48 protein-coding genes and 1 tRNA gene (1 of these 49 running past the window's edge) are annotated in these 56,482 nt (G+C 73.2%); 28 read left to right on the top strand and 21 right to left on the bottom strand.

Translation table 11 applies throughout. The features are described 5' to 3' along the window. From TR48_RS09170 to TR48_RS09155, 4 genes are all read right to left on the bottom strand, one after another. Positions 1–641: the 5' portion of a 2-hydroxyacid dehydrogenase gene (locus tag TR48_RS09170; RefSeq protein ID WP_042365438.1), read on the bottom strand. Its footprint begins 367 nt before the window's first position; only the first 641 of its 1,008 coding nucleotides appear in the window; its start codon is at positions 639–641; its stop codon lies off the left edge, out of view. Positions 642–704: 63 nt separating this feature from the next. Next, positions 705–1,730, bottom strand: coding sequence for a 6-phosphofructokinase (locus tag TR48_RS09165; RefSeq protein WP_042365437.1), 1,026 nt, complete (start codon positions 1,728–1,730; stop codon positions 705–707). A 234-nt stretch (positions 1,731–1,964) separates the two neighbouring features. After that, complete coding sequence (locus TR48_RS09160) at positions 1,965–2,693, bottom strand: type 1 glutamine amidotransferase (protein ID WP_042365436.1); 729 nt, start codon at positions 2,691–2,693, stop codon at positions 1,965–1,967. Between the two features lie 33 nt (positions 2,694–2,726). Further along, positions 2,727–3,989 carry a MurT ligase domain-containing protein gene (locus tag TR48_RS09155; protein WP_042365435.1) on the bottom strand — a complete coding sequence of 421 codons (1,263 nt, stop codon included), beginning with the start codon at positions 3,987–3,989 and terminating at the stop codon, positions 2,727–2,729. Positions 3,990–4,204: 215 nt separating this feature from the next. Between TR48_RS09155 and def the strand changes: the two genes are divergently transcribed. Together def and TR48_RS09145 are read left to right on the top strand one after the other, a co-directional pair. Next, positions 4,205–4,777, top strand: a complete 573-nt coding sequence (gene def, locus TR48_RS09150) for a peptide deformylase (RefSeq protein ID WP_042365434.1) — start codon at positions 4,205–4,207, stop codon at positions 4,775–4,777. After that, a complete protein-coding gene (locus TR48_RS09145; RefSeq protein ID WP_042365433.1) occupies positions 4,774–5,622 on the top strand; it encodes a hypothetical protein in 849 nt (282 codons plus the stop codon). Before def ends, TR48_RS09145 begins: the two co-directional genes overlap by 4 nt. 43 nt (positions 5,623–5,665) lie before the next feature. Here TR48_RS09145 and TR48_RS09140 read toward each other — a convergent pair whose 3' ends face one another. Next, positions 5,666–6,313 (bottom strand): TetR family transcriptional regulator, encoded by a 648-nt coding sequence (locus tag TR48_RS09140; protein ID WP_042365432.1) that lies wholly within the window; start codon positions 6,311–6,313, stop codon positions 5,666–5,668. Positions 6,314–6,426: 113 nt separating this feature from the next. Between TR48_RS09140 and TR48_RS09135 the strand changes: the two genes are divergently transcribed. Next, positions 6,427–7,668: an acyl-CoA dehydrogenase family protein gene (locus TR48_RS09135; protein WP_042365431.1), complete on the top strand. Its 1,242-nt coding sequence runs from the start codon at positions 6,427–6,429 to the stop codon at positions 7,666–7,668. A gap of 67 nt (positions 7,669–7,735) precedes the next feature. On the opposite strand, the gene TR48_RS09130 is transcribed toward TR48_RS09135, so the two are convergent. Further along, positions 7,736–8,395: a TetR/AcrR family transcriptional regulator gene (locus TR48_RS09130; protein ID WP_201777102.1), complete on the bottom strand. Its 660-nt coding sequence runs from the start codon at positions 8,393–8,395 to the stop codon at positions 7,736–7,738. Positions 8,396–8,621: 226 nt separating this feature from the next. Continuing rightward, positions 8,622–12,683, bottom strand: coding sequence for a type I polyketide synthase (locus tag TR48_RS09125; protein ID WP_052442516.1), 4,062 nt, complete (start codon positions 12,681–12,683; stop codon positions 8,622–8,624). Positions 12,684–13,028: 345 nt separating this feature from the next. Between TR48_RS09125 and TR48_RS09120 the strand changes: the two genes are divergently transcribed. Genes TR48_RS09120 through TR48_RS09090 form a run of 7 tightly spaced genes read left to right on the top strand, consistent with a single transcriptional unit; the run spans position 13,029 to position 22,016 of the window. Next, positions 13,029–14,021, top strand: a complete 993-nt coding sequence (locus TR48_RS09120) for an aldo/keto reductase (protein WP_042365430.1) — start codon at positions 13,029–13,031, stop codon at positions 14,019–14,021. Positions 14,022–14,031: 10 nt separating this feature from the next. Next, entirely contained in the window at positions 14,032–15,780 is a 1,749-nt protein-coding gene (locus TR48_RS09115) for a GH3 family acyl-acid amido synthetase (RefSeq protein ID WP_042365429.1), read from the top strand. Next, on the top strand, positions 15,777–16,658 hold the full coding sequence (locus tag TR48_RS09110; protein WP_042365428.1) for an alpha/beta fold hydrolase: 882 nt from the start codon (positions 15,777–15,779) through the stop codon (positions 16,656–16,658). Before TR48_RS09115 ends, TR48_RS09110 begins: the two co-directional genes overlap by 4 nt. Next, a complete protein-coding gene (locus TR48_RS09105) occupies positions 16,651–17,919 on the top strand; it encodes an enolase C-terminal domain-like protein (protein ID WP_063770946.1) in 1,269 nt (422 codons plus the stop codon). The genes TR48_RS09110 and TR48_RS09105 overlap by 8 nt, the downstream gene beginning before the upstream one ends. Next, positions 17,916–19,673: a thiamine pyrophosphate-binding protein gene (locus TR48_RS09100; protein WP_042365427.1), complete on the top strand. Its 1,758-nt coding sequence runs from the start codon at positions 17,916–17,918 to the stop codon at positions 19,671–19,673. Before TR48_RS09105 ends, TR48_RS09100 begins: the two co-directional genes overlap by 4 nt. A 46-nt stretch (positions 19,674–19,719) precedes the next feature. After that, positions 19,720–20,646, top strand: coding sequence for a fumarylacetoacetate hydrolase (locus TR48_RS09095; RefSeq protein ID WP_042365426.1), 927 nt, complete (start codon positions 19,720–19,722; stop codon positions 20,644–20,646). Beyond that, a complete protein-coding gene (locus TR48_RS09090; RefSeq protein WP_042365425.1) occupies positions 20,646–22,016 on the top strand; it encodes an amino acid adenylation domain-containing protein in 1,371 nt (456 codons plus the stop codon). The genes TR48_RS09095 and TR48_RS09090 overlap by 1 nt, the downstream gene beginning before the upstream one ends. On the opposite strand, the gene TR48_RS09085 is transcribed toward TR48_RS09090, so the two are convergent. Then, positions 21,943–22,287, bottom strand: a complete 345-nt coding sequence (locus tag TR48_RS09085) for an ArsR/SmtB family transcription factor (protein WP_042365424.1) — start codon at positions 22,285–22,287, stop codon at positions 21,943–21,945. The genes TR48_RS09090 and TR48_RS09085 overlap by 74 nt on opposite strands. 215 nt (positions 22,288–22,502) lie before the next feature. On the opposite strand from TR48_RS09085, the gene TR48_RS09080 reads away from it, so the two are divergent. From TR48_RS09080 to TR48_RS09070, 3 genes are read left to right on the top strand one after another with little or no spacing between them, the layout of a single operon-like run. Then, positions 22,503–23,942 carry an MFS transporter gene (locus tag TR48_RS09080; RefSeq protein WP_042365423.1) on the top strand — a complete coding sequence of 480 codons (1,440 nt, stop codon included), beginning with the start codon at positions 22,503–22,505 and terminating at the stop codon, positions 23,940–23,942. A 46-nt stretch (positions 23,943–23,988) separates the two neighbouring features. Then, positions 23,989–24,453, top strand: a complete 465-nt coding sequence (locus TR48_RS38695; RefSeq protein ID WP_052442515.1) for a 5-carboxymethyl-2-hydroxymuconate Delta-isomerase — start codon at positions 23,989–23,991, stop codon at positions 24,451–24,453. A gap of 37 nt (positions 24,454–24,490) precedes the next feature. After that, on the top strand, positions 24,491–25,213 hold the full coding sequence (locus TR48_RS09070; RefSeq protein ID WP_042365421.1) for an SDR family oxidoreductase: 723 nt from the start codon (positions 24,491–24,493) through the stop codon (positions 25,211–25,213). A gap of 441 nt (positions 25,214–25,654) precedes the next feature. Here TR48_RS09070 and TR48_RS09065 read toward each other — a convergent pair whose 3' ends face one another. After that, complete coding sequence (locus TR48_RS09065; protein ID WP_236652078.1) at positions 25,655–26,998, bottom strand: MFS transporter; 1,344 nt, start codon at positions 26,996–26,998, stop codon at positions 25,655–25,657. Positions 26,999–27,229: 231 nt separating this feature from the next. Between TR48_RS09065 and TR48_RS09060 the strand changes: the two genes are divergently transcribed. From TR48_RS09060 to metG, 3 genes are all read left to right on the top strand, one after another. Beyond that, positions 27,230–28,903, top strand: a complete 1,674-nt coding sequence (locus TR48_RS09060) for a multicopper oxidase family protein (protein WP_236652077.1) — start codon at positions 27,230–27,232, stop codon at positions 28,901–28,903. A gap of 173 nt (positions 28,904–29,076) precedes the next feature. Continuing rightward, a complete protein-coding gene (locus tag TR48_RS09055) occupies positions 29,077–29,310 on the top strand; it encodes a hypothetical protein (RefSeq protein ID WP_042365420.1) in 234 nt (77 codons plus the stop codon). 241 nt (positions 29,311–29,551) lie between these two features. Further along, a complete protein-coding gene (gene metG / locus TR48_RS09050) occupies positions 29,552–31,057 on the top strand; it encodes a methionine--tRNA ligase (RefSeq protein WP_042365419.1) in 1,506 nt (501 codons plus the stop codon). A 163-nt stretch (positions 31,058–31,220) separates the two neighbouring features. Here metG and TR48_RS09045 read toward each other — a convergent pair whose 3' ends face one another. The 3 genes from TR48_RS09045 to TR48_RS09035 form a co-directional block, all read right to left on the bottom strand. Continuing rightward, positions 31,221–33,284 (bottom strand): FUSC family protein, encoded by a 2,064-nt coding sequence (locus TR48_RS09045; protein WP_042365418.1) that lies wholly within the window; start codon positions 33,282–33,284, stop codon positions 31,221–31,223. Between the two features lie 134 nt (positions 33,285–33,418). Then, complete coding sequence (locus TR48_RS09040) at positions 33,419–34,717, bottom strand: glycoside hydrolase family 3 N-terminal domain-containing protein (RefSeq protein WP_042365417.1); 1,299 nt, start codon at positions 34,715–34,717, stop codon at positions 33,419–33,421. Positions 34,718–34,842: 125 nt separating this feature from the next. Then, positions 34,843–35,442 carry a histidine phosphatase family protein gene (locus TR48_RS09035; protein WP_042365416.1) on the bottom strand — a complete coding sequence of 200 codons (600 nt, stop codon included), beginning with the start codon at positions 35,440–35,442 and terminating at the stop codon, positions 34,843–34,845. 93 nt (positions 35,443–35,535) lie between these two features. On the opposite strand from TR48_RS09035, the gene TR48_RS09030 reads away from it, so the two are divergent. Further along, on the top strand, positions 35,536–36,375 hold the full coding sequence (locus tag TR48_RS09030; RefSeq protein WP_042365415.1) for a TIGR02452 family protein: 840 nt from the start codon (positions 35,536–35,538) through the stop codon (positions 36,373–36,375). Positions 36,376–36,710: 335 nt separating this feature from the next. On the opposite strand, the gene TR48_RS09025 is transcribed toward TR48_RS09030, so the two are convergent. After that, the gene (locus TR48_RS09025; RefSeq protein ID WP_042365414.1) at positions 36,711–37,394 is read right to left on the bottom strand and encodes a PhzF family phenazine biosynthesis protein; all 684 of its coding nucleotides are present in this window, start codon (positions 37,392–37,394) and stop codon (positions 36,711–36,713) included. Between the two features lie 182 nt (positions 37,395–37,576). Beyond that, positions 37,577–37,659: transfer RNA gene (locus tag TR48_RS09020), tRNA-Leu, on the bottom strand. Positions 37,660–37,873: 214 nt separating this feature from the next. Here TR48_RS09020 and TR48_RS09015 point away from each other — a divergent pair. The 3 genes from TR48_RS09015 (at position 37,874) to TR48_RS46485 (ending at position 40,772) form a co-directional block, all read left to right on the top strand. Continuing rightward, the gene (locus TR48_RS09015) at positions 37,874–39,208 is read left to right on the top strand and encodes a M20/M25/M40 family metallo-hydrolase (protein ID WP_042365413.1); all 1,335 of its coding nucleotides are present in this window, start codon (positions 37,874–37,876) and stop codon (positions 39,206–39,208) included. 233 nt (positions 39,209–39,441) lie between these two features. After that, on the top strand, positions 39,442–39,684 hold the full coding sequence (locus TR48_RS09010) for a chaplin (RefSeq protein ID WP_042365412.1): 243 nt from the start codon (positions 39,442–39,444) through the stop codon (positions 39,682–39,684). Between the two features lie 257 nt (positions 39,685–39,941). Then, positions 39,942–40,772: a chaplin gene (locus TR48_RS46485; RefSeq protein ID WP_236652076.1), complete on the top strand. Its 831-nt coding sequence runs from the start codon at positions 39,942–39,944 to the stop codon at positions 40,770–40,772. 141 nt (positions 40,773–40,913) lie between these two features. On the opposite strand, the gene TR48_RS09000 is transcribed toward TR48_RS46485, so the two are convergent. Next, positions 40,914–41,126 (bottom strand): DUF5703 family protein, encoded by a 213-nt coding sequence (locus TR48_RS09000; protein WP_042365471.1) that lies wholly within the window; start codon positions 41,124–41,126, stop codon positions 40,914–40,916. 212 nt (positions 41,127–41,338) lie between these two features. Between TR48_RS09000 and TR48_RS08995 the strand changes: the two genes are divergently transcribed. After that, positions 41,339–41,926, top strand: a complete 588-nt coding sequence (locus TR48_RS08995) for a hypothetical protein (RefSeq protein ID WP_042365410.1) — start codon at positions 41,339–41,341, stop codon at positions 41,924–41,926. A 347-nt stretch (positions 41,927–42,273) separates the two neighbouring features. On the opposite strand, the gene TR48_RS08990 is transcribed toward TR48_RS08995, so the two are convergent. Beyond that, positions 42,274–44,454 carry an ATP-binding domain-containing protein gene (locus TR48_RS08990; protein ID WP_052442513.1) on the bottom strand — a complete coding sequence of 727 codons (2,181 nt, stop codon included), beginning with the start codon at positions 44,452–44,454 and terminating at the stop codon, positions 42,274–42,276. Between the two features lie 97 nt (positions 44,455–44,551). Then, positions 44,552–45,535 carry an aldo/keto reductase gene (locus TR48_RS08985; protein WP_042365409.1) on the bottom strand — a complete coding sequence of 328 codons (984 nt, stop codon included), beginning with the start codon at positions 45,533–45,535 and terminating at the stop codon, positions 44,552–44,554. A gap of 244 nt (positions 45,536–45,779) precedes the next feature. Between TR48_RS08985 and TR48_RS08980 the strand changes: the two genes are divergently transcribed. Further along, entirely contained in the window at positions 45,780–46,841 is a 1,062-nt protein-coding gene (locus TR48_RS08980) for an LLM class F420-dependent oxidoreductase (protein ID WP_042365408.1), read from the top strand. Between the two features lie 674 nt (positions 46,842–47,515). Here the strand turns inward: TR48_RS08980 and TR48_RS46270 are convergent. Beyond that, positions 47,516–47,647: a hypothetical protein gene (locus tag TR48_RS46270; protein ID WP_268873567.1), complete on the bottom strand. Its 132-nt coding sequence runs from the start codon at positions 47,645–47,647 to the stop codon at positions 47,516–47,518. A gap of 285 nt (positions 47,648–47,932) precedes the next feature. Further along, positions 47,933–49,450 (bottom strand): FAD-dependent monooxygenase, encoded by a 1,518-nt coding sequence (locus TR48_RS08970; protein ID WP_042365407.1) that lies wholly within the window; start codon positions 49,448–49,450, stop codon positions 47,933–47,935. Positions 49,451–49,503: 53 nt separating this feature from the next. Between TR48_RS08970 and TR48_RS08965 the strand changes: the two genes are divergently transcribed. Continuing rightward, positions 49,504–50,184, top strand: a complete 681-nt coding sequence (locus TR48_RS08965; RefSeq protein WP_174501683.1) for a TetR/AcrR family transcriptional regulator — start codon at positions 49,504–49,506, stop codon at positions 50,182–50,184. A 16-nt stretch (positions 50,185–50,200) separates the two neighbouring features. Here the strand turns inward: TR48_RS08965 and TR48_RS08960 are convergent, their stop codons facing one another. Then, positions 50,201–50,797: a DinB family protein gene (locus tag TR48_RS08960; RefSeq protein WP_084729067.1), complete on the bottom strand. Its 597-nt coding sequence runs from the start codon at positions 50,795–50,797 to the stop codon at positions 50,201–50,203. 56 nt (positions 50,798–50,853) lie between these two features. Here TR48_RS08960 and TR48_RS08955 point away from each other — a divergent pair, with 56 nt between their 5' ends. The 4 genes from TR48_RS08955 to TR48_RS38685 all read left to right on the top strand — a co-directional run bounded on the left by TR48_RS08955 (position 50,854) and on the right by TR48_RS38685 (position 54,096). Continuing rightward, on the top strand, positions 50,854–51,570 hold the full coding sequence (locus TR48_RS08955) for a histidine phosphatase family protein (RefSeq protein ID WP_042365405.1): 717 nt from the start codon (positions 50,854–50,856) through the stop codon (positions 51,568–51,570). A gap of 98 nt (positions 51,571–51,668) precedes the next feature. After that, on the top strand, positions 51,669–52,235 hold the full coding sequence (locus TR48_RS08950; protein WP_042365404.1) for a DUF3090 domain-containing protein: 567 nt from the start codon (positions 51,669–51,671) through the stop codon (positions 52,233–52,235). An 89-nt stretch (positions 52,236–52,324) separates the two neighbouring features. Next, positions 52,325–53,140 carry an SCO1664 family protein gene (locus TR48_RS08945; RefSeq protein WP_042365467.1) on the top strand — a complete coding sequence of 272 codons (816 nt, stop codon included), beginning with the start codon at positions 52,325–52,327 and terminating at the stop codon, positions 53,138–53,140. A 218-nt stretch (positions 53,141–53,358) separates the two neighbouring features. Then, positions 53,359–54,096, top strand: coding sequence for a DUF6585 family protein (locus TR48_RS38685; protein WP_052442511.1), 738 nt, complete (start codon positions 53,359–53,361; stop codon positions 54,094–54,096). A gap of 34 nt (positions 54,097–54,130) precedes the next feature. Here the strand turns inward: TR48_RS38685 and TR48_RS08935 are convergent, their stop codons facing one another. Further along, on the bottom strand, positions 54,131–54,856 hold the full coding sequence (locus TR48_RS08935; protein WP_042365403.1) for a type 1 glutamine amidotransferase: 726 nt from the start codon (positions 54,854–54,856) through the stop codon (positions 54,131–54,133). Positions 54,857–55,111: 255 nt separating this feature from the next. On the opposite strand from TR48_RS08935, the gene mshC reads away from it, so the two are divergent. Beyond that, the gene (mshC, locus tag TR48_RS08930) at positions 55,112–56,338 is read left to right on the top strand and encodes a cysteine--1-D-myo-inosityl 2-amino-2-deoxy-alpha-D-glucopyranoside ligase (protein ID WP_042365402.1); all 1,227 of its coding nucleotides are present in this window, start codon (positions 55,112–55,114) and stop codon (positions 56,336–56,338) included. Positions 56,339–56,482 lie beyond the last annotated feature (144 nt).

Genomic DNA, 56,482 nt, shown 5'->3' with positions numbered 1-56,482 from the left:
AGGTGGTGGGTGTCCGGCAGCAGCGGGACGTGCAGGGAGATCAGGTCGGACTCGGCGAGCAGCCGCTCCAGCGAGGTGTACTCCATCCCCAGCTCGTCGCGGCAGGCGGCGCTCTCGGCGATGTCCCAGCCCAGCAGCCGCGTGCCGAAGCCGTGCGCGATCCGGGCGAAGCACTCGCCGATCTTGCCGGTGCCGACGACGCCGACGGTCATGCCGTGGACGTCCGCGCCCATCAGTCCGTCCAGGCGGAAGTCGAACTCGCGGGTGCGGTTCGCGGCCCGGATCACCCGGCGGTTGACCGCCAGGGCCAGGGTCCACGCGAACTCGGCCACGGCGTAGGGGGAGTAGTAGGAGACCCGGGCGACGGTGAGACCGAGCCCGGCGGCCACGTCCAGGTCGATGTTGTTGAAGCCGGTGGACCGCTGCGCGATCATCCGGGTCCCGCCCTCGGCCAGGGTGCGCAGCGTGGTCGCGTCGAGCTCGGCGTTGACGCTGCTGCTGATCACCTCGTGCCCGGCGGCCAGAGGCGCGGTGTCGGAGTCGAGGAACACCTCCAGACACCGCACCTCGTGACGGCCGGCGAACGCGGCCTCCAACAGCGGCTTCTCGTCGGCCTGGACGCCGTACGCGAGGATCTCCATGAGGCCAAGCTAATCGGACATTTCGCCCGGTGCTCGGCGGGTTCGAACCTGCCGGGCGGGGGCTCAGATGACCGTTTCCGCTTCGGCGTAGCGCTCCGCGGGGACAGTCTTCAGGTCGGCGACGGCGTCGGCCAGCGGCACCAGGTTGATCGCGGTGCCCTGGAGCGCCGTCAGGTGGCCGAAGGCGCCCTTGTGCACGGCCTCGACCGCGTGCCAGCCGAAGCGGGTGGCCAGGATCCGGTCGTACGCGGTCGGGGTGCCGCCGCGCTGGACGTGGCCGAGGATGACCGGGCGGGCCTCCTTGCCGAGGCGCCGCTCCAGCTCGCCGGAGAGCCGGGTGGCCACGCCCGCGAAGCGCTCGTGGCCGTAGATGTCGATGCTTCCGCGCTCCCACTCCATGGTGCCGGGCTCGGGCTTGGCGCCCTCGGCGACCACGACGATGGCGAACTTCTTGCCGCGCTCGAAGCGCTCCCCGACGACGGCGGTCAGCTTGCCGATGTCGAAGGGGCGCTCCGGGACGACGATCGCGTGGGCGCCGGCGGCCATGCCGGCGTTCAGAGCGATCCAGCCGGTGTGGCGGCCCATCAGCTCGACGACCATGACGCGCTGGTGCGACTCGGCGGTGGTCTTCAGGCGGTCCAGGGCCTCCGTGGCCACCGAGACGGCCGTGTCGAACCCGAAGGTGACGTCCGTGCAGGCGATGTCGTTGTCGATGGTCTTCGGCACGCCGACGATGGGCAGGCCCGCGTCGGAGAGCATCCGGGCCGCCTTGAGCGTGCCCTCGCCGCCGATCGGGATGATGCCGTCGAGGCCCAGCCGTTCGCACATGGCCTTCGCCGCCGGGACGCCGTCCCGCAGCTTGCTCGGCTGCACGCGGGTCGAGCCGAGGATGGTCCCACCCTGGGCGAGGATGCCGGACACCGAGTCCAGTGTCAGCTCGCGGTAGTCCTCCTCGAGCAGGCCGCGCCAGCCGTCCACGAAGCCGATGATCTCGTCGCCGTGATCCACCACGCCGCGGTGCACCACGGACCGGATCACGGCGTTCAAACCTGGGCAGTCCCCACCACTGGTCAGCACACCAATACGCATCGTTCAACTACTCCCGAGCAGAGCGCGGTGACCGGAATCGGACAAATCAACCCTATCGCGATGATACCGAGCGTCGGCTCCCGGTCAGGCCGGCCCGGTCGCCAGGGCGGCGCCGTCGGCGCCCTGCGGGGGGAGTGTGAGGGTGGGCGCTGGAGGCTCGGCCGGAGTCGGCGTGAGCCGCCAGCTGTGTTCGGTTGTCTGCCGTTGCCCCTGAGCCGGTCCGCTGCCCGCGGCTCAGGTGGTGGTCTGGGCCGCCGCGATGCGCTCCGCGCGCAGCGCGTCGTACCAGGTGTTGTCCGCCGGCGGCAGCGCGCTGACGTCGAGGGCCAGCTTGATCAGCAGGTCCGCGACCAGCGGGTTGCGCGCCATGATCGGCCCGTGCAGGTAGGTGCCGAAGACGGTGTCCCGCCAGGCGCCCTCGGTGCCCTCGCCGGTGCCGTTGCCACCGCCGACGCTGACCTGCGCCAGCGGCGAGACGCCCTGCCCGAGGTGGGTGACGCCCTGGTGGTTCTCGAAGCCCGTCAGCGTCGGCAGGCCCAGGCGCGGGTCGGGCTCGGCGACGATGTCGCCGACGTTGCGCTTGCCCTCGCCGCGCGTCGACCAGACGTCGAGCAGGCCGAGGCCCGCGGTCCGCTCGCCGCGGTCGTCGATGAACTCGTGGCCGAGGATCTGGTATCCGGCGCAGACCGCGAAGACGATCGCGCCGTTCTCCACGGCCCGGCCCAGACCCGGGTCCTGCCGCAGCCGCTCGCCGGCGAGCCGCTGCGGACGGTCCTCGCCGCCGCCGATCAGGTAGATGTCGCCGCTGGTCGGCACCGGCTGGTCGGAGCGCACGTCGACGCGCTCGACCTGCAGCCCGCGCTGCCGGGCCCGGCGCTCGACGACGAGCACGTTGCCGCGGTCGCCGTACGTGGACAGCAGGTCCGGGTAGATCCAGATCAGCCGCAGGGCGCTGTCAGTCATGGCGGGAGTCCTCTTCCTCAAGTCCGGGCCGCGTCAGTTCGGGGTCGCCACGTCGCGGCGCAGCTGCTGGAAGGCGGTGTAGTTGGCAATCGCCTCGATCCGGCCCTGCGGCGCCATCGCCACGGCCTGCTGGATTGAGTCGACGACCTGGAACTGCACGCCCGCGACCTCCAGGCGCACCGCGAGGTCCAGCTTGCGCTGGCCCATCACGAAGACCGGGTGGCCGACCAGGCGCTCGTAGTCGACGTCCCACAGCCAGGAGGTGTCGGTGCCGTCGGCGGAGAGCGCGTTGACCGAGAGGACCACCGGCGCCGGCGCCGGGTCGATCAGGCTGAAGGTCTCCAGCCAGCCGGCCGGGTTCTTCGCCAGCAGCAGCCGCACCTCACGGCCGTTCACCAGCACCGACTCGTAGCGGCCGGCGACGGCCTGCACCGACTCCATGCGCTGCAGCGCGATCTGCGGGTGCACGCCGAAGACGGAGACGACGGCGGCGGTGCTCGTCGCGTTGGACAGGTTGGCCCGGCCCGGCAGCTGCAGCCGGATCGGCCACGGGTTGCCCTGCGGGTCCACCACGAACTCGCCCTGGAGCGCCCAGTGCGGCTGCGGACGGCGGAAGCCGCAGCTCGGGCAGAACCACTCCTCGTCCGGACGCTGCATGACGCCGCCGCAGCTCGGGCAGGACCAGGCGTCCTCCTTGTAGGCCTGGCCGGCTGCGACCCAGATGACCTTCTTGCAGGACGAGGCCGCCCAGGTGACCAGCGGGTCGTCCGCGTTGGCGATGACGACGGCCTCGGTCCCGGCCAGACCCTCGCGCCACTTCTCCGCGAGCATGCGCGTCTCGGAGGAGCGGTCCAGCTGGTCGCGGGAGAGGTTCAGCAGCGCGATCGCCTTCGGGTTGGTGTCCCGGGCGACCATGTTCAGGTACTTCTCGTCGACCTCGATCACACCGAACCGCGCCTCGCCGCTGTCGGCGAGCGCGGAGGTGATGCCGGCCGGCATGTTCGCGCCGAGCGCGTTGGACACCACCGGGCCAGCGGCCTTGAGGGCCTCGGCGATCAGACGGGTCGTCGTGGTCTTGCCGTTGGTGGCCGAGACCAGCACCACGTCCAGGCCCTCGGAGACGCGCCGCAGCAGGTCCGGGTCGAGCTTGAGGGCAACCCGGCCGCCGATCACCGATCCGCTGCCGCGGCCCGCCGCGCGCGACACGGCGGCGGCGGCCTTGCCGGCGGTGACGGCCAGCTTCGCACGGGCGTTCAGCGAGGCCGAGGGCGCGGCCGAATCGGGATGCGCTGACATCGGTTGCTTTCCTCCTGCGGGACGGCCTGCGGGGCGTGTGTGCCCCCGGCTGCCCGTAGCCTACCGGCACGATCGCTTCCGCGGTCGGCGGCGTCCACCACCCGGTCGCCCACGGACGTTCGCGACGGCCGCGGCGCTGCTCGGAACGGGGCCTGCGCGGGGGTCGTGGCACGGGTCGTGGCGGTGGCCGTCGCCGTGGCACATAGAGTCCTCTCATGCTCTCCCGCATTCCCGGCAGCGCCGGTACCGTCCACCCCGTCACCCCTTGGGCCTCACCGGTGCTGCGCACCCCCTGCGTCCCGGTCCGGAGCTTCGACGAGGAGCTGGTCTCCCTGGTGGAGTCCATGTTCGCGACGATGTACGCGGCGGACGGGGTGGGGCTGGCGGCCAATCAGATCGGGGTCGGCCTGCGCGTCTTCGTCTACGACTGCCCCGACGACGAGGACGTGCGCCATCTGGGCCACGTGGTCAACCCCGTGCTGGTCGAGGCGGACGGCGTGGTGATCGCCGGCGAGGAGGGCTGCCTGTCGCTGCCGGGCCTGCGCGCGCAGACCCCCCGCTACGACCGCGCGGTGGTGCGCGGTCAGGACCTCACCGGCGCGCCGGTCGAGATCGAGGGCACCGGCTTCTTCGCCCGCTGCCTCCAGCACGAGGTCGCGCACCTCGACGGCGGCGTCTTCCTCGACGAGCTGACCGGCTGGCGCAGAGCGCGGGCGCTGCGCGCGATGCGACGCGCCGGCTGGTACGTCCCCGACCGTGACGTGCGGGGCGGCGGGGGCCGCGCATGACGGACCAGTGGTACGCGCAGCCCGAGCGCTGGTCGGTGCGGGACGACGACGGCACGGCCGTCGCCGACTTCGTCCAGGTCCGCGGGCTGCTGCGCGGCCACGACTTCTGGTGGGCCGCGGATCTGCGCCCCGCGCCCGACGCGGACCCCGCCCACGCGGCGGCGGTCGTCCGCCGCCGCCTGCCCGGCTGGATGGCCGAGCTGCGGGTCACCGGTCCGCAGGACGCCTTCGCCCGCCTGCTGCTGGACGCCTCGCTCAGCCGGGGCCGCTACGCGCACCACTACGTCTGGGACTTCGGCGTCCGCGCCGTCGATCCGGCGTGGTCCGAGCCGCCGCTGCCGGTCGACGTGGAGCTGGTCGCGCCGCATGAGGTGAGCCCGCGGCGTCTCTTCCGGATCCACCGCCGCGCGTACCCGGCCGCCCACCCCGACCACCCCGCCGGGGACTTCGAGCGCCTCGCCCAGCTGATCGGCGGCGGCCTCTTCGGCGGCCTGCTGGGCGGCAGCGCGGTCGCCGTCCGCGGACGGCGCCCCGTCGCAGGCATCATGATCGGCCACGAGAACGGCGACTCGTCACTCGCCGCGGCGGTCCTGCCCCGCGCCGGCCACTCGGTCGCGGACCTCGCCCTCACCGGGCCCGCCGTCGTCGACCTCTTCCGCGACCCGGACGACTCCCTCCACGGCCTCGGCGGCCTCCTGCTCCGCCGCGCGCTCGCCGTCACCGCGAAAGAGGGCGCCCCCTCCCTGTCCCTCACCGTCACGGAGGGCAACCCCGCCCGCCGCCTCTACATCCGCACGGGCTTCACCCACTCCCACAGCACCGTCCCCCTCCGCCTCCCGCTCTAGCCGTCCCCGGACTGCGTATGTCCCCGCGGGGCTTCCGGGACGTCTAGTCGTGGGCTTCCTCGTGCGGGTGGGCGCCGTTGTGGTTGGTGGTGGCGGCGGGGTTGTCCGCGGCGGCGGCGAGGCGGCCCCAGAGGAGGTCGGCGAGGGTCTGGACCATGCGGTGGCGCGGGAAGCCGGGCTGTTCCAGCCACCAGTCGCCGGAGGCGAGCACCATGCCGGTGATGGCCTGGCCCCAGGCCGCGGCCAGCAGGTCGCGGTCCGGGCCGAGGTCGATCTGGCCGGCGATGGCCGCGCTCAGCTCGGAGGCGATGGCCCGCAGCGTGGGGGCGAGCGGGCCCGCGGGGGAGAGGCCGTCCGCGGCGGGGTCCGGGTGGGCGAGGAAGCGGTAGACCTGAGGCGCGGACTCGATCGCGGCGAGGTAGGTGTCGAGGACGTTCTCCACCAGGTCCCGCCGCTCCAAAGGAGCGGCCAGCGCCTCGCGGATCCGGTCCAGCAGCGCGGTGCTGTGGCGTTCCGCCAGCGCCTGGTAGAGGCCGGTCTTGTCCTTGAAGTGCCGGTAGAGGATCGGCTTGGTGATGCCCGCCTCCGCTGCGATGGCGTTCATGCTCGCGCGCGGGCCCTCCCGTCGGACCACCCGGTCCGCGGCGTCCAACAGCACCTCACGCCGGTCGGCGCGGTCGGGGCTCGGCATTGCCTTGACATCCTTACTGCCTGGTAACAAACTGTGGAGCGCGTTACCGACGGTAACACCTGGCGGAAGCAATTCCAGCCCGCGCCTCGCCTCGTGCCCGGGGAGACACACCTATGACCGGCTTCAACCTCGCTCTCAACGACGACCAGATCGCGGTCCGCGACTGGCTGCACGGCTTCGCGCGTGACGTGATCCGCCCGGCCGCCGCCGAGTGGGACGAGCGCGAGGAGACCCCCTGGCCGATCATCCAGGAGGCCGCCAAGGTCGGCATCTACTCGCTCGACTTCTTCGCCCAGCAGCAGTTCGACCCGACCGGTCTGGGCATCCCGATCGCGATGGAGGAGCTGTTCTGGGGTGACGCCGGGATCGCGCTCGCCATCGTCGGCAGTGCGCTCGCCGCGGCGGGCGTCGTCACCAACGGTACGCCCGAGCAGGTGGGAACCTGGGCGCCGGAGATGTTCGGCACCCCGGACGACCCGAAGCTCGCCGCCTTCTGCTCCTCCGAGCCGGACGCCGGCTCGGACGTCGCGGCGATGCGCACCCGCGCCGTCTACGACGAGGCGAAGGACGAGTGGGTCATCAACGGCACCAAGACCTGGGCCACCAACGGCGGCATCGCCCACGTCCACGTGGTCGTCGCCTCCGTCGCCCCGGAGCTGGGCGCGCGCGGCCAGGCCTCCTTCATCATCCCCCCGGGCACGCCCGGCCTGAGCCAGGGCCAGAAGTTCAAGAAGCACGGCATCCGCGCCTCGCACACCGCCGAGGTCGTCCTCGACAACGTGCGCGTCCCGAGCTCCTGCCTGCTCGGCGGCAAGGACAAGCTCGACGAGCGCATGGCCAGGACCCGTGAGCGCGCTGCGGCCGTCGCCCGAGGCGAGCGGGTCGAGCAGGTCAAGAACGCCGCGATGGCGACCTTCGAGGCCTCCCGCCCGGCCGTCGGCGCCCAGGCGGTGGGCCTGGCCCGCGCCGCGTACGAGGAGTCGCTGGAGTACGCGAAGACCCGCGAGCAGTTCGGCCGCCCGATCATCGACAACCAGGGCATCGCCTTCACCATCGCCGACATGCGCACCCGCATCGACGCGGCCCGCATGCTGGTCTGGCGCGCCTCCTGGATGGCCGCCACCGGCCAGTCGTTCACGGCGGCCGAGGGCTCCATGTCCAAGCTCTACGCCGGTGAGACCGCCAAGTGGGTGACCGGCCAGGCCATCCAGATCTTCGGCGGCAACGGCTTCACCCGGGAGTACCCCGTGGAGCGGATGCACCGCGACGCCGCGATCTACACGATCTTCGAGGGCACCAGCGAGATCCAGCGCCTGGTCATCGCGCGCACCCTCTCGGGTCTGCCGATCCGCTGACGCGGGCGCACGCGAAGCGGGGGGGAGGGGCCGGGGAACGATCCCCGGCCCCTCCCCTCCTCCGATGTCAGCCTTCGGCCGGCGCCGGGGACGCCCAGCCGCGCTGGGCGTAGGAGAGAAGGCCGGTGAGGGCGATGCGCAGCACTGCGCGCAGCTCCACCTGGAGCGGCGGCCGGCGGTCGTCGGACCGGGTCCAGCGGTACAGGATGCCGAGGTAGGCATCGCGCAGCAGGTTGCCCGCCATGCCGGGGTCGATGTCGAGGGCGACCTCCCCCCTCGACTGGCCCATCGAGATGATGTTGCTGAAGACGTGGCCCGCGTCGTCGGGCTCCTCCAGCAAGGGCTGGCCGGACTTCACCCACGCCGTGAGCATGACCCTGGTCAGATCCTCCTCGGCCGTGTTGAACTCGGCGAGCGCCGCCATGCAGCGCTCCAACTGCACGGTCGTGTCGTCGCTCTCGTGTCCGAGGGAGTTCTCCACGAACGCCTTCAACTTCGCGCGCCGATGCTCGGCCCAGGTGGTGACCAGGTCCTCCTTGCGCTGGAAGTGGTTGAAGAAGGTGCCCCGGGCCACGTCCGCGCGCTCGGTGATGTGATCGATCGTGGTGCGCTCGTATCCTTGCTCGCCGAAGAGCTCCAGCGCGCAGGTGTACAGACGGTCGTGGATGCGCTGCTTGCTGCGCTCGCGACGTCCGGCAGGAGCCATCTGGTGGTCCCCGACGATCATGTGGCGGCTCCTCGGTTCTCGGGTGGGGGCTCGGTGGAACGGCTGCGGGGGCGGGCCGCAGGGGTCGCACCGAGTGTCCGAGTCTGGTGGCGGCGATGAATGATTGAACCTTGGTCCAATAATGTATCAGAGTCTCACTCCGGGGGTCGATCCGTGCCCGTGCCCGTACGCGTGAGAGGCCGTCCCCGCCGGTCGTTCCGGCGGGGACGGCCTCGCTTCGGGAAGGTCAGCTGTGGACCGGGGCGCCGCGCTCCAAGTGCTTCGCCAGGCCTGCCGCCGTCTCGTCGCCGAGAAGTCGGCTGGTGGAGAGCTCGACGCCGAAGTCGCGCCGCAGCAGCCGACTGAGTTGGACCGCCATCAGCGAGTCCAGCCCGAGGTCGCGCAGCGGCCGACGGAGGTCCAGCCGGTCCGGGGTCGTGCCGAGCACCGCCGCGGCATGCCGGATCACGCCGTCGTCCCCGCCCGTGCCGGTCCGCCTTCGCAGGACGACGGGGGTGGGCTCCGCACTCCTGGCGGACGCGGCCCCGGCCGTGACCGTGTGCATCGCCGGCGCCGGGATCGTGTGCGGCAGCAACACGTGCACCGGAACCGTCCGTGCCGCGTCCGCGGGCCCAGCGGGGGCCTGGGGTGCGCGCAGCAGGGTCACACCGTGGAAGTCGGCCAGCACGGTCCCGTCGATCGCGCTCAACCGCACGTCGCAGCGGGCGAGTTGGCCGTCCGCATCGAGCGTGAAGCGGGCCATGCTCCAGAACTCGCCCGTGGGCGGTGCGACGAGCGCGACGCTCTCGAACGAGACGGGCAGGAAGGCGTCGCCTGCGCCGCCGTGCCGGGAGGACTCCGGGATCCCCGCCAGCATGGCCAGCAGACCGGACTCCAGGGCCGCGCCCTCGCTCGCCGCCGGGGCCTGGAGCCGGGCCACGACCTCGCCCTCGCGGCGCCACAGCTCGCGCACCGCGCGCAGCTGCGGGGCCACGCTGTAGCCGCGTGCCTCCAGCCGCCGGTAGAACTCGTCGGCCGGGACGTACTGGGTGCAGCGGGTCAGCGCGTCGTCCCTGCGGAGTTCGGGCAGGGCCAGGGCCTCCCGGGCGGCCTCCCCGACCAGGACCGTGCCGCTGACGGCCCGTGTCCCGGCCCGAACAGCGGCGAAGCCGGCCCCGGTGTCCTCGCCGATCGTGTCGAGCACGAAGCGCAGGACACCGGGCCTCGACGGCCCGGTGCGATCCGTGTCCTGCTCCCAGGCGACGGCAAGTGAGCTCGTGCGGGCGTGGGCGAGCGGCAGCGCGGTCGCGGCCAGCCGGACGTCGCGCAGCAGCACCGGGCCGTCGCCCACAAGGTCCCGGGCGGCCTCGGCCACCGCGGACAGGTGCACCGCCGGCGGGACGGCCGTCTGCCCACGCAGCGTGACCCCGGCTCCCAGCGCGTCCAGCCCCAGCCGCGAGAGGTGGACCGTCCGGTCGTAGCGGCGTGGGGACAGGACCGGGGCCCCCGCGTCCGGTGCGTGTACCGGGTGTACCGGGGGCACCGGGTCCGCCGGATCCACCCGGAACTCCTGGACGTCCCAGGTGTAGTGCGGCAGCGGCACCCGGCGCGGTCCGGCGTCCTCGCCGTACCAGCGCGACCAGTCGACGGGCGCGCCCAGCGCGTAGGCCTCGCCCAAGGCCCGCACGGTCGCCAGCCGTTCCCCGTCGCGCCGACCGGTCACGCCCACCACGGCGGACGGGACGCCTGCATGCTCCTGCACCTCCCGCAGCGCCTGGGTGAGCAGCGGGTGCGGAGAGATCTCGACGAAGACCGTCTCATGCTCCTTCCCCACCTGGCGCGCGGTCTCGGCGAAGCGCACCGGTCGTCGCAGGTTGTCCATCCAGTACCCGGCGTCCAGCTCGGCGCCGGTCAGCGGCGCGCAGCGGACCGTGGAGACCATGGCGGTGTGCGCGTGCCTGGGCTCCAGCTCCGCGAGCGCCGCGAGCAGGTCCTCGCGCAGTTCGTCCATCACCGGAGAGTGGGAGGCCACGTTGACCTTGACGGTGCGGCAGAACACCTCGCGCAGTTCGAGTTCCTCGGCGATCGCCGCCAGGGTGGTCGCGTCACCCGCCAGGACCGTGGAGCGCGGCGCGTTCTCGACCGCGACGCAGACAGTGTCCCCGTGACGTGCCGCCAGTTCGCGCGCCTCGTCGCCGCCGAGCTCGGTCGCGAGCATCGCGCCGCGCCCGGCCACCCGCTGCATCAGCCGGCTGCGGCGGCAGATCACGCGGGCGGCGTCGCGGACCGAGAGCGCCCCCGCGGCGCACGCGGCGGCGACCTCGCCCATGCTGTGGCCGAGGCACACCTGCGGGTCGACGCCCATCGCGCGCCAGTGTGCGGCCAGCGCCACCTGGACCGCCCACAGGACGGGCTGGACGACGTCGACGGCCACGTCGGCCTGGTTCGACCCGTCGCCGTCGTCCGACAACCTGGCCAGCACCGACCAGCCGAGCTCCGACTGGACGGCGGCGTCGCACGCCCGCAGGGTCTCCCGGAATGCGGCCGAGGACCGGAGCAACTCCCGTCCCATGCCACGCCACTGGGACCCCTGACCGGGAAAGACGAAGACGGCCTGGCGCGGCTCCCCGAAGCCGGCCTCGCCGAGGCCGCCGTCGGGGCAGGGGTCGCCAGCGGCGAGGGAGCGCAGCACGGCGGCCATCTCCGGGGGCGTCCGGGCGACCGCCCACAGGCGGTAGGGGTGGGCGTCACGTCCCAGGGCCGCGCCCCGGCACAGGGCACTCAGGCCGGAGTCGTCGGCTTGCGCCGCTCGGTCCGCGTACCGGGAGGCGAGCGTCAGCAGCGCCTCCCGGGACCGGGCGGACAGCACGAGCAGGCGGAGTTCGGGGTCGCCGCCCGCGCCCACGTCCCCCTTCATCTCCACCTTCGCGTCCGCGGGGGAGGAGGTGGGGACCGAGGTCGCTTCGGCTGAGCCGATCGGGACGGGCAGGAACTCGCCGAGGACCACGTGGGCGTTGGTGCCGGACAGGCCGAAGGAGCTCACACCGACCACGGCGCGCTCCCCCCGAGGCCGCAGCGGGGTGTTCTCCGTCGGGATCGCCACCACGGCGTCGGGGGTGTTGAGTTCGGCGCGCGGCCGGGTCAGGTGCAGTGAAGCGGGGACCAGGCGGTGCCGCAGCACCAGTACCGCCTTGATGAGGCCGGCGATGCCCGCCGCGGACTCGGCGTGCCCGATGTTGGTCTTGACCGAGCCGAGCAGCAGCGGCGCGTCCGGCCGCCGCGGGCCGCCTTTGGCCGAGCCGTCGGCGCCCTCGGTGCGCAAGGCCTCGGTGAGCGCCCGCAGTTCCACGCCGTCGCCGACGACCGTGCCGGTGCCGTGCGCCTCCACGTAGTCCACCTGGTCCGCGGTCGCCCCGGCGCTGCGCCAGGCGTTGCGCAGCATGGAGACCTGTCCGGGAACGGAGGGCTGGAGCAGCAGTCCGCTGGCGTTGCCGTCGTTGGTGACCGCACTGCCGAGCAGTACGGCGAGCACGTCGTCGCCGTCGGCCAGGGCGTCGTCGAGCCGCTTCAGCAGCACGGCGCCGACCCCCTCGCTGCGGACGAACCCGTCGCCGCCGCTGTCGCCGAACTTGCAGCGGCCGTCCGGCGCCAGCATGCCGCCCTGCGAGTAGGCGACGGCGTCGGCGGGCGACAGGATCGCGTTGACGCCGGCGGCTACGGCGAGGCCGCACTCGCGCGTGAGCAGGCTCTGTCTGGCGGCGTGCACCGCCACGAGGGACGAGGAGCAGGCCGTGTCGAGCACCAGGCTCGGGCCGCGCAGGTCCAGCGCCTGGGAGACGCGCCCGGAGGTGACGGCGCGCAGTCTGCTGCCGGCGACAGCCCGGACGTCGGCGACCGAGGCCGCGCCGCCGACCTCGGCGTACTCGGCGGTCGCCTGGCCGACGAAGACGCCGGCGTCGCTGCCGGCCACGCTGGACGGCGGTATCGCCGCGTCCTCGAAGGCCTCCCAGACGACCTGGAGCAGGACGCGCTGCTGCGGGTCCATGAGGCGGGCCTCACGGGGAGAGATGCCGAAGAAGCCCGCGTCGAAGTCGTGCAGGCCGGTGATGAACCCGCCGTGGCGGGAGACGGTTCTGCCGGGCGTGCCCGGGTCCGGGGCGTAGCAGGAGTCGACGTCGAAACGGTCCCGCGGTATCCCGGTGATCGCGTCGGTGTTCGTCTCGAGCAGTCGCCAGAACGCGTCCACCCCGTCGGCTCCCGGGAACCGGCAGCTCATGCCGACGATCGCGATGGCGTCAACCGTGTCCATTCGAAGCGCCCCTTCCGTTCAGTCAACGAGGCCAACGGTATATCGAAGAGCAAAGATGACCTTAGGTTCATCACATCAAATCAGTGTTAAAACCTGACGGCGTTCGCGTTCCCGGGGGGCGACAGGGGCACTGCCGTTTCGATAAATTTGCAGTTCAGAGACCATTGCTCCGGGCCGTGACGGGTTGACCCCGGCCCCGACGGGTGGTGCCAGGTCGATATTGAACTCCAGTACATAGTTGTGCTTCAGTTGTGGAGACGGGCCAGGCCTGCCTCCGGGGCGGCGGCCGGGTGAGCCCGTCGTCCCCCGACGCATCCACCCCGCATCCAGGCGAGGAGCACAGCCATGCTGAAAACCAGGAAGCTCGGACGGCAGGGCCTCGAGGTCTCCGAACTCGGGCTCGGTTGTATGGGAATGAGCCAGTGGTACGGCCGGACCGACGACCGCGAGTCCATCGCGACCGTTCACCGGGCCCTCGAACTCGGGTACACGCTCTTCGACACCGCCGAGGCGTACGGACCCTACGACAACGAGATCCTGCTCGGACGGGCCCTCGCGGGCCGACGTGACCGGGCAGTGATCGCCACCAAGTTCGGCTTCCCGATGAAGCTCAAGGACGGGACCACGGCCGAGGCCGACAGCCGCCCCGAACACGTCGTCGAGGTCGTCGAGGCCTCCCTGCGCCGCCTCGGCACCGACCACATCGACGTGCTCTACCAGCACCGCGTCGACCCCAAGGTGCCCATCGAGGAGGTGGTCGGGGCGATGGCCGGGCTGGTCGAGCAGGGCAAGGTGCGCTACCTGGGCCTCTGCGAGGCCGGCGTGGCCACCGTCCGCCGCGCCCACGCCGTCCACCCGCTCTCCGTCGTGCAGAGCGAGTTCTCCGTCTGGGAGCGGAACCTGGAGGACGGCGTGCTGCCGCTGCTGCGCGAGCTCGGCATCGGCCTGGTCGGCTTCTGCCCGCTCGGCCGCGGCTTCCTCACCGGCGGCGTGCTGCGCGCCGAGGAGTACCCCGACGACGACTTCCGCAGCCACGACCCCCGGCTCCAGGGCGCCAACTACGACCAGAACACGGCCGTCGCCGCCGCCCTGCGCGCACTCGCAGCCGAGCGCGGTCTCACCCCCGCCCAGCTCGCCATCGCGTGGGTCCTGCACCAGGGCGACGACATCGTGCCGATCCCCGGCACCAAGCGCCGCAGCTACCTGGAGGAGAACACCGGCGCCGCCGACGTCGCCCTGGACGCCGAAACGCTTGCCGCGATCGACCTCTCCGTGCGGACCGAGCTGGTCGCCGGACCCCGGTACAACGACCGCATGATGGCCTACATCGACCGCTGAGGAGTCATCAGTGGACCTTTCGCCCGCACCACGTCTCCCCGACCTCCCCGAGGATCCCGCCGGGGGCCCTCCCGCCTGGCAGCGGCACTGGCACAAGCGGCGCTCGTCCTTCGCGGACGAGTGCCACCAGGCCCGCGCGGCCCTTCTCGACGACCTGAAGCAGCCGGCCCTCGCGCAGCAGCGCGTGCTCGCCGACGTCATCGACATGAGCGCCGGATCGGTGCACTGGCGTGAGCGCGGCTACGACGTCGTCGCCGGACAGCCCGAGCGGTTCCGCTCCGTCCTGCCGATCATGCGCTACGACGACTTCGTCCCGGAGATCGAGCGCGAGACCCGCACCAAGGGCGGGATCCTCACCTGCAGCCCGGTCCTGCGCTGGCTGAAGACCAGCGGCACCACCGGGACGCCCAAGCGCGTCCCCTACACCCTGCACTGGCTGCTGACCTACCGGATCCCGGCGATGAAGGCCATGTGGGGCACCTATCTGGCGCACCATCCGGAACTGCTGGACCACCCTTACGCCACGCTGGACACCCAGACGGTCCGCGAGGACGTCTACGACTTCGTCCACGGCATCCAGCACCAGGCCATCAGCAACCGGCACCCCAGGATCAACACGCTCGACTGGAACCCGCCGTGGTACGAGTCGCCGTGGTTCGGCCCGGACGTCCCGTCCACCCACGAAGGACGGATGTACCACCGGCTGCGCCATCTGGTCGGCCGGCGGCTGCACTACATATCGGCGATCAACCCCAGCACGCTGATCTCGTTGCGCGACCTGATCGAGCAGCACGGAGACCGGCTGGTCCGGGAGCTGCGGGCGGGCACCCTGGACGGGCATCCCTTCGGGGAGCCCGACGAGTCCGCCGCCGCGCACCTCGAACGTGTCCTCGCCACACCGGACTTCAGCCTCACCGACCTGTGGCCCTCGCTCACCCTCTACACCTGCTGGCTCTCCGCCTCCGCCGGCCTGTACGCGGCCCGGCTGGACGCGATCCTGCCGGGCGTGGCCAAGCTGCCCTTCATGAGCTGCGGCACCGAGGGGGTCACCACCATCCCGGTGGACGACTCCCTGGACAGCCAGCCGCTCGCGGTGGGCCAGGCGTTCTTCGAGTTCGTCCCGGCCGAGGTGCCGCTGGGCAGTCTGGTCGAGGCCGGAACCCCCGTCGAGACGCTGCTCTTCGACGAGATCGAGGCCGGGCGCGAGTACCACCTGATCATGACTCAGGGCAACGGCCTGTACCGGCTCTGGACCGGCGACATCTACCTGGTCGACCGCATCGTCGACGGCACGCCCTGGATCCACTTCGTGCACCGCGACGGCGTCTACCACTCGTTCACCGGCGAGAAGATCACCGAGACCCAGGTCACCGACGCGATCCGGGCCGGCCTCGCCGACAGCGGGCTGGACCTCGGCCTCTACCTGTGCGGCCCGCGCTGGGCGGACCCGTCCAACGACGACCTGCCCGGCTACGTGGTCGTCACCGAGGCTCCCGAGCCTTCCCCCGAGCTGGACCGGACCCTGTCCGTGGCCGTGGACGAAGCGCTCAGCGGGATCAACATCGAGTACGCCTCCAAGCGCACCAGCGGCCGGCTCGGCGCGATCGAGGTGGTGACCGTGCCGCACGAGGCGATCACCGGCTACGTGGAGAGCCGTCGCCACAGCGGCAACACCACGCAGTACAAGTACACACCCTTCCAGCAGGACATCGACTTCGTGGACGCCCTGGCGGGCGTCCGAGGGGGGAACCGGCAGTGATCGACACGAAGCGTTCGCCGCAGAGCGTCCGTCGCGAGATCGTGGGAGTCCCCGTGGCCGGCGGCGAGCTGGCCCTGCACCTGTGGCGCCCGCGCGGCGAGGCCAAGGGAGCGGTCTTCTACTTCCACGGCCTGCAGTCGCACGCCGGCTGGCTGTGGGAGGTGGGGCCGCAGTTCGCCGACAACGACATCGCCTTCTTCGTCCTGGACCGGCGCGGCAGCGGCATCAGCCAGGGCGAGCGGTACGACCTGCCGGATGTCAGGACCATCCTGGACGACTACGCGGCCGCCGTCGCGCAGGCGCGTCGCACCGTCGGCGACGAGGTGCCGCTGTCGCTGTTCGGCCACTGCCTCGGCGGGTCCTTCATGGCCGCGCTGATGCACGACGAGAGCTTCACCACCCGCTACGACGCCGCGATCTTCTGCTCCAGCTGGCTCGGCAAACTCCACGCCACCCTGGACGCCGACCAGTTGACGGCGCTGGCCGCCGAGCGCGGCACTGGGCTCTGGGACGCGGGGCTGCGCTCCGAGGACTTCACCCACGACCCGCGCCACCGCGAGTTCATCGACCGCGACGACCTGGCGGTGCGGGAGCTCACCCGTCGCTCCCGGGCGACGCTGCTGGAGCTGGAGCGCGTCTACCTGAACCCGACGCGGCAGCTCCCGCCCGTGCCCGCCGCCTTCGTCTCCGGGCTCTCGGACCCGATCGTCGACCTCGACGACGCCCGCGCCACCTTCCTGCGCATGGTGGGGCCACAGGCCGCGCTGCTCCAGTTCGCCACCGACCGGCACTACCTCTTCTACACCGGCGTCCGGGCCCGGCTGGTCGACTGGGCCACCACGTTCACCCTGCTCTCCGGGCTGGACCGGCATGCCTGACCGCGACGCACGCGCCCTGCTGCACCACGTCCGCCAGCCGATGGAGATCGGCTTCGACCACCCGGCCAAGCGGCGGTCCCGCTCGGACAGCCTGCTGCTGCTCCTGGAGGTCGACGGGGCGAGCGGCCTGGGCGAGTGCGCGCCGCGCGCCTACGTCACCGGCGAGACCAGCGAGACGGTCGCCACGGCGCTGCAACGCCTCCACATGGACGCCCTCTACGCGCGGATCCGCGCCGGCGAACCGGCCGGACTGCTCGACTCCCTGCTGCGTCTCGGTGTCGTCGCCTGCTTCCCCGAGGTGCTGGCCCCGGTCGCGGCGACGGACGCCGCCTCGGGGCCGACCGGCAACAACCTCGCCTGTCTGCTGGAGACGGCGCTGCTCGACCTGCTCGGACGGCGCCTCGGCCTGGCCGGTCACGACCTCGTGCCCGGCCGGGGCGGCCCGGCGGACGCCCCGGACCGGTTGCCGGTCTCCCAAGTCCTGGACCTCAGCCTGACGCCGGACGAGTTCCTCGACACCCGCGGTCCGTTCCACTTCGTCAAGATCAAGGCCTCCGACAGCATCGAGCGCGACGTGCGGACCGTGACCACGCTGCGCGATCGCATCGACGCGGACGTCCCCGTCATGGTCGACGCCAACATGAGCTGGACGCTGTCCGAGGCGCACCGCCATCTGACCCGGCTGCGGGACGCGGGCGCGGACTTCGTCGAGGAGCCGCTCGCCAAGAGGGACTGGACGGGGTTGGCCGAACTGCGGGCGCGCGGCGCACTTGCGATCATGCTCGACGAGTCCGTCTGCGACGCGGCCGACGCCCGGGTCGCCCTGGCCGCCGGCGCCTGCGACGCGGTGAACGTCCGGGTCGCGAAGAACGGCGGCCCGGTCGCCGCCGAACGGATCATCGCGCTGGCCCGCAGACACGGTCTGCGGTTCCAGATCGGCGTCCAGGTCGCGGAGGTGGGGCCGCTGATCAACGCGGGCCGGGCCCTCGCCTTCCGCCACAGCGACGCCCTCACCGTCGAGGCGGGCCAGTCCGACCGGTTCTTCCGCGACATGGTGGTCACCCCGCGGCCCGCTGTCGACCGCACGACCAACACCCTGACCCCCGCCGCCGGACCCGGCTTCGGACTGACCCTCGACGACCACGCCGCGCCCTGGGCGGTGCTGCGGCACCGTGAGGGCGACCCCTCCTGGCAGCCCGTCCGCCAGGAGCCGGACCCGCGCCCCGTTTTGCAGCCGGCCCTGACCAAGGAACCCGCATGACGACGCAGTACTTCTCCGACCTGGTGGTCGAGTTCCTGCACCAGCAGGACATCGACACCGTCGTCTTCAACCCGGGCGCCTCGTTCCGCGGCGTCCACGACTCCCTCGTCCACGCCGGCAACGCCGACCACGCCCCAGACATCGTGATGACCTGCCACGAGGAGATCGCGGTCGCGATCGCCCACGGCTACCACAAGGCCGGCGGGCGCCACATGGGTGTCCTCGTGCACGCCAACGTCGGTCTGCTGCACGCCTCCATGGCGCTGTTCAACGCCTGGTGCGACCGGGTCCCGCTGTTCGTCCTCGGCGGCAACGGCCCCGTGGACGCGGGCAAGCGGCGGCCGTGGATCGACTGGATCCACACCTCGCAGCACCTCGAGTCGGTGGTGCAGGAGTTCGCGAAGTGGTGCGACCAGCCCATCGGTCAGCGCGCCACGATCGAGTCGCTGTACCGGGCGTGGCGGCTGATGAACACGCCCGCGCACGCGCCGGTCTTCGTCGCCCTGGACTTCGACGTGCAGGAGCAGCGGCTGGAGGAGGGGCTCCAGCTGCTCCCCGCCACGGCCGCCGAGCCGGCGCGGCTGCCCGGTCTGCACGGTGCGGACTTCGAGGAGCTGACCCGGCTGCTGCTGGAGGCGCGGCTGCCGGTGCTGCTGGTCGACTTCTCCGGCCGGGACCCGGAGACGGTGCCCGAGCTGGTCGCACTGGCCGAGGCCCTGGGCCTGGCTGTCGTGGACCGTGGCAACCGCCTCAACTTTCCGGCCACGCACGCCCTGAACCTCAGCAACACCGGGGCCGAGCTGCTCGCCGGGGCGGACCTGGTCGTGGCGCTGGAGGTGCAGGACCTGGCAGGCGCACTGCAGTCGTTCCTGCCCGTCACCGACCAGGGGGCGCCGGCCGACGGCGCCACGATCGTCACCATCGGCCACAACGAACTGCTCACCAGCACCTGGGCCGCCGACTACATGCAGCTGGTTCCGGTGAGCCGGGCGATCTGCGCGGACACGCGCGACAGCCTCGCCTCGCTGCGCGAGGCGGTCGAGGACCCGTCCGGTCCCTTCGTGGCGGCGGCGTTCCAGGCGCGCCGCGAGGAGCGGACCAAGCAGATCGCCGCCCTGCACGCCGACGCGCGGGCCGACTGGGCCCGGCAGGCCGAGGAGGCCAAGGCGACGGAGCGGATCCAGGTCGCGGGTGCGGTCGACGAGATCCACCGGGCCGTGCGCGAGGAGCCGTGGGTCCTCACCAACACCGGTAGCCTCACCATCGACGGCTGGGTCAAGAAGCTCTGGCCGTTGGACCGCCCCGGCAGCTACCTCGGCCTCAACGGCGGCGGCGGGCTCGGCTACGGACTCGGCGCCTCCATCGGCGCCGCGCTCGCCCACCGGGACGGGCCGGAGCTCTGCATCGACCTCCAGGCGGACGGCGACTTCCTCTACACGCCCAGCGCGCTGTGGACGCTGGGCGCGTACGACGTGCCGCTGCTGGTGGTCGTCATGAACAACCGCCTCTACCTCAACTCCACCCAGCACGCCGCCCGCATCGCGGGCGCGCGCGACCGCGACATCGACCGCGCGCACATCGCCACCAGCTTCTACGACCACCCCGTGGACTTCGTGGCGATGGCCCGCTCCTACGGCGTCCACGCCCTGCCCCGCGTCGAGCGCATCGAGGACGTCGCCGACGCGGTCCGGGCCGGAGCCGCCCACGTCAAGGAGCACGGCAAGCCCGTGCTCGTCGAGATCCTCACCCAGTGACTCCAGCGACTCCCGTGACTCCCGTGACATCAGGAGGTTCCGCGCGATGACCGCGGTCTTCGAATGCACCTACGACAACGAGCGGTACGTCGGACTCGGCCTGCCGCAGCCCGACGGGGCACTGCGGCTGTACCCGCTCGGCGACCTCCGCCTCGCCGAACTCCTCCCGCGTGCACTCGCCGACGGCACGGACGTGGCGGCCGTCGTCGCCCGTGCCGGGCACCCGGTGGAGGTGCCCGCGGCCGACCGCCGTTCGGTGCGGACGAGGCCCCCGCTGCTGACCGGCCACCCCGGCGACACCCTGGTCGGCGGCTTCATGATGACCCACAACGTGAAGGTCGACGCGCAGGTCCCGGATCAGCCCAACTGGTTCGTCAAGGGCCTCGGGGACGCGCTGCGCCTGCCCGGCGAGCCGCTCGGCGTCCCCGCCGACGCGGTCGCCGTCTGCGAGGAGGCCGAAGTCGTCCTCGTCTACGTCGGTGACGCGGACGGCGTGCCGCGCTACGCCGGCTACACCTTCGGCAACGACCTGACCGACATCGGGCGCTTCAAGCAGCACGCCGGACACCTGTCCTACGCGAAGCTGTGCGACGCGGCCGTCGCACCCTGGCTCTTCGCCGAAGCGCCGCCCCGGGTGGTGACCGGGCGGACGACCGTCGAGCGGGACGGGCAGACCCTGTGGCAGGGCGAGTTCACCACCGGCGCGCAGGCCCTGTACTACGACCTCGACGCGATCACCGCCCGGCTGCTCGCCTACCGCACCCTGCACCGGCCCGGCCGGGTGCACTACGTCTACCTCGGCGCCGACCGGGGCAGCTTCCACGCCGGGGTCGGTCTGCGTGACGGCGACAGGATCGTGCTGGACTTCGCGAGCCACGGCGTCGTGCTGGACAACCGGCTGGCCTGGTCCGGTCCTTCGCCGTACGAGGCGGAAGCGCCGCAGCCGCGGCCGGTCGCCGCAGGGACACGCTGATGCCTGCCCACGGCGCGAGCACCGCGACGCGTCGGCTCAGCGACGTCGAGGCCGCCTTCGCGTACACCCACGCGCTGGCCCGGGGCACCACGCAGGTCACCACCCAGCTCACGCTGCGCGGCACGCCGGAGCCCGCCAGGCTCGCGGACGGGGCGCGGCGCTGGGCGGTGGACCTGCCCGTGCTCAGGCTGAGAATCGAGGAACGGGGCGAGGAACTCTGGTTCCGCGAGGGCCCGGGCCCGGTGCCCGGCCAGATCGACGCACGGACCGCGGCGAGCCCACAGAGCTTCGACGCACTGCTGCGCCAGGAGCTCAACTCCGTGCTGCCGACCGGCGGTCCGCTGTGGCGGCTGCGCCTGGTGGCGGATCCGTGGGCCGACGCCACGCACGTGCTGTTCACCCGCAACCACGCCATCTCCGACGGCCACTCGACCGGCGCGGTCGTCCGGGCCCTGCTGGACCGGCTGTGCGACGCGGGCGGGGACTTCGGCGACGCCGGCGCGGTGGGTGAACCGGCCCCGGACGCCGACAGACTGACGTACCGTCCGCCGACGACGTCCTCCACCCGTGCTGCCGGGCTCGAACCCGAGCTCGAACCCGAGCCCGAGGCCGTGGCGTTCGCCGAGAACCGGGTGTGGAACGACCGCACGGCGGACTTCGTCCCGGTGGAGCTCACCCGCGAGGCGAGCCTGCGCCTGCGCGACTGGTGCCGTCAGCAGGGCGTCACCGTCAACCAGTTCTTCGCCGCGGCACTCGCCGAGTCCTTCGCCGAGGTCACCGGGCAAAACCTGCTGCGCGTCCACACGGCGGTGTCGCTGCGCGGCCGGTACGGCGCCGTGACGGCCCAGCCGGTGCGGCTGCCCGACGTCGGGTGCTTCATCAACGTCGTGCACGCGCCTGTCCGCGTCGCCGGACGGGACCTGGCCGCCCACGCCCGCGCCTACGGTGCGGCCACCCGCGACGCGGACGCGGCGTGGCGTCCGGCCCGCCGCGGTCACGCCGCCGTCCGCCGCGCCGTCGAGCGGATGGCCGCGGCCCGGGCCGCCCCGGGCGTCTGCGTCACCAACGTGGGCGTCGTCGACCCGGCGCTCGGCCCGCACGTCGACCGCGTCACGGCGTTCCGGACCGTCGTCAACCGCACCGCCGCGAACTACGCGGTCGTGCTCCACCTCTCCACCCTCCACGGCACGTTCAGCCCGACGCTGGCCTTCGGCGCGCCCGCGGTCGAACGCGCGCTGGTGGAGAAGACCGCCGCAGCCCTGCAGGACCGGGCGCTGCGACCTTCCCAGGGCGCCCCTACCGGTCGGCCAGAACCAGATCCAGCAGGCCCGGGAAGCGGGCCTCGAACTCCGGCCGTCGGAGGCGGTTGAGGCGCTTGGGGCCGGCGTCGCGCTGCTCCAGGAGGCCCGCCTCGCGCAGGATCGCGAAGTGGCGGCTCAGCGTCGCCTTGGTGACCGGCACGTCGAAGCTGCCGCAGGACCGCTCCCAGTCGCCTGCCTCGGCGAGCGTGCGGACGAGTGTCTGTCGGACCGGGTCGGCCAGGGCGAGGAGCGCCGTCTCCAGGCTCACCTCGTCCAGGTTCGCGTGGACCGGCGCGGCCCGGTGGCTCGTGCCGGGTGCGCGCTCCGTGGTCGGGGTCATGGCAGTTGCTCCGTCCGGCTCGATTCGCGGCGGATGCCCGCCGCGGATTGCAGAGTGTTCGTCGTTCTGCTAACACTATAGTGTTCGCCCATCGACGAACACTCTACTGCGGCGGGCGGCCGAACGCACGGCTGCCGCCTGCTCGTCGTCTTCTTCTCGTCTCCTCCTTTTCCGCCTCATCCCGGCACCACTGTCGGCACGGAAGGAAGCGCGCAATGACCGACCACACCGCACGGCCCCGCCCCGGGCTGACGCTCTTCGCAGCGTGCCTGGGCTTCGTCGTCATCATCCTCGACGTCAGCGTCGTGAACGTCGCCACCAAGGCGCTCGCCGCCGACTTCGGGGGCAGCCTGTCCGGCCTGGAATGGGTGATCAACGGCTACACGCTCACCTTCGCCGCCTTCCTGCTCACCGCAGGGGCGATGGGCGACCGGTACGACCCCAAGCAGATCTTCGTATGGGGCTTCGCGCTCTTCGCGCTGACCTCGCTCACCTGCGGTGCGGCCCCCAACCTGGTCACCCTCATCACCGCCCGGGTGATCCAGGGCGTCGGGGCCGCCATGATCGTTCCCTCCTCGCTGTCGATCGTGAACACCAACTTCCCCGAGCCGGCCCGGCGCACCCGTGCGGTCAGCCTCTGGGCCGCGTCGGGCGGGCTCGCCCTCGCGCTCGGCCCCGTGATCGGCGGCCTCCTGGTGGACCTGGCCGGCTGGCGCTCGATCTTCTACATCAACCTCCCGATCGCCGCCGTCGGCATGGTGATCACCGCCCGGTACGCCCGCCCCGCAGCGGTCCGCGAGGGCGCCGTGCGACGCTCCCTGGACCTGCCCGGTCAGCTGCTCGCGGTCGTCGGTCTCGGCGCGCTCACCGGCGCCATCGTCGAGGCGAACGCGCAGGGCTGGGGTTCGCCGCTGGTCGTGACCTGCCTGGTCGTCTTCGTCCTCGCGCTCGTCGGCTTCGTGCTCGTCGAGCAGCGCAGCGGCGACCCGATGCTGCCGCTGCACCTCTTCCGCCGCCGCGCGTTCGGCGCGACCTCGCTGATCGGCATCCTGCTCAACTTCGCCTTCTACGGCCTGATCTTCGTCTTCTCGCTCTTCTTCCAGCAGGTCTGGGGCTACTCGCCGATCCGTGCCGGGCTCGCCTTCCTGCCGATGACTGCCGCGATCATGGCGGCAAACCTGTCCTGCGGCCCGCTCGTCAAGCGTTACGGCGCGCGCCCCGTTCTGGTCACCGGCAGTGCGCTGGCCGCCGTGGGCTACCTGGTCACCCTGCCGACCGTCGGCGGCCACACCTACGCGGCGATGGCCGTGCAGTTCCTCGTCGCCGGCTTCGGCATCGGCCTGGTCGTGCCCTCGATGACCAACGCGATGCTGTCCGCCGTCGACCCGGCCCACTCGGGCATCGCCTCCGGTGTGCTCAACGCCTCCCGGCAGCTGGGCGGTCTGATCGGCGTCGCCGTCATGGGGCTGCTGGTCGGCCAGGCGCCCTCGCGCCACTTCCTGACCGGTCTGCGGTCCGCACTGGTCTGCGCGGTGGTGGCGCTGGCCCTCAGCGCGGTGCTCAGCGCGGTCGGCATCCGCCGTCGGCAGGTTGCGGCCGCCCCGGCCGACGCAGCCCGCCCGGTCGCCAAGGCCCAGCCTGCCGAGATCCGCTGACCGGGCGACCGCCACCCTCCCCAGCACCCCAGTCCTAGGAGCAACCGTGCCGCACCTGGTCCTCGAGTACTCCGGCAACATACGCGACGCCGTCGATCCGGAGAGGCTCTTCCGCGAGCTGCACCGGGCGCTCGCCCCGATCGGCGGATTCCGCCCGCAGGACTTCAAGAGCCGGGCCGTCCGCATGGACCAGTACCTGGTGGGCGACGGCAGCCGCGAACAGTCCTTCGTCAACCTCGACCTGCGGACCTTCGCCGGGAAGAATCCGGAGACCACGGCCGCGCTCAGCGAGGCCGCCCTCCGGGTCCTGGCGGACGCCTTCCCGGGGACCCTGCGCGAGACCGCCTGCGACATCTCGGTGCAGGTCACCCTGCTCGACCGGCCCAGCTATGCCCGCACCCGCTCGCAGGAGTCGACCCAGCAGGCCGAGCGCCCCCCGGCCACCCCCGGCACGCCTGAAACCCCTGCCCTGGCTGACACCCCGGCCCTGCCCGCCCCGTCGGCCGTCTGACGGCACGACAGACGACACGACAGGAGAACCCTCCGTCATGACCTCCTTCGCCCACCGCCGCGTCCTCGTCGTCGGCGGCACCTCCGGGGTCGGCCTCGCGGCCGCCCACCGCTTCCTCGCCGAGGGGGCGGAGACCGTCATCGCCTCCCGCAGCCGTGCGAAGCTCGACGCCGCCGTCACCGAACTCGCCCGCTACGGAGCGAAGGTGGAGGGCCGGACGCTGGACCTGCGCTCGGACGGCGAGGTGGAGCAGTTCAGCGCCGGCATCGGCGAGTTCGACCACGTCGTGGTCACGGCGGGGGAGACGCCGATGGGCCGGCTCGACACCCTTCCGCTCGCCGACGCGTACGCCGCGATGGACAGCAAGTTCTGGGGCGCCTACCGCCTCGCGCGGTCGGTCCGGATCGCGCCCGGCGGATCGCTCACCCTCGTCGCGGGCTACCTCTCGCAGCGGCCCGGCAAGGCGTCCGCACTGCAGAGCGCGATCAACGCCGCGCTGGAGGCACTCGTCAGGGGACTGGCCGTCGAGCAGGCGCCGCTGCGCGTCAACGCCGTGTCGCCCGGACTGCTGCGCACCCCGCTGTGGGACGCGCTCCCCGTCGAGACGCGCGAGCAGATGTACGCGGCGGCGGCCGAACGCCTGCCCGCCCGAAGGGTCGGCGAGGCCGACGACGTCGCCGCCGCGATCCTCTTCGTCGCCGGGAACCCCTACACGACCGGTACGACGCTCTTCGTGGACGGCGGCGGCATGATCGCCTGACCGTCGAACACCCCCGGCCCGGCCTGCCCACCCCTTCCGGCGGTCCGGGCACCCCGGCCCGGCCCGCCCCTCCTCGGCAGGCCGGGCCGAGGCCTCGGCGGGGGGCGTGCTGTCCGCGGCGCTTGCTCCCCGGTCCCGCCGGGTGGCCGTCGGCTGCCCGGGGAAGCCGGGGCGTTGAACCGGCGCAGGCCTGAGGCGGACCCGTCGGGCACGGCCCTGCACCGGGGCCCGGCATCGTGACCTGGGCGCCGGACGGGGCCGGTCCGCGGGCCTGACGTGACAACCGGTTCGCGCGCTGCCTCCCTCCGACCTGGCGGCACCCGGACGCGGCAGGCCGCTTGGCGCAGAGGCGTCTTCGTCATCGGAGTCCCGGTCGTTCCCGGCGAGGCGGCGTCGGCGCCCTTCGGGGGGAGGACAGTGGCGGGCGCCGCCGCGGCGACGTCAGCTGCCGGCGGGTGACGCGCCCGGGAGCGCGCGGGGGGAGGGGGCGCGGTTCGGATGGGATTCCGGACGGGCCACCGGGCCGGCGTCCAGTTCGCGCCACTCCGGGCGCAGGCCCGTCAGGGTCGTGACGGCGCAGTAGAGGACGCCGGCCGTCGCCGCGACCGGGGCCAGCGCGACCGCGCCCAGCGCGGCCCCGGCGATCAGACCGCCGAGCGGGACGCCCGCCCAGGAGACCGCGTCCGCCACCGAGATGACGCGGCCGACCAGCTCGCGCGGGATCCGCTCGTACACCGCCGCCGCCAGGATCGGGTTGAGGAAGCCCGCGGCGAAGCCCGAGACCGCGCTGACGGCCAGCACCGCGCCCAGCGGCGCGCCGAGCGCGAGGACGAGGAAGCGCGGCGCGCCCGCCACGACGAAGCCGGCCAGGAAGGTCACGCGGCGCGGCAGCCGTTCGCCCAACCACGCGGCGACCAGCCCGGCCGCCGCCGAGGCCGCGCTCATCACCGAGAAGACCGCGCCGACCGCGCCCACGCCGAGCCCCTGCCGGTGGACCCACACGGGGATCAGCACCGCCGACCACGCGGCGTCCAGGAAGTTGGTGGCCACAGTCAGCCCCACCGCCGTGGCCAGCAGCCGGTTCCCGCGCAGGAAGGCGAAGCCCTTGCCGAGCCGCTCCCAGTAGCCCGCGTCCTCGTCCGCCGCCGCCTCCTGCGCCCGGCGTTCCGGCGCGGCCAGGGCGGTGGCGGCGGCGCTCAGCAGGAAGGTGGCGGCGTTGAAGACCAGCGCCGTCGCCGCGCCGAACCCGGCGACCGCTGCCGCGCCGAGCGCGGGACCGGCGGTGATGGCCAGCCGCTCGGCCGCGCCGGACAGGCCGGTGACCCGCTCCAACGGCACCCGGGCGTCGTCGGCGGCGTCCGGCGTCATCGCCACCTTGGCGGCGTCGCCCGGCCCGCGCACCGAGCCGATGATCGCGACGAGCACCAGCAGCAGCCAGATCGGCAGCGCGCCGGCCGCGTGGGCGATCGGCACGGCCAGCACGGCCGTCGCGCTGACCAGGTCGCCGAGCAGGCTGATCCGGCGCGGCCCGATCCGGTCGATGGCCGGACCCGCCGCCGCCTTGGCGATCACGTAGGGGCCGAGCTCGCAGAAGGCGGTCAGGCCCGTGAGTGCGGTGCTGCCGGTCGTGGTCAGCACCAGCCACGGCAGCGCGACGGCGGAGACGCGGGTGCCGGTCAATGACAGAGCCTGTGTCAGCAGTAGACCCACGAGCCCGCGATAGCGCGTGCGCTCGGTGCCTCGCGTGGGGCGGATCCGGTCGGGGGAGGGGGTCTGGTCTGCCACCCAGCCAGCCTAGAAGGCGAACACCCACCTGAAGAGGGGTCGGTGACAGTGCATCCTCCGCATGAGGTAGCGGCGGGTCCCGTGGATGACGACGTGAGATACGTCTCGGAGTCGTCTCGGGGTTTGCTGAGTCTTGCCTGTGAGGCCGTCAGTCGCCATGCTTCCTCTGAGTTTCTTCTGGACCGGGGGGTGTGCTCGGCCTGCCCGGATTCTTATCTCCATGGGGGCCTGATGGGCAGACAGGTGACATGCGCCGCGGCGCCGGGGGGACGACTCCCGCGGCGGACCAGACGGCTGGTCCAAGCGCTGACCGCCGCGACGGTGCTGGCGGGGGCGGTGTTCGGGGGACAGGCGCTGGCCTCCTCCGCGCCGAAGCCGCCGTCGACGGCGGACCAGGAGAAGGGCATGGTCGCGGGCCGTCCCTTCCGTGATCCCGCCGACGCCGACACCTCGGCCACGCGCCGGATCACGATCACCCTCGACGCGCACCGCACGCGCTTCGACCTCGCCGGACGCAAGGTCTGGGGCGAGTCCTACGACGGCCGCTTCGTCGCGCCGACCATCCGCGTCGCGCCCGGCTCCGCGGTGACGATCCGGCTGGTCAACCACCTCACCGTCGCCACGAACCTGCACTTCCACGGGCTGCACGTGGCGCCCACCGGCGTCTCCGACGACCCCTTCCTGTGCGTCGCGCCCGGCAAGTCGCTGACGTACCGGCTGGCGATCCCCAAGAACCACCCGCAGGGCACCTTCTGGTACCACAGCCACGCCATGGGCACGACCTGCCCCAAGCCCGGCGCGATGGTCGCCGACGACATGGACGACGACATGTCCGGCCCGATGAGCGGCGCGACGGGCGGCGGCATGGCCGGCGGGATGGGCTCGATGAGCGCGTCTCCGACGGCTTTCGTGCCCGGCGACGTGGAGAACCAGATCTCGGCCGGCCTGTCGGGCGCGCTCGTCGTCGGCGACGACCGCACCCTGCTGCCGTCCAAGCTGCGTCACATCACCGCGCACACGCTGGTGTTCAAGGACGCGCAGATCGACGCGGGCGGCTCGATCGTGCAGAACACCGGCAGCACCTCGATCGACTCCGGCGCGCCGACCGTGCGCCTGGTCAACGGCCAGCTGCGCCCGGTGCTGTCGATGCGGCCGAACGAGACCCAGCTGTGGCGGCTCACCAACGCGGGCGCGGACATCTTCTACCAGCTCCAGCTGGACGGGTACCGGTTCACCGTGATCGGCGAGGACGGCACCCCCGTCGCCGCGGTGCGCACGGCCTCCTCGCTGCTGCTGCCGCCGGGCAAGCGCTACGACGTGCTGGTGACGGCCGGGCCCAGGCCCGGTGGAGCATGGCTGCGGACGCTCGCCTACTCCAACGGCCCGCAGGGTGACACCTACCCGAACACCCGGCTGCTCCGCCTGAACGTGCAGGGCGCGAAGACGGCGCGGCTGCCCGCCGTCTCCGGCCGCGTCCCGACCGCCGCGCCCGACCTGTCCGGCGCGCGGATCGTCCAGAGGCGCAAGCTCGTCCTGTCCGAGAGCGCGGACGGCAACAGCTTCTTCATCAACGGCAAGCAGTTCATGATGAGCGACGGTTCCGTCTTCGCCACCCCGGCCAGGCTGGGCACGGTGGAGGAGTGGACCGTCTACAACACCTCCGGCGAGATCCACCCCTTCCACCTGCACACCTCGGACTTCCAGGTGATGTCGGTCAACGGGGTGGCACAGCCCTACACGAACCGGCAGGACATCATCCCGGTGCCGTTCGAGCGGAACGGCAGGCCCGGCCAGGTGGTGATCAGGATCGCGTTCGACGACTTCCCGGGCCGCTACATGTTCCACTGCCACATAGCGGCCCACGAGGACAACGGGATGATGAGCTTCATCGACGTGGTCCGCTGACGTTCGGCCGCGTTCCGCGAAGGCGGCGGTGACACGGCCGAGAGGCCGGCGCCGCCGCCGACCTCTCGGCCGTCACCGCCCGCCTGTCGAGCCCGTCGAGCGGATCAGCCCGGTGCGATCTACGGTGGTGGGGAACGATCCGAGGCGTGCCACAGCGATCCCGGGAGGCACCCATGCCCGGTTCCACCACCATCGGCCGCTCCGAGCGGCTGGTCATGCTGAGCCACCACGACGCCGTGCGGCTCGCGGAGACCATGCAACGACTGTCCACCATGCTGGCCGCCGACGACGCGGACCGCCTCACCGACCCGCAGGTCGCCAAGCTCTGCGGCGGCGACGCGGCGATGCGCGGCGAGTACGCCCACTGGGCCGCCGAGGTCGGCGCCTACATCCGCGGTCACCTCTAGGCTCCGGCTCGGCTCCCCCTCCGGGGCGGGTCGAGGCCGACGAAACGGCAGGGCCCGCAGGCCGCGGGCTCTGCTAACCTGCGTCCATGATCTCCGCGTCGACCCGTCGAATGATGCGCCCCTACCGGGGCTGCTGAGCGACGCGCGCGCGTCCTTCCGAGGCCCCCACCAGGGGCCTCTCGCATGTCCGAGCCACAGGCCCCTCCCGCACCGAGCCGTACCGAGGCAGGAGCAGAGCCTGATGAGCTACTACGTCACCACCACCATCCCGTACGTCAACGCCCGCCCGCACCTGGGCTTCGCGCTGGAGCTCGTCCAGGCCGACGTGCTCGCCCGCCACCGCCGCTCGCGCGGCGGCGAGGTGCGTTTTCTGAGCGGCACCGACGAGAACTCGCTCAAGAACGTCCTCGCGGCGGAGGCCGAAGGCGTCGCCGTCCAGGACCTGGTCGACCGCAACGCGGCCGCCTTCGCCGGACTCGCCAAGCCACTCGCGCTCTCCTTCGACGACTTCATCCGCACCAGCCGCGATCCGCGCCACCGGGCCGGCGTCACCCATCTGTGGCGGCGCTGCGCGGAGGCCGGCGACTTCTACCGCAAGGCCTACACCGGCCGGTACTGCGTGGGCTGCGAGGCCTTCTACGGCGAGGACGAGCTCACCGACGGCCGCTGTCCCGACCACGGGACCGAGCCGCAGGAGGTCAGCGAGGAGAACTGGTTCTTCCGCCTCTCGCGGTACGAGGAGCAGCTGCGCGAGCTGATCACCAGCGGCGCGCTCCGCATCGAACCCGCCTCGCGGCGCAACGAGGTGCTGGCGCTGATCGACTCCGGTCTGCGGGACTTCTCCGTCTCCCGCAGCCGTGCCCGCGCCCGGGGCTGGGGCATCCCCGTGCCCGGTGACGAGGACCAGGTCGTCTACGTCTGGTGGGACGCACTTGGCAACTACGTCACCAGTCTCGGCCTCGGCGGCGACGAACCGGCGGAGGAGTTCCAGCGCTGGTGGGCGGGCGAGGGCGAGCGGGTCCACCTGGTCGGCAAGGGCGTGCTGCGCTTCCACGCCGTCTACTGGCCCGCGATGCTGCTCTCCGCAGGCCTGCCGCTGCCCACTCGGGTGCTGGTGCACGACTACCTGACGGTGTCCGGCCGGAAGATCAGCAAGTCCGCTGGCGACGTGGTGGACCCCGCCGAGCTGGTCGACCGCTACGGAACCGACGCGGTGCGGTGGTGGCTGCTGCGGGAGGTCCCGCGCGTCGGCGACGCGGACTTCACCGAAGAGCGCCTCGTCGCCCGCGCGGACGCGGACCTGGCCGGCGGGTTCGGCAACCTGGTCCACCGGGTGGTCACCATGGTCCACCGCTACCGGGATGGCGTCGTCCCGGAACCCACCACGGTGACCACCGCCACCTCCGAGCTCCGCGCCGTCTGCGCCCGCGCCTCGGGCCGCGTGGACGCGGCGCTCGACGCCTTCGACTACCGCACCGCTGCCGCCGCGGTCTGGACCCTGGTCGAGGAGGCCAACCGCTGCATCGACCGCACCCGCCCGTGGGAACTCGCCAAGACCGAGCGCACCGGCACCCGTTCGGCCTCCCTGGACGCGGCCCTGGCCGCCCTCGTCACGGCCTGCCGCGAGCTCGGCGACCAACTCCGCCCCTTCCTCCCGGACGCCGCGGAGCGCATCATCACCCGCTGCACTCCTCGCGACGGCGTCCTGCCCGAGTCCACCCCGCTCTTCGTCAAGCTGGGCCAGTAGTCGGACGGCCCCCCACAACCCGCCGGGTGCGCAGGGCACGGCCGTGGGCTGCCGGGACGGCGCACGATGACGCCCTCGGCCGGAGCCGCACGCCGGCCGGGGGCCCGGGGCGGGTGTCCGGCGCGTACCACCGGGGCCTGCGGAAAGGGGTGCCGGACAGGGCCTAAGGCGCCAAGGCGTCCTGAAGGCCCGTCACGGCCTCCGTCAGGATGGAGGCGTCGTAGATGATCTCGGGTGGGGTGCCGTCGTCGGACTCGGACCAGGTGGCGAAGGCGTCGCGGACCGCGGTGATGTCGACGGGGGTGCCCGCGCGGACCGCGTGGGCCGCGTGGGTGAGTTGGTCGCGGACGACCGACGCGAAGGCGGCTGCGCCGGGGGAGTCGCCCTCGGCAGTGGGGACGTGGGCCTCGATCAGCATCGTGGTCCGCCCGATGGCGGAGATCGCCGCGCGGGCGTCCGCGAGCTGGGACGGGCGCAGGCCCCGTGCGCGGACGGGTTCCGCCTCCGCGGAGGCCTCCGTCGCGGTCAGCGCGGCGCGGGCGCTGCGGTGGTCGAGAAGGGCGTCGCGCAGGGCGCGACGGTTCTGCGGGGAGGGGTCCCCGAAGGCCTCCAGGCCGGCCGCGGCGTAGTGGCCCGCCGCGTCGATGTAGTCGGCGAGTCGGTCCGGCAGCCGGACCGTCTGCCAGGTCGGCCAGAGCGCGTACGCGGCGAACGCGAGGAAGCCGCCGAGCAGCGTCATGCCGACGCGCTCCTCGGCCGTGTACCGCAGGACCAGCCCGTCCATCGACAGCAGGAAGACGACGTAGACGGAGACCAGCGCGCTCAGCGCCATGTACCCGGCGCGCATGGTGAGGTACGCGCAGCCGACCGCGACGACGGCCAGCAGGCCGCAGACCCACGGCGCCGGCTTCGCCACCACCATCACGACCGAGGCGAGGCCGACGCCGACGACCGTTCCCGCGAGCCGGGCGACCCCGCGGGTGTAGGTCTGGGAGAACTCCGGCCGCATGATCATCATGACCGTCATCGCCGCCCAGTAACCGTGCCCGAACGGCAGCGCCATGCCGAGGCCCTCCGCGAGCGTGACGACGACCGCGACCCGCACCGCGTGCCGCATCACCGGCGAGCGCTGGGTCCAGTTCCGCTTCACCGCGGCCGCGGTGAGCGGCAGCAGGGCGCGCACACCGGGGCGGCGCAGATAGCGCGGCTGGTCCTCGTCGACGGGGGAGTCCAGCGCGTCGGTGACCTCGGCCAGCAGGCCGATCAGGCGCAGGGCCGTGTGCCTGGCGATGCCGTGGAGGACGGGGCCGCCCTCGGGGATGGCCAGCGCGCGGTAGGCGTGTTCGGGGACCTGCGCGCCCTCACCGCTGCGGATCGAGCGGGCCGCCGCGTCCAGGATCTCGGCGGCCGCCGCGAGCAGTTCGCGGGCGCGGTCGCGCTCCCGGCCCTCCTCGGCGGCGCCGACGCGCGGGTCCGCGAGCGCGGCGAGCGCCGGACGCAGCCGCTCGACGAGCGAGCGCACCCCGGCCAGCTCGGACGGGCGGCTGCGCGCCTGACCCGGTGTCACGATCGCGGCCTCGCGGGCGGCCATCAGCGGATCGGGGTCGAACGGCGCGAAAGGGTCGTGCCGCAGCCGCCGCGCGTAGTCGGCCATCGACGCGCACGCCTCGGCCAGGGCCTCGCGGTGCGCGCTCCACCGGTCCACCGGCCAGATCAGCACCAGCAGCGCCTGGATGACGCCGCCCCCGGCGATCACGCCCGCGTGCTGCGCGGCCTCCGGCACGCTCGCGGGCAGGGTGACGGCGACGATCATGACCGTGACGGCCATCGACGCCAGGATCCCGGCCGTCTGACCCGCGACCCAGGCCATCCCGGCCGCGAACGCCCAGAGCGCGAGCACCGCGAGGAACAGCAGGTGCCAGGGCGAGACGACGTAGCCGACGAAGGTGCTGAACGACAGCGCCAGCGCGGTCGCCAGCGCCAGCCACGGGCGCGGCCGGTAGCTGCGCTGGAAGGTGGCCATCCCGGCGAGCTGCGCCCCGAGCGCGGCGGACGTCGCCATCGCCGGGCCGCCGAGCGCGAGCGCGCCGAACAGCGCGATCGCGACCCCGAGGGCTCCGCGCAGCGCGGCCAGGGGCTGGTTCGCGGCCCGCTCCACCGTCAGCCCGGACCGGGTGGCGGTCTTGAGCGAGCGATACCAGGCCGAGCTGGAAGCGGAGGATGCCATCGCCGGTCAGCTTAGTTGAACCCGCCTGAACCGGACCTCGTCCCCTCCGCCGCGCCGCGCTGCCTCGTTCGTCCTTCGACCAGCCGCAGCAGGTCAGTCGCGGAGGTCAGTCGCAGGAGGTCAGTCGCAGGAGGTCAGCCGCAGAGGTTCACGTGGCGGACGGTCAGCACGGCGTTCGCCGCGTCGATCAGCCGCGCACGCGAGAGGCTCCCGTCGCTGACCGCCGCCGCGACCGCGTTCGCCGTCTGCTGGGTCAGGCCCGCGGTGTTCGGCTCCTGGCTGAACATCACCATGTCCGCACCGGCGCGCAGGGCCTGGACCGTGGCGGAGGGGACGGAGTAGCCCGCGGCGGAGATCGCCTTGGCGTCCAGCGCGTCGGTGATGACCAGGCCGTGGAAGCCGAGGTGCCCCTTCAGCTCGTCGTTGATGATCGTCGGCGAGAGGCCGGCCGGGGTCGAGGTCAGACCGGGGACGGTGTCGTTCGAGATCATGACCGCCGGGGCCCCGGCGGCGATCGCCGCCCGGAACGGCGCCATGCCGCTCTGCTGCTCGCTCGACCACGGGATGGTGTTCGCGGGGCCGAGGTCGGAGTTGTAGCTGGACCCGCCGATGCCGGGGAAGTGCTTGAGGACGGGGATCACGCCGCCGGCCATCATGCCCTTCATGTACGCCGTGCCGTCGCGGCCGACCGCGGACGGGTCGCCGCTGAAGGCCCGCCACCCGTCGGGGTTCTGCGCGCTGGGGGCGGCGTTGGTGCCGTCGACGTCGACCACCGGTGCGAGGTCCATGTTCACCCCGGCCGCGGCCATCTTCTGGGCGACCGCTGTGGTGTTCTGCTGGATCTGCGCCGGGGTCCAGTTCCCGCCCATGTACGCGGGCCACGGCAGCGAGCCGACCAGGTTCGCCATGCGCTGGATGCCGCCGCCCTCCTCGTCCGTCATCACCAGCAGGCCGTGGTTGCCGGGCACGTGCGACTTGAGGGCGCTGATCTGGCTGCCGAGGTCGGCGGGTGCGGAGCTGCCGAAGAGCACGACGCCTCCGGCGCCGGCGGCGACCTCGGGGGTGGCGGCGGACACGTTGCCCTCGTCGACGGGGACGGCGATGGTCAGCATCGCCAGGCGCTCGTTGGACCAGCCGGCCAGCTTCGCGGTGTTGCTGCAGCTGGCGGTCGCCATGTCCTGCGAGCCGGCGGCGGCGGCGCCGCCGGGCTTGGACGGCTGCGACGGCTTCGCGGCGCTGGAGGAGGGGCTCGTGCTGGGGGCGCCGGTGGGCTTCGCGCTGCTCGGGGCGGCGCTCGCGCTGGAGGCGGCGTCCGCGGCGGGCGCGGAGGACTTCACGGTGGCGGACCCGCCGCAGGCGGCGAGCGGCACCACGGTGACGGCGGCGAGCGCGGCCACGCCAAGCGCGGCGGAGCGGGTGCGGCGGTCGGTCATGGTGAGGGCTTTCCGGATCGGGGGCAGAGTCGTTGCTCGTTCCACTGTCCGGGTTCGGGACGATTTATCCAAGGAAGGGAGAGAAGGGTCACTCCAAGGAGGACCCTTCCGCGGCCCCCGACGGATCAGTCCCTGGGCTGCTCGTTCCACGACGCGATGACAGGACGGCCGTGCTCGGTGCTGAGCCGGCTGATCGTGCCCGTGGCCAGCTGGAACAGCGCTCCGCCGGAGGGCGGCAGGCCCAGCCGGCGCGCGGCCAGCACCCGCAGGAAGTGCGCGTGCGCGATCAGCACGACGTCCCCGCCGCGGCCGTTCTGGAGCGCCGCCTCGGCCTTGGCGATCACCCGGTCGGCACGGATCCCGACCTCCTCCGGCGTCTCGCCGGGGTGCTCCTGCGGGCCCCGGGCGACGCCGTCCGTCCACAGGTTCCAGTCCGGACGGGTGCGGTGGATGTCGCGCGTGGTCACGCCCTCGTACGCGCCGTAGTCCCACTCCACCAGGTCCGGGTCGACCACCGCGTTCAGCCCGGCCAGCTTCGCGGTGTCCTGCGCCCGCTGCATCGGGCTGACCAGCGCCAGGCAGATCTTGTGCTCGGCGAGCAGCGGCGCGAGCGCGCGCCCCTGCGCCTCGCCTCGTGCGGTGAGCGGGATGTCGGTCCAACTGGTGTGCTGGCCCGAAAGGCTCCACTTGGTCTCGCCGTGCCGCACCAGGATCAGGTCACTCATGCCGTCACGCTACCCGTCCGTGCACGCCGCCGCCGGGGCGCGGGCGCGAATTCGGTCGCCCCGCGCTGGGCCGCTGTCCTAGCGTGCGGGGACATGAGCAGTCGACTGCGCGCCATGGCGGCGCGGAACCAGTCCATCGCCGAGACCGGGCGCTATGTGGCCACCGACGGCGCCGAGGTCGAGATCGGCTCGGCCCTGGCCGCGGCCGTCGCGGGCACGCGCTGCTTCGGCCCGGACGCGCTGCCGGACGGACCCCGCCACGCCGGGGCCTTCGCGACGGTGGTCGAGGTGACGGCGGAGGACAGTCTGACCGCGGCTCGTCGGCTGGCGGCCGACGGCCCGGTCGCGGTGCTGAACTTCGCCTCCGCCCGCAACGTCGGCGGCGGCTACCTCGGCGGCGCCCGCGCGCAGGAGGAGGACCTGTGCCGCAACGCTCTCCTCTATCCCTGCCTGCTCCAGGCCCCGGAGTACTACGAGGCGCACCGCGCCTCCGACGACCTCCTCTACAGCGACCGGGTCATCTGGTCGCCGTCCGTGCCGGTGCATCGGGACGAGCGGGGCGGGCTGTCGACCGAGCCGTTCGCGGCGTCCTTCCTCACCAGCCCGGCCCCGAACGCCGGCGCGCTGCTGCGCCGCGATCCGGGGGCGGGCCCCCGGATCCGCGCGGCCCTGGCCCGCCGGTCCGGCCGGGTCCTGGACGTCGCCGCGCGGCAGGGCGCGCGGCAGCTGGTGCTGGGCGCGTGGGGCTGCGGCGTCTTCCGCAACGACCCCCACGACGTCGCACGGGCGTTCCACTCCTGGCTCGCCCCGGGCGGCGCGTACCACGGCGCCTTCGCGCGGGTGACCTTCGCGGTCTGGGACCGCAGCGAGCCCTCCGCCAACCGTGCCGCCTTCGAGAAAACCTTCCCGCCGGAGCCACCCACCGGCGTCTAGCCACCCACCGGCGTCTAGCCGTCCACGAGCCCGCGGTCGCACGCGGTGGGGCCTCGCCACCGGCGCGACCGCTCGGTGACCGCAACCCGCACGCGACGGCGTCGCCGGGCGAGAGCCCCGCGTCCCGAGCGGGTGCAGCCGAACCAGGGTCCACCTGGAACCGCCGGCCCTGGGCGGCTCGGGCCGTGTGTGCTTCGGCCTGCCGCAGCGGAGCTCCGTATCCCCATACGTGGCGCGCGGTATTCCCACACGTGGCGCGCGTCCTCGGCGTCGTCCGGCGGACCAGGCTGCGGAGCCACGCCTCCCCGGCCCGGACCGGCGGGAGCCGGTCGCGTTCAGCCCTGCCGGAGGCGGCGGACCTCGACCGGGACGACGCGGCCGCCGATGTCGACTGTGTCGTCCGGGCCGGGGCGGGTGAGGATCTGCGAGCCGACGCCCTGGCGGATGTCGAGGGCCCGTCCCAGCTCCGCGGTCAGGACGACCGCGGCCGCGCCAGTGGCCTCGTCCTCCTCGATGCCGTCGCCGCGGCCGGGAAAGCCACGGGTGCGAACGGCGCCGGTAGCCTCGTCGGACCAGGCCCAGGCGTAGAGCCAGCCCGTTCCCACGGGCGGGACCGCGAGCGCGTCCACCTCGGCCACGCTGTCGTGCCGCAGCGTCCTGCGGCCCGACGCCCACCGCGCGCGACCGCGGATCCAGTGGAACTCGTCCTCCTGCCAGGCCGGGACCTCCCCGGCCTCCGGCCGCAGCACGTCCACGGCGACGCCCTCGCGACGCAGCAGCCACGACGTGCCGACGAGCGGGTGCCCCGCGAACAGCAGGCGGGCGCTCGGGGTGTAGATGTCCACCCGGCCGCTCGCCGCGTCGTCGACGAAGACGGTCTCGGAGAAGCCCAGCTCCCGCGCCAGCTCCTGGCGCCGCTCCCGCTCGGCGTAGGCGGCGCCGTCCAGGACCACCCCCAGCGCGTTGCCCGCCGTGCCGCCGGGGCCGCAGAAGACGCGCAGCACATGAAGATCACTCATGGCCCCATCCAAGCAGGACCGCCGGGATCAGCCGATGGCGAGGCCCGCGTGATCCTCCGCCAGTTCCGCCGCCGCATGGCGGGAGGAGGCGATCCGGTCCGGGTTCGCGGGTGCGGCCTCTGGACCCGGCCGGGAAAAGCGATCGGCCCTCCCAGCGAGGCCGGGAGGGCCGATCCGATGCGTGCGCGAGGGGGGACTTGAACCCCCACGCCCCGAAGGGCACTAGCACCTCAAGCTAGCGCGTCTGCCATTCCGCCACCCGCGCATCGGAGTCGTCCGCTTGCTTCGGCCTTGCGGCCTCGCTCGCTGACGGGGTTAACCATAGCAAAGATCAGCGGTGGTTCCGAAACCGGTTTCCGCGACGTGATCATGCCGTGGACCTGCGCCGATGCAGGGCGCACGCGGGTGGCGCACTTGGGCCGCGAACGCGCCCGGTGGAGGATGGGCACGAAGAGATCTTCGGAGAGAGGCGGAGCAGCGTGAGCGAGTCATTGGGTGCGGACCGTCAGGGGGAGGGCTTCGGCGAGGCGGAGGTCGCCGAGCTGTGCCGGGACCTGATCCGGATCGACACCAGCAACTACGGTGACAACTCCGGCCCGGGGGAGCGCGCCGCCGCCGAGTACGTCGCCGAGAAGCTGGCCGAGTTCGGCCTCGAGCCGCAGATCATCGAGTCCACCAAGGGCCGCGCCAGCACCGTCGCGCGCATCGAGGGCGAGGACCGGTCCCGCCCGGCCCTGCTGATCCACGGCCACACCGACGTCGTGCCCGCCAACGCGGACGACTGGACGCACCACCCGTTCGCGGGCGAGATCGCCGACGGCATGGTCTGGGGCCGCGGCGCGGTCGACATGAAGGACATGGACGCGATGACCCTCGCGGTCGTGCGCGACCGCCTGCGCAGCGGGCGCAAGCCCCCGCGCGACATCGTGCTCGCCTTCCTCGCCGACGAGGAGGCCGGCGGCGTCTACGGCGCGCACCACCTCGTCGACCACCACCCCGGCCTCTTCGAGGGCGTCAGCGAGGCGATCGGCGAGGTCGGCGGCTTCTCCTTCACGGTGAACGAGCAGTTGCGGCTCTACCTGGTGGAGACGGCGGAGAAGGGCATGCACTGGATGCGCCTCACCGTCGACGGCACCGCCGGGCACGGCTCGATGACCAACAAGGACAACGCGATCACCGAGCTGTGCGAGGCTGTCGCGCGCCTCGGCCGGCACCAGTTCCCGGTGCGCGTGACCAAGACGGTGCGGCACTTCCTCGACGAGCTCTCCGACGCCCTCGGCGTCGAGCTCGACCCGGAGGACATGGACACCACGCTGGAGCGGCTCGGCGGCATCGCGAAGCTGATCGGCGCCACGCTGCGCAACACCGCGCAGCCGACCATGCTCGGTGCCGGTTACAAGGTCAACGTCATCCCCGGCCAGGCCACCGCCCACGTGGACGGCCGTTTCCTGCCCGGCTACGAGGAGGAGTTCCTCACCCAGCTCGACGCCGTCCTCGGCCCGCGCGTCAAGCGCGAGGACGTGCACAGCGACAAGGCCGTGGAGACGGACTTCGACGGACCGCTGGTCGACGCGATGCAGAAGGCGCTGCGCGCCGAGGACCCGATCGCCCGCGCCGTGCCCTACACGCTCTCCGGCGGCACGGACGCCAAGGCCTTCTCCGGCCTCGGCATCCGCTGCTTCGGGTTCGCGCCGCTGCAGCTGCCGCCGGACCTGGACTTCGCCGGGATGTTCCACGGCGTGGACGAGCGGGTCCCGGTCGACGCGCTCAAGTTCGGCGTCCGGGTGCTGGACCGCTTCATCGACCACTGCTGAGACGGCCCCTGCTTGAGACGGCCGCCGCTTGAGGCAGCGACTGCTCGAGCCGGCCAGTGCCGAGACCGGCCGGGACCACGGCAGGTCGTGGCGGCGTCGTCGCATTCGTGCTGACTTTCGGGCTTCTCACTCCGGCGGGTGAAGGTTGTTGGGCGGACGTACCCCGTTTGCCGCAGCGTCGTTCACCCATATGCAGCTCACCGAACGGGCTGTTCCCATTGAAGGAGGAGACCATGCAGGTCAAGAAGATCGCCGCCGTCGTCGCCACCGCGGGTGCCCTGGGCCTGGCCGGCGCGGGCATCGCCAGCGCCCACGACGGCGCCCAGGCCGAGGGCGCGGCCTGGGGCTCCCCGGGCGTGCTGTCCGGCAACGTGATCCAGGTTCCGGTGCACGTCCCGGTGAACGTCTGCGGCAACACCATCAGCGTGATCGGTCTGCTCAACCCCGCGTTCGGCAACCACTGCGAGAACAACTGAGCGTGAGCCGGATGCTTCCGGATCACCGGCTCGGCACGTGACACCTGGCACGGCCCCGGGAGGCGCCACTCCTCCCGGGGTCGTGCCCGTTTCGTCACTCTCGTTTGTGGAGTTGATGTGGAGTCAACCGTGCCCCGCAGGGCCCACCCTCGTTGGGAGTGGTACGGGGGCCACGGGGCGAGAAGCAAGAACCACGAGCACGACTGAGAGCAGGGCAACACATGCGACAAGCGGCCAAACGCGGGTTGCTCACGGTCATGGCGACCGGGAGCGTGCTGGCCTCCACCGCGGGTATCACGGCAGGGTTCGCGGCGGGCACGGCCTTCGCCGACGCGGGCGCGAGCGGCACCGCGAGCGATTCGCCGGGCGTGGGCTCCGGCAACGCGATCCAGGTGCCGGTCGTGGTGCCCGTGAACGCCTGCGGGAACACTGTCAACATCATCGGCGCGCTCAACCCGGCCTACGGCAACAGGTGCGCCAACGGCGGCGGTTCGACGCACGGCGGGTCGGGTCACTCCGGCGGTGGTTCCAGCGGCTCCGGCAGCTCGAACGGAGCCGGCGGTTGGAACGGCCCCGGCGGCTCGAACGGCTCCACCGGGTCAGGTGACGACCGCGGGGGGTCGGGCGGCGGTTCCGGCAGTATCGCCCAGGGCGGTGCGCACGGCTCGCCGGGTCTGGGGTCGGGCAACGCGGTGCAGGTCCCGGTCGACGTGCCGGTCAACGTCTGCGGCGACACGGTGAACGCGCCGGGCGCCGTGAACCCGGCCTTCGGCAACTCCTGCGGCAACGGCGTCCACGAGCACCCCGGCACGCCGAAGCCGCCGACCACCTGCACCGGCCCGATGGGCGGCTCGGGCGGTTCCGGCAGCTGCGACACGGGCGGTCCGACGGGCGGCAACGGCGGGAACACGGGCGGCCAGCAGCCCCCGCCGCCGCAGAACGTCTCCTCGCCGAGCGGCGGCTCGCAGACCACGGGCCACCTGGCCGAGACCGGTGGTGGCGACGAGGCCATGCTCATGGGTGCCGCGGGCGTCCTGGTGACGGCCGGCGGCGCGCTCCTCTACCGCCGCACGCGGCGCGGGGCGTAGCAGGGCCCGGGCGTCCGGCCCCGGCCGGTCGGGGCCACCCGGCCGACCGGGGCCGCCGTCGTTGTTGTTCGGGGTCGCTGCGGACGAGCCGTTCGCTGTCCGGGCTGTCGGGGCCGCTCCGGGCTCTCCGGATCGCTCCGGCTAGTCGTCCAGGAAGCTGCTGAGCGGGCTGCGCACCTGGCGGATGATCCGCCGCTTCAGCGTGATCTTGCGCCGCCCGTCCGGGTAGAGGCGGAGGCGGTCGAGCTCCCAGTGACCGTACTCCGCCTGCTCGGTCAGCAGCGTGCGCGCCTCGTTGCGGGAGACCGTGCGCGGCAGCAGCAACGAGCGGAACTCGTACTCAGGCTGCCGCACGATCTTGCGCGGCGGCTTGCTCAGAGGTGGGGTCAAGTCACTTCCTCTCGCGGGCCGACAGAGGTAAGCCTACGACCGGGACCGACCCGGCTCCAGAAAGGCTTCCCAGGGCGGCGTCCCGGCAACCGACGCGGGAGGTTCCCGTGATCGGATTACTACGACCCGGATAACACCCGTGCGCGGAGCACCCGCGACCGACTAGCGTGCGTGCCATGTCTGATGTCGCGCGTCCCACGGAAGCTCAGATCGCCCAGGTACGCATCGCCGCGGAGGCGGTCAAGGCCGCGATCGACGCGCATCTCGCCGCGGTGGAGGCGAGAGCGGGCGTGGGGGACCCCCGGGTCGCCGGCGCCTACGAGACCCTGGCCGACGCCGCGGAGGTCTACGACGACCTCCTGGACCGCGTCCACGACGAGTTCACTCCCTTCGAGGTCCCCCGCCCCGGCGTCAACGGGCTTCTCGACCGCATCGAGCCCGAGGCGGTCTCCGTCCTGGTCCGCCGCGACTACACCGTCACCGACCCCCGCCTCCTGCGCGAGACCGTCGGCGGCACCACCGTCGCGGCGTCGCTGCGCGCGCTCTTCGGCGACTACGAGCCCGACCGCGTGGCCCGCCACGCCGCCGACTTCGGCCTGGAGGAGGGCGACTCCACGCTCTGGGTGGTCGCGAGCGAGCCGGTGGCCGAGCCGGGCGAGTGGCTGGCCGAGCCGTTCGACGTCGCGGACGAGGACCTGCTGATCTGCCGCTTCGACGTGATCGAGGACTACGACGACGAGCTGGAGGCCGCCGACCCCAGCTGAGGCAAGCGACCGCCTCCCGCGACTGCCTCGCGTCTCCCCCGGTCCCTCCAGTTGTTCCTCCAGCTCGTGCCCGTGTCCCGTCGGCCTTGCAACGCCGGCGGCTGGAGGTCGCAGACTCGAGCCATGGACAGCGCCCCGCTCCTCAGCCCTGGAATGCGGCCTGGACGGGCGGAACACCGAGCCCGACCGGCACCGCCTCTTCACGCGGAGCCTCGACCGCACCGTCGGCGCTGCGCTGCGCGACGGGCTCGCCCCGGACGGGCCCGTCGGGGCGTAGGCGGTCGACCGCCTGCCCGACCGCACGGGCCCGGACCCTGCCCGCCGACCGGTCGGCTCGCGGGAGGTGCCTACTCTCCGGCCAGGACGGTGCGCAGGCGCGTCGTGCGGGGGCGGGCCACCTGGGCGGCCACGTTCTGCTGGAGGGCGGCCGGAGCCACCCCGCTCACCAGGGACAGGTGCCGCTCCGCCCGCCCGCAGGCGGTGTAGAGCCACTGCCGGGTCAACTCCGGCCCCGCGTCGGGGGTGGCCACGACGACCACGCCGGGCCAGCGGCGGCCGGCCGCCTGGTGCGCCGTCAGCGCCCACCCGTGGCGGAGCTCGCCGATGAGCTCACGCGGGACGACCGAGGTGCCGTCGCCGAAGGCGATCTCCAGCCCCTCCGGGACCGCGCGGCGGACCACGCCCTCGCGCAGGGCGCTGGGCGAGGGCGCGTGCACGACGGCGTCGCCCGCGTCGAACCCGCCGAACTGGCCCGGACCGGGGTTCAGCCGGGCCTTGAGCGCCGTGTTGAGCGCGCGCGTGCCCGCCGGTCCGGCGTGGACCGGCGTCAGCACGCGGACCTGCTCGGCCGGGATGCCGAGCGCCCGGGGGATCGAGTCCCCGACCAGCTGCACGGCCCGGTGCACCGCCTCCGCCGCGTCCCGGGCCTGGACCGGCACGACCTCCTTGTCCGGGGAGGCCACGGGCTCGAACTCGCCGATGCCGATGCCGGACACGAGCTCGCCGATCGGCCCGAAGTCCGGCTGCCGCGAGGCCACGACCGGGCCCGGCCGCGCCGCCAGCAGATCGGCGAACACCCGCCCCGGACCGGGCGACCACAGATCCCCCGGGTCGCCGCTGAACACCAGCCGCGCGCCGTCGGCCAGCGACTCGACGAGCGTCGCGGCGAGCTCGACGTCGAGCGAGGGCGCGTCGCAGACGATCAGCAGGTCGAGCGCGAGCGTGCCGTCCGCGTCACGCGGGGTGGCCGCGAGCACCTGCCCCAACGGCAGCGCACCGGCGCGCGCCTGCGGGTCCGTGTGCCCGCGCTCGTCAGCGTCCCGGCTCGCGCCCTCGGCGTTGGCCGGCCTCGGCGCTGCCGCGTTGCCCGTTCCGCCGTTGAGTCGGTGCGCACTGTCGGCGTGCGCCGCAGCGAGGGCGGCGCGCAGGCCGAGCTCGCGCGCGGCGTGAAGCAGCGCGACTGGCTCGCTGCGCGCGGTCTCCCCGCCCGTGTGCAGCACCAGCGGCGCATCCGCGACGGCGCGGATCAGCGCGGCGGCGGAGGAATTGGGCGCGCTCGCCGCGACCTCCTCCCACCCGGGCCGCCGGGCGTCGCCACCGGCGCTCCACTGAGCGCCGTCGTCGTCGCGGGCGTCCGCGCTGTCGCCGGCCACGCCGGGGCGAGGACCGCCCGCAGCCGCCGCCTCCGACGTGCCCGCCGGGCCGCCCGCCCCGGGCTCGCCGCCGTCGGCCTGCGCGCCCGGCGCGGTGTGCTCGTCGTCCTCGTCGCTGTGCGCGTGGCCGTCGGCTCCGTGGCCACGGCTCTCGGCCGTGCTCTTCGGGGCGTCCGCCCCGAAGTCGCCCTCGTCGGCATCCTCCTCGCCCGCGCCGAAGGCCCCAGGGCCCGACTCCGCGGACCACTGCGGACCGCCGGCCGCGGTGTCACGACCGGGGAAGGTGGAGACGAGGCGCACCAGGCCGTCCGCCAGGCTCTCCTCCGCGAGGGCGAGGCGGTCCAGGGCGAGCAGGACGCGGCCGACCGGGCCGTCCTCGGACTCGTCCTCGTCGTCGCCCTCCTCCTGGAAGGTCATGACGCGGCCGTCCGTCACGACCGCCAGCAGGGCGTCGTCGGGATCCGGCACGCCCTCGCGGGCGAGGCCCGCGCGGATCTCGGGGAGTTCGACGGCCGTGTGGCCGTGCAGCGCGGCGCGCTCCAGGAGCCACTGGACCAGAGCGCTCGCCCGGCGGGCGTCACCGGGCGCGGCGTCCGCGCCCAGCAGGCCGCGGGCGAAGGCGTCCGCGTTGGACGGCTGGACGCCGGGGACGCCGAGGACGGCCCACGGGTCCTCCCGCAGCAGCTCCGCCGCGCGTTCGCCCAGGGCGGCGACCGCCGCGCCCGCGAGCTGCGCGGGCGCGCCGCCCTCACCCAGGACGGCCGCCGTGTCGGCCAGCGCGTCGCGCGCCTGCGCGTCGACGTCCTGCGCCCGGCCGTCCGCCGCGCGGATCGCCTCGGCGAGCTGCTCGGTGACCATGGCTGCGCTGTCGGTCATCGGTGCTGACCCTTCGGGTGGGGACTGTTCCTTACCCGGGAAACGCTATCGGTCCCCACTGACACCGCCGCGCACCGCTCGGCCCGACGCCGCCGGGTCAGTACAGCGCCGTCCAGTGCTGGTCCGGGTAGACGTGCACCGGCGCGGAGATGTCGTCCAGCGCCGCGCGGATCTCCGTCGGCAGGATCAGCCGCTCGACCTGCAGCGCCGCCTGGAGCTGCGACGCGGTTCGGGCGCCGAGGACCGGCGCGGTCACGCCCTCGCGGTCGCGCACCCAGGCCAGGGCGACCTGCATCGGCGTCGTCGCCAGTCCGTCGGCCGCGGTCGTCACCGCGTCGACGATCCGCCGGCCGCGCTCGTCGAGGTACGGCTGCACGAACGCGCCGAAGGACGGCGACGCGCCACGCGAGTCCGGCGGCGTGCCGTGCCGGTACTTGCCGGTCAGCACGCCGCGCCCGAGCGGTGAGGAGGCCAGCACCCCGATGCCCGCGTCCAGGGCGGCGGGCAGCACCTCACGCTCTATCCCGCGCTGCAGCAGCGAGTACTCCATCTGCGTCCCGGCCAGCGCGGTCCGGCCGGGGACGGCGCGCTGCCAGGTAGCGGCCTTGGCCAGCTGCCAGCCGCAGTAGTTGCTGACGCCGGCGTAGCGGGCCCGTCCGCTGGAGACGGCCAGGTCGAGGGCCTGGAGAGTCTCCTCCATCGGGGTGTCCTCGTCGAACGCGTGGACCTGCCAGAGGTCGACGTAGTCGGTGCCGAGGCGGTTGAGCGAGGCGTCGAGCGCCTGCAGCAGGTGGCCGCGCGAGCCGTCGAAGCGGCGGTCCCGGTCCGGGACGCTGCCGGCCTTGGTGGCGATCACCAGCTCCGCCCGGGGGACCAGACTCTCGGTCAGCTGCCCGAGGAGATACTCGGCCGCGCCGTCGGCGTAGACGTCGGCGGTGTCGACGAGCGTGCCGCCCGCGTCGAGGAAGGCCTTGAGCTGGTCGGCGGCCTCGTGTTCGTCCACGTCCCGGCCCCAGGTCATGGTGCCCAGTCCGAGGCGGGACACGCGCAGGCCGGTGCGGCCCAGATGACGCTGCTGCACGGGAGGCTGCCTTCTGTCTGTCGTCCGTGATGGCGGTGCGGAGATGAGGTGGATGCGGGGCGAGCCTACGCGGATCGACGTGCCCCCGGGGGCATCGGGGATCACCCGCTCGGCGGCGTGTCCCGACGTGTGAGCGCCCCCATGGTTGCTACTTGCCAGTAGTCCCACACCGACCTGCGCACTAGAGTCGGCCCAGGCGCCCATCAAGGCTGCGCCGATGGCCCGCTCGTCAGGAGGCAACAGCGTGCGACTCGGGATCAACCTCGGTTACTGGGGGCTCGGCAACGACGCCGACAACATCGCCGTCGCGCAGGAGGCGGACCGCCTCGGCTACTCGGTCTGCTGGGCGGCGGAGGCCTACGGCTCGGACGCCGCGACCGTGCTGGCCTACGTGGCGGCCAAGACCGAGCGGATCGACGTCGGCTCGGCGATCTTCCAGATCCCGGCCCGTACGCCCACGATGACCGCGATGACCGCGGCAACCCTGGACACCCTCTCCGGCGGCCGCTTCCGCCTCGGCCTCGGCGTCTCCGGCCCGCAGGTCTCGGAGGGCTGGTACGGCGTCAAGTTCGACAAGCCGCTGGCCCGCACCCGCGAGTACGTCGAGATCATCCGCAAGGCCATGGCCCGCGAGCGGGTCACCCACGACGGCGCCAACTGGACCCTCCCGCTCCCGGGTGGGCCGGGCAAGGCCCTGAAGCTGACCATCCACCCGGTGCGCGAGCACATCCCGCTCTACATCGCCGCCATCGGCCCGAAGAACCTGGAGCTGACCGGCGAGATCGCCGACGGCTGGCTCGGCATCTTCTTCGCCCCGGAGCAGGCCGAGCTCTCCCTCGCCTCCGTCCGCGCGGGTCGCGAGAAGGCGGGCCTGACCCTCGACGGCTTCGACGTCGCGCCCAACGTCCCGATCGCGGTCGCCGCCAGCGACGGCGAGGCGGACCTCGCCGCGGCTGCGGACATCTTCCGCCACTACACCGCGCTCTACGTGGGCGGCATGGGCAGCAAGGAGCAGAACTTCTACAACCGCATCGCCTGCCGCATGGGCTACGAGGCGGCGGCGGAGGAGGTCCAGAAGCTCTACCTCTCCGGCGACAAGGCGGCCGCCGCGGCCGCGGTCCCGCAGCAGCTCATCGACTCCACCACCCTCGTCGGCACCCGCGACCGCATCGCCGACCGCCTCCAGGCCTACGCCGCCGCCGGCGTCACCACCGTCAACCTCTCCCCGGGCGGCTTCACGCTCGACGAGCGCATCCTCGCCCTGCGCACCGCCGTCGAGGCCCTCGACCAGGCCGGCCTGGCCTAGACCGCAGATGCTGACGCGTCCGCAGCCGCCATGCGGGTTGCGGACGCGGCTGCCGGGCGTCGGATCTCTCCAAGAGCCTCACCTGGTCCCCACGCTCTGTCCTTGGGAGGTGCTTACGGTGATCCAGTGCGAGATTCCGTTCGAGATCCCTGGATGCCGCTCGTGGACTACTGCGCCGCGTGCCGTCGGCACGTCAACGGAGCACTGTCGTGTCCGGGCTGCGGCACCTACTTCCTGACCGACTTCCGCTCCGCGGAGAACGTCGAGCCGGCGACCGCGATACCCGATGAGCCGGTGCCCGTCTCCGTGGCCGTCGGCGGGCGTGCCGCTCGGCGGCGGCACTTGGCCCAGTTGAGGAAGCACAAGCGCAGGGCTGCCACCGCGACCGTCTTCGCGCTCTTCGGCGGAGGCCTGACGCTCGCGGCGCTGCCCGACCATGCGTCCGCCGGGCACACGAACGCGGCTGCGGCACCGCAGACGGTGGGCCCCGTCGGCACTCCGTCAGGTGCCGCCAGCCCCACGCCGACGCATCCCGTGGCCGCCCCGCCACAGCGGCAGCAGCCGGCGCCCGCGTCGACGCAGACCACCACGGACCGGCAGTCCGCCGCGCAGGGGCGTTCCGTTGCCGCGCCGAGCACGCGGGCGGTCACTCCGGCGGCTGCTCGAGCCGGGACTCAGCGGGTCTCGGTCCGCCCCGCCGCTCCCCGCACCACCCCCAGCGCGCCGCCGACCACCGCCGCCACCCCGATCTCGGCCCCGACAACCGCCACCACGCAGCCGAGCTCCGGCGCAAGTTCCCCCGCCACCAGCCCCACGAACCCACCCCCCGTGTGCTTGCTGGGGCTGGTCTGCGTCAGCTGAGCACGCTGGGCCGGGTGAGGAAGGCGCAGTGGATCGCGTCGGTCTTGCTGTTCGGCGTGCCCGTTGCCCGTTGCCCGTTGCCCGTTGCCCGTTGCCCGTTGGGGCTTGGGCGTCTGGCAGCAGTCGCACGTGAAGGTGCCTGTCGGCCTGTTCGGGCCGAACGTGAGCAACAGGAACCTGCTCCGGACGGGCCGACGACAAGCCCGTGACGAAGTCCCGCCCGTTCGGAGCTACTTGGCGATGCTGCCCGTGATCGCGGCGCGCAGCTCGTCCATGTCCGCGGTGGGGTCGGACGTCGCCCAGCAGACATAGCCGTCCGGGCGGATGAGGACGGTGGTGGCCCCGAGGCCGTCTGCGCAGGTGGCGCGGACGAGGTCGATGACGGGCGGGAGCCGGAGGTCGGACGGGAGGGCTCCGGTGAGGTCGAGGAGGACCGCGTGGCCGGAGGCGAAGAGCGCGGACAGGCGCGTTGTGCCGGCCCCGTTGGGTGCGGTGCGCAGGTCCGCGTCCGGGAGGCGGTGGCCGGTGAGCGGGTGGGCGCCCGGCAGCGGGTAGTGGAGTGAGAGGCCGGACATCAGGCCGGCGATGTGGCGGTTGGCATCGGGCAGGCGCAGCAGGTCGATGACGATGTCGCGCAGCGCGGCCACGTCCTCCGTGGGGTGCGGGTCGGCGAGGACGCGCTGGGCCGAGGTGTGGTGGAGCACCTGCGCCGCGACCGGGTGGCGTTCGTCGTGGTAGCTGTCCAGCAGGGCGGTCGGCGCCCGCCCCTGGAGGGTGGCCGCCAGCTTCCAGCCGAGGTTGAACGCGTCCTGGATGCCGAGGTTCAGGCCCTGGCCGCCGAGCGGCGGGTGGATGTGGGCGGCGTCCCCGGCGAACAGGATGCGCCCCACCCGGTACTGCTCCAACTGTCGGGTGGCGTCGCTGAACCGGGACGCGTGGGTGACCGCGCCCAGGCTGGTCTCCGGCCCGTAGACGGCCCGCAGCGCGTCGGTGATCTCGTCCCGCCTGACGGGTGCGTCGCGGTCGAAGTCCGTCAGGGTCGCCTCGTCGGCGGGGCCGGTGCGGCCGAAGGTGAGGCGGTACCGGTCGCCGCCGAGCGGCGCCAGCATCGCCCAGTAGCCGTCCCCCTGTCGGGTCAGTGCGCTCATGTGGCCCAAATCCCTCGGGACCAGCGGTGACACGGACGTGAGCTCGATGTCGGCCAGCACCGCTCGGTGGGTCCCCGGTCGGCCGGGGAACGGCAGTCCGAGCAGCTTCCGCACGGTGCTGTGCCCGCCGTCGCAGGCCACCAGGTAGCGGGCCCGCACACGCGGGCCGTCCGCGGTCGCGACCGCCACGCCGTCGTCGTCCGCCTCGACCGCGGTGGCGGCCGCGTCGCGCAGGACCCGGATGCCGCCCTCGGCGGCCCGCTCCTCGAGCACCTCCTCGATCTCCCACTGCGGGATCGCGATGGGGAACGGGTGCCGGGTCTGCCAGGGGGTGCAGTCCAGGGGCACGGGGAGGGTCGCGAAGTGGCCGCCCACCGGCTCGCGCGAGGTGGCACGGGCCTGCAGCGGTTCCAGCAGGCCGCGCAGTTCCAGCATCTCGGCGGTGCGCGGCTGAATCCCGCCGCCCTTCATCTGCCGCGTGCGTTCCGGCAGCTTCTCCAGCACCACCGCCTCGACCCCGGCCAGCGCCAGCTCGCCCGCCAGCGTCAGACCCGTCGGCCCCGCGCCCACGATGACGACCTCGGTCTCGATCTCCGTCATGCCTACTCCTCTGGCTCGCCTCGCCTCGGAGTAAAAGTATACTCAGTGCAGAAATGCTCTCGGGGGAGTCGACTGTTACCGTGGAGATCGTGGACGAGAGCAAGCCGGGGCTGCGGGAACGGAAGAAGCAGCGGACCCACGCGGCGATTTCCGACGCTGCGATCGCGCTCTTCCTCGAGCACGGCTTCAACCAGGTGTCGGTGGCCCGGGTGGCCGAGGCGGCGGAGGTGTCCAAGCGCACGCTCTTCGCCTACTTCCCGACCAAGGAAGACCTGGTGGTGCATCGCCTCGCCGACCACGAGACCGAGCTCGCGCGCGTCGTACGGGACCGCGAGCCGGGGACGGATCCGCTGACGGCGGTGCGCGAGCACTTCCTCGTCGGGCTGCGTGAACGCGATCCGATCAGTGGGCTCAACGACCATCCCCAGGTGCTGCGGCTCACCCGGATGATCCTCGACTCGCCCTCGCTGGTGGCCCGGATGGAGGCCTTCAAGGCAGGCGCGGAACGCGCGCTCGCCGAGGCCCTGCGGGAGACAGCAGGCACGCCGGAACTCACGGCGCGACTGGCGGCCGTCCAGATCGTCGCGGTCCAGTGGGCGCTGTCGCAGGACAACGCCCACCGGATGGCGGACGGGGAGCCCGCCGACGCGCGCTACGCCGGCGCGGCGGCCGACGCGGAACATGCGTTCGCGCTGCTGGAACGCGGTCTGGGACGGTTGACGCCGCCTCAGTGAGGCGACGGCGACCCGTTCAGGCGGACGCGCCCGGCGCGTTCTCGGCCGCGGGTTCGCCCGCAGGCTCGGCCGCGTTCTCGGCTCCGTTCCCGGACGCGGCCTCGGCGGCCGGGGTGCGGTCGTGGTCGCCCGTCATGCCGTCGATGAGCTCGCGGAGGATGTCCACGTGCCCGGCGTGCCGCGCCGTCTCCTCGATCATGTGGACCAGCACCCAGCGCATCGACACGTCCGTGCCGGACCAGGAGGTGCCCGTGGCGTCCAGCTCCGTCGCCTCGATCACGGCGTTGGCCGCCGCGCAGGCGCGGTCGTAGAAGGCGAGGAGGTCGGCCGTCGTCTCGCCCGGCTCGATGCGCAGGTCGGCCTCGAGGTCGTCCTCGTCGAGGGGCAGCGGCTCGGTCTTGACGCCGAAGGTCTGGCAGAACCAGCCGTACTCCACCGCGGCCAGGTGCTTGACCAGGCCCAGCAGCGACGTGCCGGACGGCACCAGCCGGCGGCGCAGCTGCTCGTCGTCCAGGCCCTGGAGCTTCCACCGCACGGCGGCGCGGTGGCGCTCCATGCTGTGCAGCAGGATTTCCTTCTCCGTCCCCGTGTGGGGCGACCTCGTTGTCGTCATGTCCGTGAACGTAGCAGCGGGCACTGACACGACGCGGCTGATTTACCCTGGGCAGCATGCCGACGCTGCTGCTGGTCCGACACGGCCGTTCCACCGCGAACTCCTCGGGGATCCTCGCCGGGTGGAGCCCCGGCGTGGCCTTGGACGAACACGGCGAGCAGCAGGCCAAGGCACTGGCCGAGCGCCTCGCCGGGCTGCCGCTGGCCACGGTGGTCAGCAGCCCCCTGGACCGCTGCCGGCAGACCATCGCGCCGCTGCTGACGGCCCGGTCGGAGCTGACGATGCGGCTGGACGAGCGGCTCGGGGAGTGCCGCTACGGCGACTGGACCGGCCGCCCCCTGGCCGAGCTGGCCAAGGAGCCGCTGTGGGCCACGGTGCAGGCGCAGCCGTCTGCGGCGACCTTTCCCGGCCCCGAGGGCGAGTCGCTGCGCGAGCTGAGCCGTCGCGCCGTCGAGAGCGTGCGCGAGTGGGACGCCGAGGTCGAGCGGGAGCACGGGCCGGACGCCGTCTGGCTGGCCTGCAGCCACGGCGACGTGATCAAGGCGATCGTCGCGGACGCGCTCGGACTGCACCTGGACCTGTTCCAGCGCATCTCGGTCGAGCCCGCCTCCGTCACCGCGATCCGCTACACCCCGACCCGTCCGTACCTGCTGCGGCTCGGCGACACCGGCGAGCTCGGCGGCCTTGCGCCGCGTCCGCGTCCTGCCGAGGGGCAGGGCGGCACGGACCGGGACGACGACGCAGTGGTGGGCGGCGACACCGGAACCCGGTGACCAGTGGGTAGGGTGGAAGAGATCGATCGCGAGATCGTTTCGGCATCACCAGGACCCGACAAGACCGTCGCCCCCTCCGATTCCGTGGAGCAGACATCGTGCCCCGCCAGGTGTTCTTCTACGACCCCCCCGAGCGCTTCGTGGCCGGAACGGTCGGCGAGCCGGGCCACCGCGCCTTCTACCTGCAGGCCAGTGCCCGCGGCCGGATCACCACCGTGCTGCTCGAGAAGGGCCAGGTCGCCGCGCTGGCGGAGCGGGTCGAGGAACTGCTCGACGAGGTCGTCCGGCGCTCGGGCGGCAGCACCACCGTCCCGGCCATGGCCCCGCCCGAGATGATGGACTCCGCCCCGCTGGACTCCCCGATCGAGGAGGAGTTCCGAGTCGGCACGATGGCGCTGGCCTGGGACGAGGCGGTGCAACTGCTGGTCGTCGAGGCGCAGGAGGTCGTCGAGGGGGAGGAGGAGGCCGACGAGCCCACCCTCTTCGAGGACGAGGAGGAGGGCCCCTCGCTGCTGCGGGTGCGCCTGAACGGCGCCATGGCCCGCGTCTTCGCCAAGCGGGCTCTGGACCTGGTGGCGGCCGGCCGGCCGCCGTGCCCGTTCTGCAGCCTGCCGCTGGACCCGGAGGGCCATGTGTGCCCGCGTCAGAACGGTTACCGGCGCTGAACGCGGACAGCCCCGCCCCCGAGCCGGTCGCGGTGCCGCAGGCCGACCCGGCCGCGTGCGCGGCTCTCGCGGCCGACCCGGACCGGGCCCTGGCGCTGCTGCGCGACGGCGAGCTGACGGTCCATGGGCGGATCACCGACGCGTCCAACGCGGCGTTCTACTGCACCGTCTCGGCCCCGGCGACGGGAGGGGCGACGGGAGGGGCGCGGAGTGGGCCGGACGGCGACAGCGCCATCTGCGTCTACAAGCCCGTGCGCGGCGAGCGCCCGCTGTGGGACTTCCCCGACGGCACGCTCGCGGGCCGGGAGACCGCGGCCTACCTGGTCTCCGCGGCGATGGGCTGGGGCCTGGTCCCGCCGACGTCGCTGCGCGAGGGGCCGTTCGGCGAGGGCATGTGCCAGATATGGGTCGAGCCCGACCCGGAGGCGCCGGAGCTGCTGAGCCTGCAGCCGGGGGAGGAGGCGGAGCCCGGCTGGCGCGCCATCGGCCTGGCCGAGGTCGAGCCAGGCCGCACCGCGCTGTTCGTCCACGCCGACGACGAGCGCCTGCGCCGCCTCGCCGTCCTGGACGCGGTGCTCAACAACGGCGACCGCAAGGGCGGCCACCTGCTCACGGCGGCCGACGGCCGCCTCTACGGCATCGACCACGGCGTCACCTTCGCCGTCCCGGGAAAGCTGCGCACACTGCTGTGGGGCTGGGCCGGGGAGCCACTGGCCCCCGAGGCGACCGAGGCCCTGGGCCGCCTGCGCGCCGACCTGGACGGCGCTCTCGGCGCCGCGCTCGCACCGCTGCTGACCCCGGCGGAGATCGCCGCGACGGCGGGCCGGGTGGACGGCCTGCTGAAGGAGGGCCACCACCCCTACCCCTCGGCGGACTGGCCGGCCGTGCCCTGGCCGCCGATCTGAGCCAGGCCGGTCCGAGCCGGACGGCCCGAGCCGGTCTGAGCCGGGCCGAGCCCGGGCGGTCCGAGGCCGGCCGGGCCGAGCCGATCTGAGCCGGGCCGAGTCCGGCGGATCCGAGCCAGGAGGATCGCGGCAAAACGCTCGCCGCGGTGGCGGCACGTCGCCGGGGTCCGGCATAGTGTCGCCGCCCGCAACGGCCGCGCTCTGCCCGAGGAAGCCCCATGACCGTTCCCTACGCCCCCGCCGCTCCCCAGGGGCTCGTCGTCGACGAGTCGGAGCTCGGTCCCGGAGTCTTCACCTACTGGGCCAAACGGTGGGGCGCGGGACGGCAGTTCTTCATGTGGTTCATGATCGTCGCACTGTTCGCCTCGATCATCCTGAGCCCGATCGCGATCTTCTTCCTGGTGATGGTCCTGCGCATCCCCAACTACTCGAAGAAGGCCGCCGCCAAGCGCGTCGACCTGCACCAGCACGGCGTCGTCGTGCACGACGTCAACGGCCCCGTCGCGGTCCACCGCTTCGCGACGGTGACGGTCCACCAGCGGGTCACCGAGAGCTACTACAACGGCGTCAGGACCGGCCCCCAGTACCTGCTGACGCTGACCGAGCCGGACGGCCGCAGCTCCAAGCTGACCCAGTTCTACGACAACGTCCAGCACCTGATGCAGACGGTCCAGCAGGGCGTCGTCGAGGCCCAGCTCCCGCGGGCGCTCGCCGCCGCCCAGGCCGGGTACCCGGTCCCGTTCGGGCCCTTCACGGTCACCCAGCAGGGCCTCGTGTGCGGGGCCAAGGCCACCGTCACCTGGCCCCTGCTCGACCGGATCACGGTGAGCCAGGGCTCGGTCCGCGTCATGGTCCACGGGCGCCGCACCGCTACGGCGGCCAAGCCGGTCGCCCAGATCCCCAACTTCGCCCTGTTCCTGGCCCTGGTCAGCAACCTCCGCGCGGGGCAGCGCTGATCCGCGCCCCACGGGCACGGGAGCCTCGCGGGCGTCAGCCCGACGCGGCCGCGCGGGCGCGGACGACGCCGCCCCAGGCCCGGGACATGGACGTCCAGACCGCGCGGAGCCGCGGTTCGGCCGCGTCGAGGGAGGCGAGGGCGGCGTCCGGATCCGCGCCGGCCCCGCGGGCGGCCGGGCCGTCGGAGGCGACCCACGGGGCGACGTCCGCGGCGAGGACCTCCGGGTGGAACTGCACCCCCCAGGCCGAGGCGCCGATCCGGAAGGCCTGATGGCGGCAGTCGTCGCCGGCCAGCAGGGGGGTCGCGCCCGGCGGGAGCTCGGCGATCTCGTCCCAGTGCCACTGGGCCGCCGGCGCGCCGTCGGGGACGGAGCCGAGGACGGGGTCGTCCGCGACGGCCGGGAGCCGGCGCAGCGGGACCGCGCCCAGCTCGGGCGGCCCGCCGCGGCGCACGACCTTGCCGCCCAGGCAGGAGGCCGCGATCTGGGCGCCCAGGCAGATGCCCAGGAACGGCGCGTCGCGCTCGACCGCCTCACGGATCAGGCTCCGCACGGCCGGGAGCCAGGGCGCGGCCGCGTCGTCGTCGCAGTTGGGCGCGCCGCCGAGCACCAGCAGGGCGTCGTGCCCGGCGAGGGAGGACGGCAGCGGCTGTCCCGCCCAGGGGTGCCGCAGGTCGAGGCGGAGGCCCGCGGCCTCCAGCGCGGTGCCGACGAGACCGGGGCCGGTGCCGTCCTCGTGCTGGACCACCAGGATGTCCACAGCGCTCCTGACTCGACTGGACCGACTCGACCGAACCGGACCGAACCCTCCTGAAACCTGGCTGAAGCCGACGGAACCCGTCAACCCGATGGGAGGACGATCTGCTGATCGACTTCCCCATGGCGGGCCTCCCCATACCTGCGGGCTGTGGCGGGACCGATTAGTGCGGCTTAGGCCGATTTCGGCGGTGACCTCGGCCGATTGACCGAGAAGGTCGTTAGCGGATCGAATGATCAGCCGGTTAGAGTCGAGGCTATGCATGCCTGGCCCGCTTCCGAGGTGCCCCTGCTACCTGGCAAGGGGCAGCCTCTCCGCATCCACGACACCGCGTCGGGCGAGCTGCAGACCACGACCCCCGGGCCGACCGCCCGGCTCTACGTCTGCGGCATCACCCCCTACGACGCCACCCATCTCGGCCACGCGGCCACGTACAACGCCTTCGACCTGGTGCAGCGCATCTGGTTGGACGCGGGCCACCAGGTCGTGTACGTGCAGAACGTCACCGACATCGACGACCCGCTGCTGGAGCGGGCCATCGCCACGGGTGAGGACTGGGTGGCCCTGGCGGAGCGTGAGACCGCGCTCTTCCGGGAGGACATGACGGCGCTTCGGATGCTTCCCCCGGCCCACTACGTCGGCGCGGTCGAGTCGATCCCGCTGATCGTCCCGCTGGTCCAGGACCTGCTCGCCAAGGGCGCCGCCTACGAGCTGGACGGCGACATCTACTTCTCGACCGCCTCCGACAAGCGCTTCGGCGAGGTCTCCGGCTACGACGCCGAGACCATGCTGCGCTACTTCGGCGAGCGCGGCGGCGACCCGGACCGTCCGGGCAAGAAGCACCGCCTCGACCCGCTGCTCTGGCTGGCCCAGCGCCCCGGCGAGCCCGCCTGGGACACCGAGCTCGGCCACGGCCGTCCCGGCTGGCACATCGAGTGCGTGGCGATCGCGCTGCAGCACATCGGGATGGGCTTCGACATCCAGGGCGGCGGCAGCGACCTGGTCTTCCCGCACCACGAGATGGGCGCGTCGCACGCCCAGGTGCACACCGACTCCCACCCGTACGCGAAGCAGTACGTGCACGCGGGTATGGTCGCGCTCGACGGCGAGAAGATGTCGAAGTCGCGCGGCAACCTGGTCTTTGTCTCTGCGTTGCGGCGCGACGGCGTGGATCCGGCCGCGATCCGGCTGGCGCTGCTGAACCACCACTACCGCAGCGACTGGGAGTGGACCGACGCCGACCTGAGCGGTGCGCAGGAGCGGCTCGCCCGCTGGCGCGCGGCGGTCTCGCGTCCGGACGGCCCGGACGCGACCGCGCTGCTGGCCGAGGTCCGCGCCGCGCTCGCCGAGGACCTCGACTCGCCGCGCGCGCTCGCGGCGGTCGACGCCTGGGCGGCGAGGCAGGAGGCCGAGGGCGGCGCGGACACCGGCGCGCCGGGCCTGGTCTCCCGCCTGGTCGACGCTCTCATGGGCGTCGCCCTGTAGTCGCACCATCCAGGAGGCGAAGCCTCAGGGGCGCGAGGCTGCCGACGGGCGGCTCCGCGCCCCGACTTTCGGCCGGGAGGTGCCCCCGGCCTTGGGTGGGGCGTGCTGTGGGCCTTGGGGCGGGAGGTGCCCCCGGCCTTGGGT

The sequence above is a fragment of the Streptacidiphilus neutrinimicus genome (assembly GCF_000787815.1).
Lineage (GTDB): Bacteria > Actinomycetota > Actinomycetes > Streptomycetales > Streptomycetaceae > Streptacidiphilus > Streptacidiphilus neutrinimicus.
Note: the sequence above shows the minus strand (reverse complement) of the source record. Positions and strands in the feature narration are given on the sequence as shown.

What these genes read in the sequence shown, in the direction of transcription:
- TR48_RS08955 (WP_042365405.1), top strand. Translation starts at nt 50,854, where the DNA reads ATGCCGACGCTGCTGCTGGTCCGACACGGCCGTTCCACCGCGAACTCC.
- TR48_RS09105 (WP_063770946.1), top strand. Translation starts at nt 16,651, where the DNA reads ATGCCTGACCGCGACGCACGCGCCCTGCTGCACCACGTCCGCCAGCCG.
- TR48_RS08970 (WP_042365407.1), bottom strand. Translation starts at nt 49,450, where the DNA reads ATGACGGAGATCGAGACCGAGGTCGTCATCGTGGGCGCGGGGCCGACG.
- TR48_RS09100 (WP_042365427.1), top strand. Translation starts at nt 17,916, where the DNA reads ATGACGACGCAGTACTTCTCCGACCTGGTGGTCGAGTTCCTGCACCAG.
- TR48_RS08960 (WP_084729067.1), bottom strand. Translation starts at nt 50,797, where the DNA reads ATGACGACAACGAGGTCGCCCCACACGGGGACGGAGAAGGAAATCCTG.
- TR48_RS09130 (WP_201777102.1), bottom strand. Translation starts at nt 8,395, where the DNA reads ATGATCGTCGGGGACCACCAGATGGCTCCTGCCGGACGTCGCGAGCGC.
- TR48_RS46485 (WP_236652076.1), top strand. Translation starts at nt 39,942, where the DNA reads ATGGCGACCGGGAGCGTGCTGGCCTCCACCGCGGGTATCACGGCAGGG.
- TR48_RS09125 (WP_052442516.1), bottom strand. Translation starts at nt 12,683, where the DNA reads ATGGACACGGTTGACGCCATCGCGATCGTCGGCATGAGCTGCCGGTTC.
- TR48_RS09055 (WP_042365420.1), top strand. Translation starts at nt 29,077, where the DNA reads ATGCCCGGTTCCACCACCATCGGCCGCTCCGAGCGGCTGGTCATGCTG.
- TR48_RS09090 (WP_042365425.1), top strand. Translation starts at nt 20,646, where the DNA reads ATGCCTGCCCACGGCGCGAGCACCGCGACGCGTCGGCTCAGCGACGTC.
- def (WP_042365434.1), top strand. Translation starts at nt 4,205, where the DNA reads ATGCTCTCCCGCATTCCCGGCAGCGCCGGTACCGTCCACCCCGTCACC.
- TR48_RS09145 (WP_042365433.1), top strand. Translation starts at nt 4,774, where the DNA reads ATGACGGACCAGTGGTACGCGCAGCCCGAGCGCTGGTCGGTGCGGGAC.
- TR48_RS09140 (WP_042365432.1), bottom strand. Translation starts at nt 6,313, where the DNA reads ATGCCGAGCCCCGACCGCGCCGACCGGCGTGAGGTGCTGTTGGACGCC.
- TR48_RS08965 (WP_174501683.1), top strand. Translation starts at nt 49,504, where the DNA reads ATGCTCTCGGGGGAGTCGACTGTTACCGTGGAGATCGTGGACGAGAGC.
- metG (WP_042365419.1), top strand. Translation starts at nt 29,552, where the DNA reads ATGAGCTACTACGTCACCACCACCATCCCGTACGTCAACGCCCGCCCG.
- TR48_RS09155 (WP_042365435.1), bottom strand. Translation starts at nt 3,989, where the DNA reads ATGTCAGCGCATCCCGATTCGGCCGCGCCCTCGGCCTCGCTGAACGCC.
- TR48_RS09135 (WP_042365431.1), top strand. Translation starts at nt 6,427, where the DNA reads ATGACCGGCTTCAACCTCGCTCTCAACGACGACCAGATCGCGGTCCGC.
- TR48_RS09045 (WP_042365418.1), bottom strand. Translation starts at nt 33,284, where the DNA reads ATGGCATCCTCCGCTTCCAGCTCGGCCTGGTATCGCTCGCTCAAGACC.
- TR48_RS09160 (WP_042365436.1), bottom strand. Translation starts at nt 2,693, where the DNA reads ATGACTGACAGCGCCCTGCGGCTGATCTGGATCTACCCGGACCTGCTG.
- TR48_RS09120 (WP_042365430.1), top strand. Translation starts at nt 13,029, where the DNA reads ATGCTGAAAACCAGGAAGCTCGGACGGCAGGGCCTCGAGGTCTCCGAA.
- TR48_RS09025 (WP_042365414.1), bottom strand. Translation starts at nt 37,394, where the DNA reads ATGAGTGATCTTCATGTGCTGCGCGTCTTCTGCGGCCCCGGCGGCACG.
- TR48_RS08990 (WP_052442513.1), bottom strand. Translation starts at nt 44,454, where the DNA reads ATGACCGACAGCGCAGCCATGGTCACCGAGCAGCTCGCCGAGGCGATC.
- TR48_RS09070 (WP_042365421.1), top strand. Translation starts at nt 24,491, where the DNA reads ATGACCTCCTTCGCCCACCGCCGCGTCCTCGTCGTCGGCGGCACCTCC.
- TR48_RS09035 (WP_042365416.1), bottom strand. Translation starts at nt 35,442, where the DNA reads ATGAGTGACCTGATCCTGGTGCGGCACGGCGAGACCAAGTGGAGCCTT.
- mshC (WP_042365402.1), top strand. Translation starts at nt 55,112, where the DNA reads ATGCATGCCTGGCCCGCTTCCGAGGTGCCCCTGCTACCTGGCAAGGGG.
- TR48_RS09010 (WP_042365412.1), top strand. Translation starts at nt 39,442, where the DNA reads ATGCAGGTCAAGAAGATCGCCGCCGTCGTCGCCACCGCGGGTGCCCTG.
- TR48_RS09040 (WP_042365417.1), bottom strand. Translation starts at nt 34,717, where the DNA reads ATGACCGACCGCCGCACCCGCTCCGCCGCGCTTGGCGTGGCCGCGCTC.
- TR48_RS09030 (WP_042365415.1), top strand. Translation starts at nt 35,536, where the DNA reads ATGAGCAGTCGACTGCGCGCCATGGCGGCGCGGAACCAGTCCATCGCC.
- TR48_RS09060 (WP_236652077.1), top strand. Translation starts at nt 27,230, where the DNA reads ATGGGCAGACAGGTGACATGCGCCGCGGCGCCGGGGGGACGACTCCCG.
- TR48_RS38685 (WP_052442511.1), top strand. Translation starts at nt 53,359, where the DNA reads ATGACCGTTCCCTACGCCCCCGCCGCTCCCCAGGGGCTCGTCGTCGAC.
- TR48_RS09165 (WP_042365437.1), bottom strand. Translation starts at nt 1,730, where the DNA reads ATGCGTATTGGTGTGCTGACCAGTGGTGGGGACTGCCCAGGTTTGAAC.
- TR48_RS09095 (WP_042365426.1), top strand. Translation starts at nt 19,720, where the DNA reads ATGACCGCGGTCTTCGAATGCACCTACGACAACGAGCGGTACGTCGGA.
- TR48_RS08995 (WP_042365410.1), top strand. Translation starts at nt 41,339, where the DNA reads ATGTCTGATGTCGCGCGTCCCACGGAAGCTCAGATCGCCCAGGTACGC.
- TR48_RS09080 (WP_042365423.1), top strand. Translation starts at nt 22,503, where the DNA reads ATGACCGACCACACCGCACGGCCCCGCCCCGGGCTGACGCTCTTCGCA.
- TR48_RS09085 (WP_042365424.1), bottom strand. Translation starts at nt 22,287, where the DNA reads ATGACCCCGACCACGGAGCGCGCACCCGGCACGAGCCACCGGGCCGCG.